This window comes from Pseudomonas trivialis (assembly GCF_036864995.1).
Taxonomy (GTDB): Bacteria; Pseudomonadota; Gammaproteobacteria; order Pseudomonadales; family Pseudomonadaceae; genus Aquipseudomonas; species Aquipseudomonas trivialis.
Genome location: NZ_CP142151.1, coordinates 1 through 55,973 on the forward strand (window position 1 = coordinate 1; position 55,973 = coordinate 55,973).

Consider the following 55,973-nt stretch of genomic DNA (forward strand, 5'->3'; position numbering starts at 1 on the left):
CGTGTCAGTGGAACTTTGGCAGCAGTGCGTAGAGCTTTTGCGCGAAGAGCTGCCTGCCCAGCAATTCAACACCTGGATCCGTCCACTACAGGTCGAAGCCGAAGGCGACGAGTTGCGTGTCTACGCGCCTAATCGTTTTGTTCTCGACTGGGTCAACGAAAAATACCTGGGCCGCGTGCTCGAGCTGCTCGACGAACACGGCAACGGTATCGCGCCCGTGCTCTCCTTATTAATAGGCAGCAAACGCAGCTCTGTACCTCGTGCTGCGCCGAATGCTCCGCTCGCGGCGAGTGCCTCGCATGCCCAGGCCGCCGCGGCCCCTGTTAATAACTCGGCAGCACCGGTTGTTGCTCAGGCGTCTTCAAAACCCGCGTCGCAAAAAAATGCGCCTATAAATGAAGAGCCGTCCCGCGACAGCTTCGACCCGATGGCTGGCGCCGCGTCCCAGCAAGCGCCGGTACGTGCCGAACAGCGCACCGTGCAGGTCGAAGGTGCGCTCAAGCACACCAGCTACCTCAACCGTACCTTCACCTTCGAGAACTTCGTTGAAGGCAAGTCCAACCAGCTGGCCCGCGCGGCCGCCTGGCAGGTTGCGGATAACCCCAAGCACGGCTATAACCCGCTCTTTCTGTATGGTGGAGTTGGCTTGGGTAAGACCCACTTGATGCATGCAGTGGGCAACCATCTGTTAAAGAAGAACCCGAATGCCAAAGTTGTATACCTGCACTCGGAGCGCTTTGTGGCTGATATGGTCAAAGCCCTGCAGCTCAACGCAATCAACGAGTTCAAGCGCTTCTATCGCTCCGTGGATGCCTTGCTGATCGATGACATTCAATTCTTTGCGCGCAAGGAACGTTCACAGGAGGAGTTTTTCCACACCTTCAACGCCCTGCTCGAAGGCGACCAGCAGGTCATCCTGACCAGCGACCGTTATCCGAAGGAAATCGAAGGTCTGGAAGAACGCTTGAAGTCGCGCTTTGGCTGGGGCCTGACCGTTGCAGTTGAGCCTCCGGAGCTGGAAACCCGTGTGGCGATCCTGATGAAAAAGGCCGATCAGGCCAAAGTTGATCTGCCCCACGATGCGGCGTTCTTCATCGCCCAGCGTATCCGCTCCAACGTGCGTGAACTCGAAGGCGCGCTCAAGCGGGTCATCGCGCACTCGCACTTCATGGGCCGCGATATCACCATCGAGCTGATCCGCGAATCCCTGAAAGACCTGTTGGCACTGCAGGACAAACTGGTGAGTGTGGATAACATCCAGCGCACCGTGGCCGAATACTACAAGATCAAGATTTCCGATCTGCTGTCCAAGCGCCGTTCGCGCTCTGTGGCGCGCCCGCGTCAGGTGGCCATGGCCCTCTCCAAGGAGTTGACCAACCATAGTCTGCCGGAAATCGGTGATGTGTTTGGCGGCCGCGACCACACGACCGTCCTGCACGCCTGCCGAAAGATTAATGAACTTAAGGAATCCGACGCGGATATTCGCGAGGACTACAAGAACCTGCTGCGTACGCTCACGACGTGATGTCACCAGCGCAGCTTATTAAGGCAAGGGACTAGACCATGCATTTCACCATTCAACGCGAAGCCCTGTTGAAACCCCTGCAACTGGTCGCAGGCGTCGTCGAGCGCCGACAGACCTTGCCGGTGCTCTCCAACGTATTGCTGGTGGTCGAAGGCCAGCAATTGTCCCTGACCGGTACCGACCTGGAAGTCGAACTGGTTGGGCGCGTGCAGCTCGAAGAGCCTGCCGAACCTGGCGAGATCACCGTGCCGGCACGCAAGCTGATGGACATCTGCAAAAGCCTGCCGAACGATGCGCTGATCGATATCAAGGTCGATGAGCAGAAGCTGGTGGTCAAGGTCGGCCGCAGCCGCTTCACACTGTCGACGTTGCCAGCCAATGACTTCCCGACCGTGGAAGAAGGCCCGGGCTCGCTGACCTGCAGCCTGGAGCAGAGCAAGCTGCGTCGTTTGATCGAACGCACCAGCTTCGCCATGGCTCAGCAGGACGTGCGTTACTACCTCAACGGCATGCTGCTGGAAGTATCGGAAGGTATCATCCGCGCCGTGGCCACCGACGGACACCGCCTGGCAATGTGCTCGATGCGTGCCGATATCGGTCAGCCGGATCGCCACCAGGTGATCGTGCCGCGTAAAGGTATCCTGGAGTTGGCGCGCCTGCTGACTGAGCCGGACGGTATCGTCAGCATCGTTCTCGGTCAGCACCATATCCGTGCCACCACGGGTGAATTCACCTTTACCTCCAAGCTGGTCGACGGCAAGTTCCCGGACTACGAACGTGTATTGCCTAAGGGTGGTGACAAGCTGGTACTCGGTGACCGTCAGGCCCTGCGTGAAGCCTTCAGCCGCACGGCGATTCTGTCGAACGAGAAGTACCGCGGCATCCGCCTGCAGTTGGCCAACGGTCAATTGAAGATCCAGGCGAATAACCCGGAGCAGGAAGAAGCGGAAGAGGAAGTGGGCGTTGACTACAACGGTGGCTCGCTCGAGATCGGTTTCAACGTGAGCTACCTGCTGGACGTGTTGGGTGTAATGACTACTGAACAGGTTCGCCTGATCCTGTCAGACTCCAACAGCAGCGCCCTGGTACAAGAATCCGATAACGACGACTCGGCTTACGTTGTTATGCCGATGCGTCTGTAATCATGCTCAGCGCAAGCTAGATGTCCCTCAGTCGCGTCTCGGTCACCGCGGTGCGCAATCTGCACCCGGTGACCTTCTCTCCCTCCCCTCGCATCAATATCCTTCATGGCGCCAACGGCAGTGGCAAAACCAGCGTGCTGGAAGCCATCCACTTGCTGGGGCTTGCCCGTTCCTTTCGCAGTGCTCGCCTGCTGCCGGTTATCCAATACGAGCAATTGGCGTGCACCGTATTTGGCCAGGTTGAATTAGCGGAAGGTGGACACAGCGCCTTGGGGATCTCCCGTGATCGGGGCGGTGACTTCCAGATTCGCATCGACGGGCAGAATGCACGCAGTGCCGCGCAACTTGCGGAAATTCTGCCATTGCAATTGATCAATCCTGACAGCTTCCGCTTATTGGAGGGCGCGCCGAAAATCCGCCGACAGTTCCTCGATTGGGGAGTGTTCCACGTGGAACCACGTTTTATGGCCACGTGGCAGCGCCTGCAGAAGGCCCTGCGGCAGCGGAACTCATGGCTGCGGCATGGTACACTTGACGCCGCTTCGCAAGCGGCCTGGGACCGGGAACTGTGCCTGGCCAGCGACGAAATTGATGAGTACCGCCGCGCCTACATCAAAGCCTTGAAACCAGTCTTTGAACAGACCTTGAGTGAGTTGCTGGACCTCGAGGGGCTGACGCTGAGCTACTACCGTGGTTGGGACAAAGAGCGCGAGCTGAGTGCAGTGCTCACAACGTCCCTGCAACGTGATCAGCAAATTGGCCATACCCAGGCCGGCCCGCAACGCGCTGATTTGCGCCTTAGATTAGGTGCACACAATGCCGCAGACATACTGTCGCGGGGTCAGCAGAAATTGGTGGTGTGCGCACTGCGTATCGCTCAGGGGCACCTGGTCAGCCAGGCCCGACGCGGGCAGTGTATTTATCTGGTGGATGACTTGCCGTCCGAACTCGACGAGCAACATCGCCGCGCGTTATGCCGCTTGTTGGAAGACTTACGCTGCCAGGTGTTTATCACCTGTGTAGACCACGAATTATTGAGGGAAGGCTGGCAGACGGAAACGCCAGTCGCTTTGTTCCACGTGGAACAAGGCCGTATCACCCAGACCCACGACCATCGGGAGTGAAGGCATGAGCGAAGAAAGAACGTACGACTCGACCAGCATCAAAGTGCTGAAAGGTTTGGATGCCGTACGCAAACGTCCCGGTATGTACATTGGCGACACCGATGATGGCAGCGGTTTGCACCACATGGTGTTCGAGGTGGTCGACAACTCCATCGACGAGGCTCTGGCCGGTCACTGCGACGATATCAGCATCATCATCCACCCGGATGAATCCATCACGGTGCGCGACAACGGTCGCGGTATTCCGGTAGATGTGCATAAAGAAGAAGGCGTATCGGCAGCCGAGGTCATCATGACTGTGCTCCACGCCGGCGGTAAGTTCGACGACAACTCGTATAAGGTTTCCGGCGGTTTGCACGGTGTAGGCGTTTCGGTAGTGAACGCGCTGTCCGAAGAGTTGATCCTCACGGTTCGCCGCAGTGGCAAAATCTGGGAGCAGACCTACGTCCATGGTGTTCCACAGGAACCGATGAAAATCGTTGGCGACAGTGAGACCACGGGTACGCAGATCCACTTCAAGCCGTCTGATGAAACCTTTAAAAACATCCATTTCAGCTGGGACATCCTGGTCAAGCGGATTCGCGAGCTGTCGTTCTTGAACTCCGGTGTAGGTATCGTCCTCAAGGATGAGCGCAGCGGCAAGGAAGAGCTGTTCAAGTACGAAGGCGGCCTGCGTGCATTCGTTGAATACCTGAACACCAACAAGACTGCGGTCAACCAGGTATTCCACTTCAACATCCAGCGCGAAGACGGCATCGGCGTGGAAATCGCCCTGCAGTGGAACGACAGTTTCAATGAGAACCTGTTGTGCTTCACCAACAACATTCCACAGCGCGATGGCGGTACTCACCTAGTGGGTTTCCGGTCCGCACTGACGCGTAACCTCAACACCTATATCGAAGCTGAAGGTTTGGCCAAGAAGCATAAAGTCGCCACCACTGGCGACGATGCGCGTGAAGGCCTGACTGCAATCATCTCGGTAAAAGTACCGGACCCCAAGTTCAGTTCCCAGACCAAAGACAAGCTGGTGTCTTCCGAAGTGAAGACCGCCGTGGAACAGGAGATGGGCAAGTACTTCTCCGATTTCCTGCTGGAAAACCCGAACGAGGCCAAGCTGGTTGTCGGCAAGATGATCGACGCTGCGCGTGCCCGTGAAGCGGCGCGTAAAGCCCGTGAGATGACCCGTCGCAAAGGCGCACTGGATATCGCCGGTCTGCCCGGCAAACTGGCGGACTGCCAAGAGAAGGACCCTGCCCTCTCCGAGCTTTATCTGGTGGAAGGTGACTCTGCTGGCGGTTCCGCCAAGCAGGGTCGTAACCGTCGCACCCAGGCCATCCTGCCGTTGAAGGGCAAGATCCTCAACGTCGAGAAGGCGCGCTTCGACAAGATGATTTCCTCCCAGGAAGTCGGCACCCTGATCACGGCGCTGGGTTGCGGTATTGGCCGCGACGAATACAACATCGACAAGCTGCGCTACCACAACATCATCATCATGACCGATGCCGACGTCGACGGTTCGCACATCCGTACCTTGCTGCTGACCTTCTTCTTCCGTCAGTTGCCGGAGCTGATCGAGCGTGGCTACATCTACATCGCCCAGCCGCCGTTGTACAAGGTCAAGAAGGGCAAGCAAGAGCAATACATCAAAGACGACGACGCCATGGAAGAGTACATGACGCAGTCGGCCCTGGAAGATGCGAGCCTGCACTTGAACGACGAAGCGCCGGGCATCTCCGGTGAGTCGCTGGAGCGCCTGGTAAACGACTTCCGCATGGTGATGAAGACGCTCAAGCGCTTGTCGCGCCTGTACCCTCAGGAGCTGACCGAGCACTTCATCTACCTGCCATCGGTCAGCCTCGAACAGCTGGGCGATCACGCACACATGCAAGCCTGGTTGGCGCAGTACGAAGTTCGCCTGCGCACCGTCGAAAAATCTGGCCTTGTGTACAAGGCCAGCTTGCGTGAGGACCGTGAACGTAACGTCTGGCTGCCTGAGGTCGAACTGATCTCCCACGGCTTGTCGAACTACGTCACGTTCAACCGCGATTTCTTCGGCAGCAACGACTACAAAACTGTGGTTACCCTGGGCGCGCAACTGAGCACCTTGCTGGACGACGGCGCTTATATTCAGCGTGGCGAACGCAAAAAAGCGGTCAAGGAGTTCAAGGAAGCTCTGGATTGGTTGATGACCGAGAGCACCAAGCGCCATACCATCCAGCGCTACAAAGGTCTGGGCGAGATGAACCCGGATCAATTGTGGGAAACCACCATGGACCCGGCTCAACGTCGCATGCTGCGCGTAACCATCGAGGATGCCATTGGCGCGGATCAGATCTTCAACACCCTGATGGGTGATGCGGTTGAGCCTCGTCGTGACTTCATCGAGAGCAATGCTCTGGCGGTTTCCAACCTGGATTTCTGATCAGGCAAACCCGTACAAAAAAGGCCAACGCTCAGCGTTGGCCTTTTTTATTTATCCCGTCTTACCAAATGCTCCACGTGGAACATCTCCATTTCTCTTTACACTTCTGACACCACGCCAACACTCTCCAACCGATACCCATACCCATAGATAGTCAACAGCTGCCATCCGCGATCAGCCGTCAGCCCCAACTTGTTTCTCAGGCGATAGATGTGTGTGTCCAATGGCCGTGACGACACCATCTCTTCATGAGTCCAGAATCGCTCATACAGATATTCGCGGGATAACGGTCGGGCCAGATTAGCGAACAGACAGCTGGCCAGCCGGTACTCGCGCTCTGTCAGGTTGATAGGCTTACCCGCGCGGGTCACGGTGAGTTCGGCGTCGTCGAAGGTCAGGTCGTTAAAGCTTTGCACTTCAGGCGTTGCTGATTTTTGCAGGCCATGGCGGCGCAGCACGGCGGTGACTCGTGCTTTAAGCTCATTGGGGCGAAAGGGCTTGCTCAGGTAGTCATCGGCACCGCTGTTAAGTGCGGCGACGATATCGCTCTCGGCATCGCGGCTGGTAAGCATGATTACCGCAGGCGGTGATTCCATGTGTTCACGAGTCCAGCGCAGCAGTGCGATACCGGTAATATCGGGCAATTGCCAGTCGAGTATCAACAGATCGAAGTTTTCCCGACGCAGTTGGCGCAGCAGGTCTTCTCCCCGCTCGAAGCAATGCACAGACCACGGCTGGTCCGCTGTACGGGGGATTTGTCGCAGTGTCTGTTCCACCCGGCGCAGCTCAGCGGGTTCGTCATCCAATATCGCGACACGCATGGTGTGGGTCCCTTCACGAGAAATACGGCAACTGACGGCCCATCCAAACAGGGGCACATACTGCGCAGATGCCGGTCGTTGAATCTGAATAATTGTGGTCAGATTCAACGGCCCTTCGCTTCTGGCGATACGCTGCTTCAAGGACTACATCCTCGAGCGTATGTAGGAAAGATACCGACTACCGCTGGCAAGTAAAAGGCTAGGCCGACACATTATCGGGAGGGTTCGATAAGCCCGTCTCGAATAGCTATCCAGTAAACTCGAAATAAGTTTCACTGGGTTCAAATCACGCGCATTTGTTGGCTTGCGACGAGCATGGCCTGGAAGGAGAAATCGAGGTCTATGACATCCTTTATCACACGCCTGGCACCTATGTGCCGGCTTGCGGTGGCCAACCGATGAAGCTATGGGGCCAGCCGGAAAAGCGCCAACCCACCCACGCCCAACGTTTGTTCAACGGCCTGGTTCGCGAGTGGTTGTGGATAGGGTTGCTGTTATTGCCTGTCACCGCCTATCTTTCCCTTAACCCATTCCTTGCCCTCGACAATCCATTGTATGACGGCCTTCGCAGGCTCACCGCGCTGTCCTCTGCCGACATCAAGACCCAGGCTGACGTACTCGGTGGTTTGATGCGTGGGCGCGATATTGCGCAGGTACCCGGTTGGCTGGCGGCGCTGATGTCGACCATGCTCGTTGCCTTGCTGCTCGGTCTGTTGCTTTATCGGCCGCGCTACGCATCGTGGATGACGCTGGGTTGCATGGCTGCTGCAGTGTTCGGCTCACTGGCGCTGTTGCGCGGCAGCCATTGGTGGTCGCCTGCCGCCTGCCTGATTGGATTGCTGCTCAGCTACCTGATCTGGAATTGGCGCCGCTTGAGTGCGGTGCTCGCCTATTTCGGCTGGGAGCTGGCGCGCCTGGATGACGAGCCCAAAGTGCTGCCGGAACGCCGCCGTGCGCCTGCCAATAAAGGGGATGTGTTGCAGGGACGGATCTTTGCGCTCGAGCAGGCCGTCAGCCGTACGCGTGACACGCGCCGCTTCATGGCCGATGACCTGGAGTGTCTTCCAGTCGCGACGCTGATTACTGATCCGCGCGGCAACATCCTGCTGGCCAACCGTATTGCCCGCGAGGTATTCGGCAATGAGCTGGTCAGTCACAACTTGCTGGAGCAACTGGCAGACTTGGGTTACCCGCCCCTGCACAATGGCGTGCGCCCTGCCCTCTCAGCGCTGGAGCTCGTTGAGTTTCGCGATATCCACCAACGCAGCTTGCGCATGGAGATTGCGCCTTTGCTACCTGCAGAAGGTGATGTCGCCCTGGGCTGGTTGCTGAGCCTGACCGACCTGAGCAAAGAGCGCGATGCCCAGCAGCACCGGGAAACCATGCTGCGTTTCCTCTCCCATGACCTGCGTGCGCCCCATTCAGCGATTCTTGCGCTGCTGGATATACACAGCGGCGATTCCCCGGTATTCGCCCAGATCGAGCAACAGGTGCGACGGGCCCTGAACCTCACTGAGTCATTTGTTCAGTTAGCCAAAGCCGAGGCCGATGGTTATCACTTCCAGCCGACCCTGTTCGCGATGCTGGTGATGGATGCGTTCGATCAAGTGGCGGTGATCGCTCAACTCAAGGGCATCCATCTGCTCCATGACCTGGACGAGGCTGACGACGGCATGGTGTCGGCCGATCAATCGCTGCTTACCCGGGCGTTGTTCAACGTGCTGGAGAACGCGATCAAATATTCTCCTTCCGGCACCACCGTAAGATTGCGCCACAGCAGCACTCGGGGCTGGCTGGAATGTCATATCAGCGATCAGGGTGCAGGTATCGCGGCTGAAGATCTGCCTGAGCTGTTCAGCCAGTACCGGCGCTTCGAGTCCGCTCAGGGCAGTGAGGGCCTCGGTTTGGGACTGACCATGGTCAGGGCGGTCGTTGAACGGCATAAAGGGCATATCAGTTGCGAAAGTACCGTTGGCAAAGGCACTACCTTCAGTCTGCGACTTCCCCTGCTGGATGACTGCTGAGGCAGCTTTTGCCCTGTGCATAAAAAACCGGTCACAAGGACCGGTTTTTTAATACCGAAAAAACTTATGCACGTTTTTTGCTTTTTTATTGGCTAATGAAATATGCATATAAATCAGATATTTATAAGCATAAAAAGCCGATTAGCCAACAAACCGTACACAGGTTATCCACAGAACCTCATATCACCGGCGTATCCACCACCATGGGCTCGGGTGGCAACGAACCCATTGCCCTCTGTTGTGCCTGGTTCCACGCCTGCGCACGCTCATTCAGCGCCGCAATGGCACGCGGGCCCTCGCCTTCGGCATACATCGGTTCACCGATCACTACAGTGATGATGCCTGGGCGTTTGGCCCAGCCGGTCTTCGGCCAGAACTTGCCGGCGTTATGCGCAATCGGCAACACCGGCAGGTTGGCATTGACCGCCAGCGCGGTACCACCCCGTGAAAATTTGCCCACGGTGCCATAGGGCACGCGAGTGCCTTCGGGGAAGATCAGCACCCACACACCGTCCTTGAGCAGCTCATCACCTTTTTTGGCCACATGCTTGAGCGCAGCCTTGGGATTGTCGCGGTCGATGGCGATCGGACGCAGCATGGCCATCGCCCACCCAAAGAACGGTACGTAGAGCAACTCACGCTTGAGCACCTGACTTAACGGCGAGAAGTACGCCGACAGGAAGAAAGTCTCCCAGGTGCTCTGGTGGTTCGACAGAATCACGCAAGGCTGATCCGGCACATTCTCTGCGCCCTTGACCTCGAAACGGATGTTCAGGAACACCTTGGACAGCCACAACGCGCAGCGGCACCAATACACGTTGATGAAGCGGTAGCGCGCCTTGAATGGCAGGAAAGGCGCGATGAAAAAGCTCAGGGTGCACCAGAGAAATGAACTGGTGCCCAACAGCAGGTAAAAGAAAAAGGTTCTGATGGCCTGCAAAATCGACATGGCGGCATTTACCGTTGCGGGACACGGCCCGCCTGTTTAAAGCGCACTCCCGAACAGTCCTTGGCCAGGAAGTCGAGGGCTGCTGCTAGTTGTTGATAAGTTCTGCGGCAACCGCCGCCAGATCGTCAAAAATCAAGGTGCCTACCGGCAGGTTTTTCGCCTGGGTCTTTTCGCCTTTCCCGGTCTTCACCAAAACTGGCTGAGAGTCGACGGCCTTGGCCGCCTCCAAGTCACCGAGGCTGTCCCCGACGAACCATATCCCAGCCAACGGTACCTTGTAATGTTCTGCAATGATTTTCAACATGCCAGGCTTGGGTTTGCGGCAATCGCAGCCCTCGTCCGGCCCGTGGGGGCAGTACACCACCAACCCCACCTCACCGCCCTGCTCGGCCACCAACGTGCGCAAGCGCGCGTGCATGGCGTCCAGGGTAGCAATGTCGTAATAGCCGCGGGCGATGCCGGACTGGTTGGTGGCGATTGCCACCGTCCAGCCGGCCTTGCTCAACTGCGCGATGGCCTCGATCGAGCCGGGCAGTGGTATCCATTCCGCCACCGACTTGATGTAAGCGTCGGAGTCGTAATTGATCACCCCGTCCCGATCGAGAATCAGCAGTTTCAACATGATCAGCCCAGTACGGAAATGTCAGCGATGTTGATAAACAGGCCACGCAGACGCGCTAGCATGGCGTAGCGGTTTTTCCGCACGCCGGCATCTTCGGCATTGATCATCACCGCTTCGAAGAACGCATCCACCGGCTCACGCAGGGTAGCCAGACGCGCAAGCGCTTCGGCGTAGTTGCGTTCGGCGATCAGCGGCTTCACCGCGTTTTCTGCCTTGGCGATGGCCGAGTTCAGCGAGAACTCCTTGGCATCGGCAAAAAGGCCCGGGTCGACTTCGGCGGTGCCGAGGTTGTCGGCCTTGCCCAGTAGATTGGACACACGCTTGTTCACGGCGGCCAGGGCATTGGCTTCGGGCAACTTGCGGAAGGCCTGTACGGCTTGTACACGCTGATCGAAGTCCAGTGCCGAACCTGGTTGAAGGGCACGCACCGACAGGTACACGGAAACGTCCACGCCTTCGTCTTCGTAACGCGCACGCAGGCGGTCGAACACGAACTCCAGCACTTGCTCGGCCAGACCAGCCTGCTTGACCTTGGCCCCGAACTGGCCGACCGCAAACACCACGGCCTGAGTCAGGTCGAGGTCCAGCTTCTTGTCGATCAGGATACGCAGCACGCCCAGGGCGGCACGGCGCAGGGCGTACGGGTCTTTGCTGCCGGTGGGTAGCATGCCGATGCCGAAGATACCGACGAGCGTGTCCAGCTTGTCGGCGATGGCCACGGCTGCACCGGTGAGAGTAGTCGGCAGCTCGGCGCCCGCACCGCGCGGCATGTACTGCTCGTTCAGCGCCAGCGCCACATCGTCAGGCTCGCCGTCATTGAGGGCGTAGTAGTAGCCCGCCACGCCTTGCATCTCAGGGAACTCGCCGACCATCTCGGTGGCCAGGTCGCACTTGGACAGCAGGCCGGCACGTGCCGCCCAGGCCGCATCGCCGCCAATGCGCTGGGCTATGTAGGCCGCCAGCTTGGAAACGCGCACGGCCTTGTCGTAGACGCTGCCGAGTTTTTCCTGGAACACCACGTTTTGCAGGCGCAGGTTGAAGTCTTCAAGCTTCTGCTTCTTGTCTTGCTTGAAGAAGAACTCGGCGTCGGTCAGGCGCGGGCGGACGACTTTCTCGTTGCCGGCGATAATCTGCTGCGGGTCGGTGCTTTCGATGTTGGCCACGGTGATAAAGCGCGGCAGCAATTTGCCGTCCGCATCCAGCAGGCAGAAGTACTTCTGGTTGTCCTGCATGGTGGTGATCAGCGCTTCCTGTGGCACATCGAGGAAACGTTCCTCGAACGAGCACACCAGCGGCACCGGCCATTCCACCAGCGCGGTCACTTCGTCGAGCAGGCCTGGCGGCACGATGGCGGTGCCTTCCTGCAGGCGGGCCAGCTCTTCGGTGCGCTTGCTGATCAGCTCGCGACGCTCATTGGCATCGGCCAGCACGTAGGCGGCGCGCAGGTCGGCGGCGTAGTTGGTCGGCGCGGTGATGCGCACGCTTTGCGGATGATGGAAACGGTGACCACGGGAGTCGCGACCGGCCTTCTGGGCGAGGATAGTGCAGTCGATGACCTGGTCACCGAGCAGCATCACCAGCCACTGGGTTGGGCGCACGAACTCTTCCTTGCGCGCCCCCCAGCGCATGCGCTTGGGAATCGGCAGGTCATTCAGGGAATCTTCAACGATGGTCGGCAACAGGCTGGCGGTCGGCTTGCCGGTGATCACCTGGCTGAACCGCAGTTTCGGGCCGCTCTGGTCGATCTCGCTCAGCTCGACGCCACACTTCTTGGCAAACCCAAGGGCAGCTTGGGTCGGATTGCCTTCAGCATCGAAAGCCGCCTGACGCGGCGGGCCGTCAAGGTTGATGCTACGGTCCGGCTGCTGGGTTTCCAGCGCGGTCAGCAACACGGCCAGACGGCGCGGCGCGGCGTAGACCTTCTTCGCTTCAAACTTCAGGCCGGCGCTTTGCAGGCCTTTCTCGATACCGGCCAGGAACGCATCGGCCAGGGTATTGAGCGCCTTGGGTGGCAGCTCTTCGGTGCCCAGTTCAACCAAAAAATCTTGAGCACTCATTGTGCAGCCTCCAGCTTAGCCAACACTTCATCACGCAGGTCCGGGGTTGCCATCGGGAAGCCCAGCTTGGCGCGAGCCAGCAGGTAGGCTTGGGCGACGGAACGCGCCAGGGTGCGCACACGCAGGATGTATTGCTGGCGCGCGGTCACCGAGATGGCACGGCGGGCGTCCAGCAGGTTGAAGGTATGGGAGGCCTTCAACACCATTTCATAGCTTGGCAACGGCAGCGGCTGGTCGAGTTCGATCAGGCGCTTGGCTTCGCTTTCATAGAAATCGAACAGCTCGAACAGCTTGTCGACGTTGGCGTGTTCGAAGTTGTAGGTGGATTGCTCCACTTCGTTCTGGTGGAACACGTCGCCGTAGGTGACTTTGCCGAACGGGCCGTCAGCCCAGACCAGGTCGTAGACCGAATCCACACCTTGCAGGTACATGGCCAGGCGCTCAAGGCCGTAGGTGATTTCGCCGGTGACCGGGTAGCATTCGATGCCGCCGGCTTGCTGGAAGTAGGTGAACTGCGTCACTTCCATGCCGTTGAGCCAGACTTCCCAGCCCAGGCCCCAGGCGCCCAGGGTTGGCGACTCCCAGTTGTCTTCGACGAAACGGATGTCGTGCACCAGTGGGTCCAGGCCCACATGCTTGAGCGAGCCAAGGTACAGTTCCTGAAAGTTGTCCGGGTTCGGCTTCAATACCACCTGGAACTGGTAGTAGTGCTGCAGGCGGTTCGGGTTTTCGCCGTAGCGGCCGTCAGTCGGGCGACGACTGGGCTGCACATAAGCGGCGTTCCAGGTTTCCGGACCGATGGCCCGCAGGAATGTAGCGGTGTGGAAAGTGCCGGCGCCTACTTCCATATCGTAGGGCTGAAGTACCACACAACCTTGCTCGGCCCAGTATTGCTGGAGGGCGAGGATCAAGTCTTGGAAGGTACGCACGGCTGGCGTAGGCTGGCTCACGAAATTCACCTGTTACTTGGGCTGCGATTTAAAGAGCGGGAGTATACCCGATTCGGCCGCGCCACCATCCCCTGGAGCCTTATGCCACGCTGCTTTTGGTGTTCTGAAGATCCGTTGTACATGGCTTATCACGATCAGGAGTGGGGAACGCCGCTGCGCGATGCGCAGGGCTTGTTCGAGTTGCTTTTGCTCGAAGGGTTCCAGGCGGGCCTGTCCTGGATCACTGTTCTACGCAAGCGTGAGCACTACCGAAAGGTGTTGTTCGGCTTTGACGCGCAGCGCTTGGCCCAGTTGAGCGATGCTGAAATCGACGCGCTGATGCTCGACCCGGGCATTGTGCGCAACCGTCTCAAGCTCAACGCCACCCGCCGCAATGCCGCGGCCTGGCTGGCGCTGGAAGACCCGGTGCAGTGGTTGTGGTCGTTTGTCGGCGGCGCGCCCAAGGTCAATCATTTCAAGGACCGCGGTGAGGTCCCGGCGATTACGCCGCAGGCCGAAGCCATGAGCAAAGCCTTGAAGAAAGCCGGTTTCACCTTTGTCGGCCCGACCATCTGCTACGCGTTCATGCAGGCCTCGGGAATGGTTATGGACCACACCGTGGACTGCGACCGTTACGCGGACCTGGCCAACGCCGGTTAGAATGCCGGCTTTGCGCACCACACACGATCAGGAGTGACCTGTGGAAAAGTTTAAAGGCGCCTTGCTGGTAGGCGCTCTGCGATTGTTTGCCCTGCTGCCCTGGCGCGCTGTCCAGGCCGTCGGCACGGCCATTGGCTGGATCATGTGGAAAACCCCCAACCGCTCCCGCGAGACGGTGCGGATCAACCTCGCCAAGTGCTTCCCGGCCATGGACCCCGCCGAGCGTGAGCAACTGGTGGGCCGCAGCCTCATGGACATCGGCAAGTCCCTCACCGAAAGCGCCTGCGCCTGGATCTGGCCGGCGCAGCGCTCCATCGACCTGGTGCGGGAGGTCGAGGGCCTGGAAGTGCTGCACCAGGCGCTGGCTTCGGGCAAAGGCGTGGTCGGCATTACCAGCCACCTGGGCAACTGGGAAGTGCTCAATCACTTCTATTGCAGCCAGTGCAAACCGATCATTTTCTACCGCCCGCCCAAGCTTAAGGCGGTGGATGATCTGCTGCGCAAACAGCGCGTACAGCTGGGCAACCGCGTCGCGGCGTCGACCAAGGAAGGCATTCTCAGCGTGATCAAGGAAGTGCGCAAAGGCGGCCAGGTGGGCATCCCTGCGGACCCTGAGCCGGCGGAATCGGCCGGGATTTTCGTACCGTTCTTCGCCACCCAGGCGCTGACCAGCAAGTTCGTGCCGAACATGCTGGCAGGCCACAAAGCGGTGGGCGTTTTCCTGCACGCCCTGCGCCTGCCGGATGGCTCGGGCTACAAAGTGATCCTGGAAGCGGCGCCCGAAGACATGTACAGCACCGACACCGCCACGTCCTGCGCGGCGATGAGCAAAGTGGTGGAGCGCTATGTCGGCGCCTACCCGAGCCAGTACATGTGGAGCATGAAGCGCTTCAAGAAACGCCCGCCGGGTGAAGCGCGCTGGTATTGACTCAAGGTAGGTACAAAACCAGTGTGGGAGGGGGCTTGCTCCCGATGGCGGTCTGTCAGCTACACATAGATTGGCTGACACCCCGCTATCGGGAGCAAGCCCCTCCTACATTGGGTTCAGGTTAAATCTGGCGGTCGAGTTTCTTCAGGAACACCGTCATCTCTTTTTCGGCCTGCTTGTCGCCATGGGCCTGGGCCGCTTCGATGCCCTTTTCCCACGCCAGCCGCGCTGCAGCGCTATCGCCCAAGCCTGCATGGGCCTTGCCCAACAACTTCCACGCCGCCGAATACTTTGGATCGAACTCGACGCATTTGTGCAAATGCTCCGCCGCTCTGGCGTTGTCCTTCAAGTCCAGATAACCCTTGCCCAAGCCAAAGCGCAGCAGTGAATTATCCACACCCTTGGCCAGCATTTTTTCCAGGGATTCGAGCATCGCAGCCACTCCGTTCGATCAGAAAAAACTCAAGCCCACGTGGAACAACTTCTCCACGTCACGGATATGTTTTTTATCCACAAGGAAAAGGATGACGTGGTCGCCGCTGGCAATCACCGTGTCGTCGTGGGCAATCAGCACTTCCTCGTCGCGAATGATCGCGCCAATGGTGGTGCCCGGCGGCAGGCCGATATCGCGGATGGCCTTGCCGATCACCTTGCTGGACTTCGAATCACCGTGGGCAATCGCTTCGATGGCCTCCGCCGCGCCACGGCGCAGGGAGTGCACGCTGACGATGTCGCCACGGCGCACATGGGCCAGCAAGGTGCCAATGGTTGCCAGTTGCGGGCTGATCGCAATGTCGATATCGCCGCCCTGAATCAGGTCGACATACGCCGGGTTGTTGATGATGGTCATCACCTTCTTGGCGCCCAGCCGCTTGGCCAGCAGCGAAGACATGATGTTGGCCTCGTCGTCATTGGTCAGCGCCAGGAAGATATCGGCGTCGGCGATGTTTTCTTCCATCAGCAGGTCACGGTCCGAGGCGCTGCCTTGCAGCACGACGGTGCTGTCGAGGGTGTCGGACAGATGCCGGCAGCGTGTGGGGCTCATCTCGATGATCTTGACCTGGTAGCGGCTCTCGATAGCCTCGGCCAGGCGCTCACCGATCTGCCCGCCACCGGCAATCACGATGCGCTTGTAGGTCTCATCCAGCCGCCGCATTTCGCTCATCACGGCACGAATATTCGCCTTGGCCGCGATGAAAAACACCTCGTCGTCGGCCTCGATCACCGTGTCGCCCTGAGGCAGGATCGGTCGGTCACGGCGGAAGATCGCGGCCACGCGGGTTTCCACATTGGGCATGTGCTCGCGCAACTGGCGCAGTTGTTGGCCGACCAGCGGCCCGCCGTAGTAGGCCTTCACGGCTACCAGCTGCGCCTTGCCGCCGGCGAAGTCGATCACCTGCAGGGCTCCGGGAATTTCGATCAGGCGCTTGATGTAGTGGGTGACCACCTGTTCCGGACTGATCAGCACGTCTACCGGAATCGCGTCATTGTCGAACAGGCCGGCGCGGGTCAGGTAGGCCGCTTCGCGCACGCGGGCGATCTTGGTTGGCGTGTGGAACAGGGTGTGGGCGACCTGGCAGGCGACCATATTGGTTTCGTCGCTGTTAGTCACAGCCACGAGCATGTCGGCATCGTCGGCACCGGCCTGACGCAGCACCGTCGGGAACGACGCACGCCCTTGCACCGTGCGAATGTCCAGGCGGTCGCCGAGGTTGCGCAGGCGCTCGGCATCGGTGTCGACCACGGTAATGTCGTTGGCTTCGCTGGCCAAATGTTCGGCCAGGCTGCCACCCACCTGTCCTGCCCCGAGGATGATGATTTTCATCCGGTCACTCCCTTAAAACCGTTCAGCCGCGCGCGGCGGCGATCTTGATCAGTTTGGCGTAGTAGAAGCCATCGTGTCCGCCTTCCTGCGCGAGCAGTTGACGGCCGTGGGGCTGCTTGATGCCGGCCGTGGTGGCCAGGTCCAGCTCGCGCGCACCGCTGGTGCGCGCGAGGAAGGCCTGGATGACTTCGGTGTTTTCGGTCGGCAGCGTGGAGCATGTGGCGTAGAGCAGAATGCCGCCCACTTCCAGGGTCGGCCACAGCGCGTCGAGCAATTGGCCTTGCAGCACGGCCAGGGCAGCAATGTCGTCAGCTTGTCGGGTGAGCTTGATATCCGGGTGACGGCGGATCACACCGGTGGCCGAGCATGGCGCGTCGAGCAGGATGCGCTGGAAGGGCTTGCCGTCCCACCAGGTGGCGGTGTCACGGCCATCGGCGGCGATCAGCTCGGCGCTCAGGCCCAGACGCGCGAGGTTTTCCCGCACGCGCACCAGGCGCTTGGCTTCGAGGTCCACTGCGACGACGCCGGCCAGGTCCTTTTCAACTTCCAGGATGTGACAGGTCTTGCCGCCGGGGGCGCAACAGGCGTCGAGCACGCGTTGGCCGGGGGCGAGGTCGAGCAGGTCGGCGGCCAGTTGCGCGGCTTCGTCCTGCACGCTGATCCAGCCTTCGGCGAAGCCCGGCAGGCTGCGTACATCGGCAGCCGCTTCGAGCACGATGCCATCGATGCTGTACACGCAGGCGGCGGCTGCAATGCCGGCATCGGTCAGCAACTGCAAATAGGCGTCACGGCTGTGATGGCGACGGTTAACCCGCAGGATCATCGGCGGGTGTGCATTGTTGGCGGCGCAAATGGCTTCCCAGTGCTCGGGCCAGAACGCCTTGAGGGATTTTTGCAGCCAGCGCGGGTGGGCGGTGCGCACCACCGGATCGTGCTCAAGCTCGGCCAGCAGCGTTTCGCTTTCACGCTGGGCGCGGCGCAGCACGGCGTTGAGCAGCGCCTTGGCCCATGGTTTTTTCAGCTTGTCGGCGCAACCGACGGTTTCGCCGATGGCGGCGTGGGCCGGCACACGGGTGTACAGCAGTTGATAAAGGCCCACCAACAACAACGCCTCCACGTCCGCATCGGCGGCCTTGAACGGCTTTTGCAGTAGCCTGGCCGCCAACGCCGACAAACGCGGCTGCCAGCGGGCGGTGCCAAAGGCCAGGTCCTGGGTGAAGCCGCGGTCGCGGTCTTCCACCTTGTCCAACTGGGGCGGCAGAGAACTGTTCAGCGAAGCCTTGCCGTTGAGCACAGCGGCCAGGGCCTTGGCGGCGGCCAGACGTGGGTTCATTGCGCGGCCACCCCAAGGAGGGTGCCCAGGGAAAACTTCTCACGGCGGCTGTTGAACAGATCACTGAAGTTCAGCGCCTTGCCACCGGGCAGTTGCAGACGGTTCAGGCACAGCGCCTGCTCACCGCACGCGACCACCAGACCGTCCTTGCTGGCGCCGATGATTTCACCCGGCGCGCCCTCGCCTTCGGCCAGGGTAGCGGCCAGCACTTTCAAAGCTTCGCCGTTCAATGTGCTGTGGCAGATCGGCCACGGGTTGAACGCACGCACCAGGCGCTCCAGTTCCACGGCCGGGCGGCTCCAGTCGATGCGCGCTTCGTCTTTGTTCAGCTTGTGGGCGTAGGTGGCCAGGCTGTCGTCCTGCACGTCGCCTTGCAGGGTGCCATCGGCGAGGCCGACGATAGCCTGGATCACGGCGGGCGGGCCCAGTTCGGCCAGGCGGTCGTGCAGGCTGCCACCGGTGTCTTCGCCGGTGATCGGGGTGGTGACCTTGAGCAGCATCGGGCCGGTGTCCAGGCCTGCCTCCATGCGCATCACGGTGACGCCGCTTTCGCTGTCACCGGCTTCTACCGCGCGCTGGATCGGCGCCGCACCGCGCCAGCGTGGCAGCAGCGACGCGTGGCTGTTGATGCAGCCCAGGCGTGGGATATCCAGCACTGCCTGCGGCAGGATCAGGCCGTAGGCCACGACCACCAGCAGGTCGGGCTTGAGCGCGGCCAGTTCGGCCTGGGCCTCGGCGTTGCGCAAAGTCGGCGGTTGCAGCACGGGAATGTTGTGCTCAAGTGCCAGTTGCTTGACCGGGCTCGGCATCAGTTTTTGCCCGCGACCGGCCGGGCGATCCGGCTGGGTGTACACCGCGACAATCGCGTGAGGGCTGGCAAGCAGCGCCTTCAAGTGTTCGGCGGCAAATTCGGGTGTACCGGCAAAAACAATGCGCAGTGGCTCGGTCATGGGAGGTCTCGGTTAAAAACAGTCACAAAAGAAAAAGGCTTGCCGCAGCAAGCCTTTGGAAGGAGGCATCAAGCTTGCTGGCGATGCTTTTTTCCAGCTTCTTCTTGATCCGATCACGCTTGAGCGTGGACAGATAATCGACAAACAGCTTGCCGTTGAGGTGGTCGCATTCGTGCTGGATGCACACCGCCAACAGGCCTTCGGCAATCAGCTCGAAGGGTTTGCCGTCGCGGTCCAGGGCCTTGATCTTCACGCGCAGCGGGCGCTCGACGCTCTCGTAGAACTCCGGCACCGACAGGCAGCCTTCCTGGTACTCGCCCATCTCGTCGGTCAGCGGCTCGAACTCGGGGTTGATGTACACCTTCGGTTCGCTGCGGTCTTCGGACAGGTCCATGACCACCACGCGCAGGTGAACATTGACCTGGGTCGCGGCGAGACCGATGCCCGGCGCTTCATACATTGTTTCAAACATGTCATCGACCAACTGACGAACCTTGTCGTCCACTACGGCCACCGGCTTGGCGATCGTGCGCAGGCGCGAGTCGGGAAATTCGAGGATGTTCAAAATAGCCATAAGCGTAATTGCTGCACATGTGAGGTAGAGGCAAATCGGCGGTGGGATGGACCCAGGCAGCCGGTGTGAAACGTTCGAAAGCCGCGAAGGCGCTGACGTTTCACGCGAACGCACATAATAAAGGAGATTCACCCCATGAGGAAATCGCTACTCGTCTTGCTGCTCTGGGCCCCGTTTGCCACAGCCCTGATCCCCCCGCCAGGCCCACGCCTGGATCACACCACGCAACAGGCCATCCAGCGCTTTTTGTTGCACAACCGCATTTTCGACTCACCCCAGGACCTGGACAACGCACCCTACATCATCGCGGCGGGCGCCGGCCGTGTGCTGGGCGCCAACGATGAACGCGTGCATGCCAGAGGCAACCTGGACCCCTCCCAGCCCATTTACGGAATATTCCGACGCGGCAAGGCCTACACCGATCCTCGAACCCAGGAGCTGTTGGGCGTCAACGCCGACGACATCGGCACTGCGCGGTTCATCACCGCCGGCGACCTCAGCACGCTTGCCGTTCAGCGGATCACCCAGGAGATACGTCCTGGCGACCGCCTGCTCCGCGCACCGTCACCGATTGCGCTGGAACGCCTGGACGCCGCGCAGCCTGGGCCTTTCATCGAAGGCACGATCATCGATATCCCCAAGGGCGTGACCCAGATCGGCGTACTCGACGCCGTGACCCTGAACAAGGGGCGCCGGGACGGCCTGGTCGAAGGCCAGGTGCTCAGCGTGATCAAAACCGGCGCCAGCGTGCGCGACGTTCTTACCGGCGCGTTGGTGACCCTTCCTGATGCACGCGCCGGCACCCTGCTGGTGTTTCGCACTTACGAAAAACTCAGCTACGGCCTGGTGCTCAAGGCCTCCCAACCGCTGGCCGTACAGGACCGTTTTGAGACAGCCGTCAAACACAATAAGTAGGTTGCTAAATAAGTTACCAACAGAGTTATCCACAAGTTGTTCCGGTCAAGGATGATCCTATGCTCGCGATAAACCGCAACGAAATATCCCCATCTGAACTGGAAGCAAGGCTACGCCTGCACCGGCTGCCGGAACTGGGCCCGAAGCGTTTCCACCGGCTGATCGAAGCGTTCGGCTCGGCCTCCAGCGCCATCAGTGCGCCGGCCAGTGCCTGGCGTTCACTCGGGTTGCCGGCCAGCAGCGCCGACGCTCGGCGCAGCCCTGAAATCCGTGAGGGCGCCGCTGTGGCATTGGCCTGGCTTGAGCGTGCGGGCCAGCATTTACTGATGTGGGACCAACCCGAGTACCCCGCCTTGCTTGCCGAGATCGATAGCGCACCACCGCTGTTATTCGTCGCCGGCGACCCGCTGATCCTGGAAAAACCACAACTGGCGATGGTTGGCAGCCGTCGTGCTTCGCGCCCCGGCATGGACACCGCTGCCGCGTTTTCCCGCAGCCTGGCGAGCGCCGGTTTTGTCATCACCAGCGGCCTGGCCCTGGGCATTGATGGCGCTGCGCATCAGGCCGCACTGGACGTGGGAGGCCAGACAATCGGCGTGCTCGGCACCGGCCTGGAAAATCTTTATCCACAGCGCCACCGGCGACTCGCCGCCGCGATGATTGACCAGGGCAGCGCCGTGGTTTCCGAGTTCCCGCTGGACGCTGCGCCCCAGGCCGGCAACTTCCCGCGGCGCAATCGCATCATCAGTGGCCTGTCCCTGGGGGTGCTGGTGGTGGAAGCGAGCATGGCCAGCGGTTCGCTGATCACGGCGAAACTGGCGGCCGAGCAAGGGCGCGAGGTCTATGCGATTCCAGGATCCATCCATCATCCCGGGGCCAAAGGCTGTCATCAGTTGATCCGCGATGGCGCGGTGCTGGTTGAAACCATCGAGCATATCCTCGAAGGATTGCGTGGCTGGCAGGCCTTGTCACGCCCTGCGCCGTTGCCGGTCACCCATCCGCTGGTAGCGTTGCTGCATGCCGCGCCGCACACCAGCGAGGCCTTGGCGATTGCCAGCGGACGGCCGTTATCCCAGGTACTCGCCACCCTTACGGAGCTGGAGCTCGAAGGTCAGGTGATCTGCGAAAGCGGGCGTTGGCTTGCGCGCTGCCAGGCTTTGTAGCTGGGTTTTGTAAGGAAGATCGGTAAACTGCGCAGAGCTTTTGTCTGGAGAGTGAGCAAATGGTCAACAGGTGGCGTGTGCTGGAAACCGCACGGGAAATTCGCGCAGGCGCGGTGATTGCCTATCCAACCGAAGCCGTCTGGGGCCTGGGCTGTGACCCGTGGAACGAAGAAGCGGTGGACCGCCTGCTGGCGATCAAGAACCGCTCGGTGGACAAGGGCCTGATTCTGGTGGCGGACACGATTCGCCAGTTCGACTTTCTGTTCGAAGACTTCCCGCAGGATTGGATCGACCGCATGGCCAGCACCTGGCCAGGGCCGAACACCTGGCTGGTGCCTCATCAGGATTTATTGCCGGAATGGGTGACCGGTGTGCACGACACGGTGGCGCTGCGGGTCACCGATCACCCGCTGGTGCGGGACCTGTGCTCGCTGGTGGGTCCGTTGATTTCCACCTCGGCCAACCCCCAGGGCCGCCCGGCCGCCCGCTCGCGGATTCGCGTGGAGCAGTATTTTCGTGGGCAGGTGGATCGGGTGCTGGGGGGCGCGTTGGGTGGGCGCAAGAACCCGAGCCTGATTCGCAACCTGGTCACGGGTGAGGTGGTGCGGCCTTCCTGAGACCGCGTCGCGCCTATCGCGGGCAAGCCCGCTCCCACACTTGATTGCATTCCAACTCGGTCAACAGGTGGGAGCGGGCTTGCCCGCGATGAGGCCCTCAAGGCAACAAAATAGTCGACCCTGTAGTGCGCCGCCCCGACAGCTCTGTCTGCGCCTTCGCCGCCTCCGCCAGCGAATAGCGCTGGTTGATATCAATGCGCACCTTGCCGCTCTTGATCATCGAAAACAGGTCATCGGCCATCACCTGCAAGTCCTTCGCGTTGCCGGCATAAGTCGCCAGCGTCGGCCGGGTGACATACAGCGAGCCCTTCGCCGACAGAATTCCCAGGTTCACCCCGTCCACGGCACCCGACGCATTGCCGAAGCTCACCACCAGACCCCGTGGCGCCACGCTGTCCAGAGACGTCAGCCAGGTGTCCTTGCCCACGCCGTCGTACACCACCGGCACCTTTTTGCCGTCGGTCAATTCCAGCACACGCTGTGCGACGTTTTCCTTGCTGTAATCGATGGTTGCCCAGGCGCCGAGGGATTTGGCCAGTGCAGCCTTTTCCGGCGAGCTGACGGTGCCGATCAGCTTCGCGCCCAGAGCCTTGGCCCACTGACAGGCCAGGGAGCCCACGCCACCGGCAGCTGCGTGGAACAGAATGGTGTCGCCCGCCTTCACCTCATAGGTCTGGCGCAACAGGTATTGCACGGTAAGGCCCTTGAGCATCGCGCCGGCCGCCTGTTCGAAGCTGATGTCGTCCGGCAGGTGCACCAGGTTGGCGGCCGGCAGCACATGCAGTTCGCTGTAGGCGCCGAGCGGCCCGCTGCCGTAGGCCACGCGGTCGCCCACCTTGAATTGGCTGACTTCGCTGCCCACCGCGTCGACCACGCCCGCGCCTTCTGCACCCAGTCCCGATGGCAAGGCCGGCGGTGCGTAGAGGCCGCTGCGGAAATAGGTGTCGATGAAGTTCAGGCCGATGGCCTCATTGCGCACCCGTACCTGTTGTGGGCCGGGCTCTGCGGGCGTGTAGTCCACGTACTCGAGCACGTCGGGGCCGCCATGGGCGCTGAACTGGATACGTTTGGCCATCTGCACATCTCCTCAGGTTCGAATTCGCGTAGCCTCCTATCGGACTCCTAAGCGTGACCTTCGTCAACTGCGGCGGCAGCAGGTGCAGTGTTATCCTGTGCGCCCATTTGCCGCCGACGCCCCATGGCTTCGCGCTGCTTTGCCCGATTCAAGGTGACCTCATGACTACCCGCACCGAGGCTGTCAAAGCCTATCTGCTTGATCTGCAAGACCGCATCTGCAGCGCTCTGGAAGCTTTCGAGACGGACACTCGCTTTATCGAAGACGCCTGGACCCGGCCTGCCGGCGGCGGCGGGCGCACCCGTGTGATCGAGAACGGTACGGTGATCGAAAAAGGCGGCGTCAACTTTTCCCACGTATTCGGCAGCGGTTTGCCACCCTCCGCCAGCGCACACCGTCCGGAGCTTGCCGGTCGCGGCTTCGAGGCGCTGGGGGTGTCGCTGGTGATCCACCCGCACAACCCGCATGTGCCGACGTCCCACGCCAACGTGCGCTTTTTCATCGCTGAAAAAGAAGGCGAAGAGCCGGTGTGGTGGTTCGGTGGTGGCTTCGACCTCACGCCCTACTACGGCGTTGAGGAAGACTGCATCCACTGGCACCGCGTGGCCGAAGAAGCCTGCGCGCGGTTCGGCCCGGACGTGTACCCGCGCTACAAAGCCTGGTGCGACACCTACTTCCACATCAAGCATCGCAACGAGCCGCGCGGTATCGGCGGGCTGTTCTTCGATGACTTGAACGAGTGGGATTTCGACACCTGCTTTGCGTTCATGCAGGCCATCGGCAATGCCTACATCGACGCCTACCTGCCGATCCTGCAGCGCCGCAAGGCCATGGCGTACACCGAGCAGCAGCGCCAATTCCAGGAATTCCGTCGGGGCCGCTATGTCGAGTTCAATCTGGTCTACGACCGTGGCACCCTGTTCGGCCTGCAATCGGGCGGGCGTACCGAGTCGATCCTGATGTCGCTGCCGCCGCAAGTGCGCTGGAGCTACGACTGGAAGGCCGAGGCCGGCAGTGAAGAAGCGCGCCTCACCGACTACTTCCTGCAGGACCGCGACTGGCTGGGTATTGCGCCGCCCAAGGCAGCACTGTGATGGACCGTTATGTGGTGTTCGGCAACCCCATCGGCCACAGCAAGTCGCCGTTGATTCACCGTATGTTCGCCGAGCAGACCGGCGAGCAACTGGACTACAGCACCCTGCTTGCGCCACTGGAGGATTTCGCTGGCTGTGCCCGTGAGTTTTTCCTGCAGGGGCGGGGCGCCAATGTCACCGTGCCGTTCAAGGAAGAGGCGTTCCGCCTGGCCAGCAGCCTGACCGAGCGGGCGCGGCGCGCCGGTGCGGTCAACACCCTGAGCCAACTGGGCGATGGCACCTTGCTGGGCGACAACACCGATGGCGCCGGCCTGGTGCGCGACCTCACGGTCAACGCCGGGCTGACGCTGAAAGGCAAACGCATCCTGTTGCTGGGCGCCGGTGGCGCGGTGCGTGGTGCGCTGGAGCCATTGCTGGCCGAGCGACCCGCCTCGCTGATCATCGCCAACCGCACCGTGGAGAAAGCCGAATCACTGGCCGAGTTGTTCGACGATTTGGGCCCTGTGTCGGCCAGCGGTTTCGATTGGCTGCGTGAGCCGGTGGACGTGATCATCAACGCCACCTCGGCCAGCCTGTCAGGCGATGTACCGCCGATTGCGGGCAGCCTGATCGAGCCGGGCAGGACGTTCTGCTACGACATGATGTATGCCCAGCAGCCTACTGCGTTCTGTCGCTGGGCCAGTGAACACCATGCGGCGGTCGCGATGGATGGCCTGGGCATGCTGGTTGAGCAAGCGGCCGAAGCATTCTTCCTGTGGCGCGGTGTGCGCCCTGACTCGGCGCCGGTGCTGGCTGAACTGCGCCGACAGTTGGCCTGACACCCATCCAATTATGGGAGGGGCTCAGTCTTCGAAAAGGATGGGGCAACGTTCGGCGCCTGCCAGCTTTCTCAGCTCCTCTACCACCTGGGGCCGAGCCCGGCGTAAGGTCAGGCTGCGTCCCAACCCCTGCAACCGCCGTGCTTCCTGGTGCAGCATCTCCACCCCCGAATAGTCGATGAAATTGATCTGCTGCGCCTCGATCACCACCCGCTTCCCCGCGAGTCGTTGCAGGCGCACCTGCAGGTAATGGCTGGCACCAAAGAAGATCGAGCCGCCCACCCGCAGCACATCATCTTCACCGTCGCGCCAGTGCTGGACGCTGGGTTGTGACGTGCGCTTGAGGTAGAAAAACAGCGAGGCCAGCACCCCCGCATAAATTGCCGTCTGCAACTCCAGCAGCAAAGTCGCCAGCAGTGTCAGGCTCATCACCACGAATTCCGCGCGACTGACCCGGAACAATGCGCCAATAGCGCGACGGTCCACCAGGCCCCAGCAAATCAGCAGAATGCTCGCCGCCATGCTCGGGATCGGAATCCGGGCGATCAACGCCGCCCCAAACAACGCGAACAACGCCACCCACAGCGCCGAAAATACCCCGGCCAGTGGTGAGCAGGCGCCCGCCTCAAGGTTGAGACCCGAGCGCGTGAAGGAACCGGCCGACAAATAGCCGGAAAAAAATCCGCCGACCATATTGGATAAACCCTGCGCACGAACTTCCTGGTTGGCATCGAGCAATTGCTGCGAGCGCGCCGACAAGGCGCGCGCAATCGACAGGCTGGTCACCAGCCCCAGCATGCCCACCGCCACGGCGCCGGGCAGCAGGCGCAGGATCACGTCCAGGTCCATCGGCAGCGGGCTTAACGGTGGCAGCTTGCCGATAAACCCACTCACTCGCGCTACGTGCCCGAACATCGCCGGCCACAGCCACGCGGCCAGGCTGCTCAGGGTCAGGGCGATCAACAGCGTCGGCCAGCGCGGCACCCGGTACTTGAGCAACGCGCCCAGCAGCAAGGTGCCGAGGCCCAGGATGAGCGAGGCGTGGTCCCACTCGCCGCGATGTTCGATCAACGCCAGCAGGCTGTTGAGGGCGGTGGTCTGGCTCGGCAGTTCAAGCCCCAGCAGGTTGGGCAGTTGCCCCAGTGCGATGACCACGGCGGCGCCGAGGGTGAAGCCGAGTACCACCGAGTGCGAGACGAAATTCACCAGCGCACCGAAGCGCAACAGGCCGAGCAGCCACTGGAACACGCCAGCCAGGAACGTCAGCAGCAGGATCAGGCTGATGTAGTCCCGCGAGCCCGGCACGGCCAATGGGCTGACGCTGGCGTAGAGGACGATGGAAATAGCCGCCGTAGGCCCGCAGATCAGGTGCCAGGACGAACCCCACAGGCAGGCGATCAGCACCGGGATGATTGCTGCGTACAGGCCGTATTCGGGTGGCAGGCCGGCGATCAGCGCGTAGGCAATCGACTGTGGCAGGGCAAGTACGGCGCCGCTGAGACCGACCATTGCGTCCCGTCCGACGCTCGCGCGGGTTTGATTCGCCAGCCAGGCGAGGAAGGGAAAGAGTGTGTAGCGAGTGGGCCGGGGCATCTGTAACTCGGCTTGAAAGGTTTGACTCAAGATTATCAGCACCCACATGCCCCTGTGGGAGCTGGCTCCCACAAAAGCCCATTCCCACAAAGGGGCAGCGTTGGGGCTTTAGAGCTGGGCTTTGACTGCCGCCAACGCGTCCTTGCCATCCACGGTCTTCACCCCATCAAGCCACTTGTCGAGCACCGCAGGGTTGGCCTTGATCCACGTCTTCGCGGCCTCGGCGTTGCTGACCTTGTCGTTGGCCACCTGCGCCATGATGCTGTTCTCCATGTCCTGGGTAAAACTCAGGTTGGTCAGCAGTTTCCCCACGTTCGGGCAGGCCTGCGCATAACCCTTGCGGGTCAGGGTGTACACGCTGCCAGTGTCGCCAAAGTACTTCTCGCCGCCCTTGAGGTAATGCATCTTCAACTGCACGTTCATCGGGTGCGGCGTCCAGCCAAGGAAGGTGACGAAGCGCTGCTTCTTCACCGCCCGCGACACTTCGGCGAGCATCGCCTGTTCACTCGACTCGATCAGCTTCCACTGGCCCAGGTTGAAGTCGTTCTTCTTGATGACCTCCTGCAGCGAGATATTGGCCGGCGCGCCGGAGCCGATGCCGTAAATCTTCTTGTCGAACTTGTCGGCGAATGTGTTCAGGTCGGCAAAATCATGCACCCCCGCATCCCACACATAATCCGGCACGGCCAGGGTGAACTCGGTGCCGTCGAGGTTTTTCGCCAGTTGCACCACATCGCCATTGGCCACGAACTTGTCGTAAAAGCCTTGCTGCGCCGGCATCCAGTTGCCGAGGAATACATCCACTTTGCCGTCCTTGAGCCCGCCAAAGGTAATCGGCACCGCCAGGGTGTCGACCTTGGGTTTGTAGCCCATGCCCGTCAGCAAAAAACCGGTAATGGCGTTGGTCGCGGCAATGTCGCTCCAGCCCGGATCAGCCATTTTTACCGTTTCGCAACTTGTGTCCGCGTACGCATTGGCGCTGGCCAGCGCCAGAATGCTCAATATCACCGTCAACTTTTGCATGACCTTCCCTCTGTCTGTTTATTGGTTCTGGCAGGGTTGTGGATAACGTGCCTTGCGCTCCAGGTCGTCGAGGTCGATGTGGTTGCGCATGTATTGCTGGCTGGCGTCGACCAGCGGCTGGTGGTCCCAGCTCTTGAGCTTGCCCTGGGTCAGTGCCTCGAACACCAGGCGACGACGGCGTTGGCTGGCGAGCACCTGCTGGTGGATCGCCGGGATGTCCCATTTGGCCCGCGCCTCTGTCAAAAACGCCTCGAACAGCGGCCGGTGTTCCGGTGACTGGGCAAGGTCTTCCCGCTCGTGCGGGTCGTTGTGCACATCGAACAGCAGACACGGATCGTCTTCGCTGTAGATGAATTTCCAGGCGCCCCGGCGAATCATCATCAAGGGGCTGATGGTGCCTTCGGCCATGTATTCGCCAAACACCTCGTCGTGCCCGCCCTGCCCTTGCAAGTGCGACACCAGCGAGCGGCCGTCCAGCGGCAGGCGCGGGTCGAGTGCGCCGCCGGCCAGTTCCACCAGGGTGGGCATCAGGTCGGCGGTGGACACAGCCGACTTGACGCGGCCGGCGGCGAACTGCCCTGGCGCACTCACCAGCAACGGCACGCGGGCAGCCATTTCAAACCAGTGCATTTTGTACCAGAGGCCGCGCTCGCCGAGCATGTCGCCGTGATCGCCCGAAAAGATGATGATCGTGTCGTCGGCCAGGCCGGTGTCTTCCAGGGTTTGCAGGAGCTTGCCGACGTTGCTGTCAATGTAGCTGCAGGCGCCGAAGTAGGCGCGGCGCGCATCGCGGATCTTGTCGACCGGCAGCGGCTTGTCCCACAGGTCATACACCTTGAGCAGGCGTTGGGAATGCGGGTCGAGGTCGCTCTGCGCAGGCGTCACGGGCAACGGGATGTCGCTGTCGTCGTACAGGTCCCAGAACGGCTTGGGAATGGTGTACGGGTCGTGAGGGTGGGTCATCGACACGGTGAGGCAGAACGGCCGGTCGCCGTCCTCGCGAATGTGGTCGAACAGGTACTGCTGGGCCTTGAACACCACCTCCTCGTCGAAATCCAGCTGGTTGGTGCGCACGCAGGGGCCGGCCTGCAGCACCGATGACATGTTGTGAAACCAGCTGGGGCGCACATCCGGTTCGTCCCAGTTCACCGCCCAGCCGTAGTCGGCGGGGTAGATATCGCTGGTCAGGCGCTCTTCAAAACCGTGTAACTGGTCGGGGCCGCAAAAGTGCATCTTGCCCGACAGCGCGGTGCGGTAGCCCAGGCGGCGCAGGTAGTGGGCGTAGGTCGGCACATCGGCGGGAAAATCCGCCGCGTTGTCGTAGGCGCCGATCTTGCTCGGCAACTGGCCGCTGACCAGCGTGAAGCGCGACGGTGCACACAGCGGGCTGTTGCAATAGGCGGCGTCGAACACCACGCCCTGGGCGGCAAGACGGCTCAGGTTGGGCAGCTTGATTGGAGAAGGTCCGTAGAACGGCAGCATCGGCGCGGCCATTTGATCGGCCATGATGAAAAGAATGTTCTTGCGCTTCATGATCTATCGGCATTCCATAGGCGGTGTTTATGCCAGCGAGCATGCAGCCCATGAAAAGTGGGGTAAAGCCCATGAAAAGCAATGTCTAGGATAAGCACAGCTTATGTATGAAGCCCTCGGCGACCTGTCCCTCGACCTGCTGCGCGCCTTCGAAGCCGCTGCGCGTCACCGCAGCTTTACAGCGGCGGCGATGGAATTGGGCGCCACCCAACCGGCGATCAGCCAGCAGATCAAACGCCTCGAAGAACAGCTGGCGATCCGCCTGTTTGATCGTATCTACCGCGGCATTGAACTGACTGACGCCGGCGCGCTGTTGTTCGAGCATGTGCAGGGCGGCTTGCAGGGCATCAATCAGGGCCTCAGCGCGATCACCCAGCAGGACCAGCACGAAGTGCTGCAGGTGGCCACCGACTTTGCCTTCGCCGCCTACTGGCTGATGCCGCGCCTGCATCGCTTTCATGAAGCCTACCCGCAGGTGGACGTGAGCCTGGTGACCAGCGAACGCAACCACGCCAGCCTGCGCAGCGACATCGACGTGGCGGTGCTGTTTGGCGACGGCCGCTTCAAGCAGGGCGACAGCCTGTGGCTATTCAACGAGGAAGTATTCCCGGTGTGCAGCCCCCAGTGGCTCAAGGACCAGGCCCGGCCACTGAGCGTGCAGACCTTGCCCGAGTACCCGCTGCTGCACCTGCGTCAGGAGACCACCAGCCAATGGTTCAATTGGGCTGGCGTGTTCCGCGAGTTGGGGATTGCCGCAGCGCCCACGCCCGGCCAGTTGCGTTTCGACAACTACACCCTGCTGATCCAGGCGGCGATTGCCGGCCAGGGCGTGGCCATCGGCTGGCGGCATCTGGTGGATAACCTGCTTGAGCAGAACTGGCTGTGCCGGCCGATCAGCGACACGGTGATTTCGCGCTTCGGCTACTACGTGGTGCAGCCCCAGCGTAAACGACGCGGACAACTGGTCGAGCGATTTGTCGACTGGTTGCTGGCGGAGCAGGCCAGCAGCGCGCAATCGCTGACCGGACTGGCCCTGCCCTCGATTGCCGTCTAGCATTTGGCGCACATCCGCTGCGGAGGCCGCCATGCAACGCATCAAGGGCTATCACGCCCATATCTACTTCGACGCCGACACTCTCGATCAGGCCCGCACATTGTGTGAAGACGCCGCCGCGCTGTTCCCGCTGCGCATGGGGCGCATGCACCAACGACCGGTGGGCCCGCACCCGGACTGGAGCTGCCAGCTGGCGTTCGACGTCGAATACATCGGTGTGGTGCTGCCCTGGCTGGTGATCCATCGCAATGGCCTGGTGGTGTTCCTGCATCCTGATACCGGTGACGACCTCAAGGACCACACCGACTACGCGATCTGGATGGGGGCGATGCGTGAGCTGAACCTGAGCGCATTTAAATAAATAGCCGTTTATTCCCTATATATGGGACAGATATTTATATATTGAGATTCGCGCCGCCTTGGGTTTATATTCGCCCATCCGCTCAGAACACTCAGGTGAAGCGATGCAGGCGCAATTGATCGCGCTCGATTGGGGGACCAGCTCCCTTCGTGCTTACAAACTCGGCCCCGCAGGCGCGGTGCTGGAACAGCGTGCGCTGGCGTCGGGCATCATGCATTTGCCCACCGAGGCCCGCGATATCGCCGGTGTGCGCTGCACCGATGGCTTCGAGCTGGCCTTTGACGCCGCCTGTGGCGACTGGCTCGACGCTGCGCCCCATCTGCCGGTGATCGCCTGCGGCATGGTCGGCAGCGCCCAGGGCTGGAGCGAAGCGGCCTATCGCGCTACACCCGTCGATGTGTCTAGCCTGGGCCAGGCCTTGCACCGGGTGCGCAGCCTGCGTGGTGTGGAGGTGCACATCGTGCCCGGTGTGATCGAGCCGGACGGCTTGCCCAATGTGATGCGCGGTGAAGAAACCCAGGTGCTGGGCGTGCTGCAAAGCCTGCCGGCGGGCGCTGACGTATTGATCGGCCTGCCCGGCAGCCATTGCAAATGGGTCAAGGTGGTCGATGGCCGCATTACCCACTTCGACACCTTCATGACCGGCGAGCTGTTCGCGATATTGAGCAAACACAGCATTCTGGGGCGTACCCAACAGCCCTGCGAACAGTTCCAGGCCCAAGCCTTTGACCGAGGCGTACACGTGGCGCTGTCGGCCGATGGCCAGCGCGGTTTGCTGTCCACCCTGTTCAGCGCCCGTACCCTGGGCCTCACCGCCGAACTCTCGGCCGAGCAACAAGCGGATTATCTTTCCGGCCTGATGATCGGCCATGAACTCGCCGGCCTGCCAGGCAGCGCAAAACACCAGCCGATCATCCTGGTCGGCGCTGCTGCTCTTTGCACCCGCTATCAACGCGCCCTCGCCCTCTGCGGCTTCGCCCATGTCAGCCTGGCGCAGGAAGCCACCGAGCGCGGCCTGTGGCAATTGGCCGTGGCGGCCGGGCTCACTCAACCAGCAACGGAGGCCTGACATGCTCAAGCACGCACTGGCACAAAACGGTTTGATCGCGATCCTGCGCGGCGTACGTCCGGACGAAGCCCTGGCCATCGGTCTGGTGCTGTACGACGCCGGTTTTCGCGTGATCGAAGTGCCGCTCAATTCGCCCGACCCCTACACGAGCATCCGCACGCTGCGCGACACCTTGCCCGCCGATTGCCTGATCGGTGCCGGCACGGTGTTGACGCCGGAACAGGTCGAGCAGGTCAAGGCGGCCGGCGGCCAGGTGATCGTTATGCCCCACAGCGATGCCAAGGTATTGCGTGCGGCAAAAGCGGCCGGCCTGTACCTGTCGCCGGGTGTGGCGACGCCCACCGAAGCGTTCGCGGCATTGGCCGAAGGCGCCGATGTGCTGAAGTTGTTTCCGGCCGAGCAAATGGGCCCGGCGGTGATCAAGGCGTGGCTCGCGGTATTGCCGGCGGGCACCCTGCTGCTGCCGGTGGGCGGCATCACCCCGGACAACATGCAGGTGTTCAGCGACGCCGGCGCCAAGGGTTTCGGGTTGGGTTCCGGGTTGTTCAAACCGGGTATGACAGTGGATCAGGTCGCGAGCCGCGCCCAGGCGTATGTCGCCGCCTGGAAAGCCCTGAGCTGATATCAAGTTCCGCGCCCGCAGGCGCCGCATCGATAAGAGAGATAACAGATGAAAATCACCAAACTGACGACCTTTATCGTCCCTCCGCGCTGGTGCTTCCTCAAGGTCGAGACCGACCAGGGCGTGACCGGCTGGGGTGAGCCGGTGGTCGAGGGCCGTGCCCACACGGTGGCGGCTGCCGTTGAAGAACTGTCCGACTACCTGATCGGCAAAGACCCACGCAATATCGAAGACATCTGGACCGTGCTCTATCGCGGCGGCTTCTACCGTGGCGGCGCCGTGCACATGAGTGCTCTGGCCGGTATCGACCAGGCGTTGTGGGACATCAAGGGCAAGGCCCTCGGCGTGTCCGTGAGCGACCTGCTCGGCGGCCAGGTGCGCGACAAGATTCGCGTGTATTCGTGGATCGGCGGCGACCGCCCGGCTGATACCGCGCGTGCCGCCAAAGAGGCCGTGGCCCGTGGCTTTACCGCCGTGAAAATGAACGGCACCGAAGAACTGCAGTTCGTCGACAGCTTCGACAAAGTCGACCTGGCCCTGGCTAACGTGGCGGCTGTGCGTGATGCGGTCGGCCCCAACGTGGGCATCGGCGTCGACTTCCATGGCCGCGTGCACAAGCCCATGGCCAAGGTGCTGATGAAGGAGCTGGACCCGTACAAGCTGATGTTCATCGAAGAACCGGTGCTCAGCGAAAACTATGAAGCCCTCAAGGAGCTGGCGCCGCTGACCAGTACCCCGATTGCCCTGGGCGAGCGCCTGTTCTCGCGCTGGGACTTCAAGCGTGTGCTCAGCGAAGGCTACGTCGACATCATCCAGCCGGATGCCTCCCACGCGGGCGGCATCACCGAGACGCGCAAGATCGCCAACATGGCCGAAGCCTACGACGTGGCCCTGGCTCTGCACTGTCCGCTGGGCCCGATTGCCCTGGCGGCCTGCCTGCAACTGGACGCGGTCTGCTACAACGCGTTTATCCAGGAACAAAGCCTGGGCATTCACTACAACGAGAGCAACGACCTGCTCGACTACGTGCGCGACCCGGGCGTGTTCGACTATGACCAGGGCTTTGTGAAGATCCCCAACGGCCCGGGCCTGGGCATCGAGATCAACGAGGAATACGTGATCGAACGCGCGGCCATCGGCCACCGCTGGCGCAACCCGATCTGGCGCCATGCCGACGGCAGTTTTGCCGAGTGGTGATTTCTTACTGATGAATGGCCGTCAGTGTGGAGCTGGTTTGCCAGCTCCCACATGTACTGTGTTTTTCCAGTAAGACCCGTCCTCAATAAACATAAAAAGAGGCACTCCCATGCAACCTGAATCCCTCACCGGACAGGCTTCTCTCGTCACGCCTAGCCGAAAGCGCTACTTCATCGGCCTGCTGCTGTTCATCACCGTGGTGATCAACTACCTGGACCGCAGCAACCTGTCGATTGCCGCGCCAGCTTTGACCAGCGACCTGGGCATCGACCCGGTGCATGTCGGGCTGATCTTCTCCGCGTTCGGCTGGACCTACGCTGCCATGCAGATTCCCGGCGGCTGGCTGGTCGACCGGGTGCCGCCGCGCATCCTCTACACCGCCGCCTTGCTGTTGTGGTCGATTGCCACGGTGATGCTGGGCTTTGCCGCCAGTTTTATCGCGCTGTTTGTGTTGCGCATGGCGGTCGGCGCGCTGGAGGCCCCGGCCTATCCGATCAACAGCCGTGTGGTGACCACCTGGTTTCCCGAACGCGAACGCGCCACGGCGATTGGCTTTTATACCTCGGGGCAGTTCGTCGGGCTGGCGTTTCTGACGCCGGTGCTGGCCTGGCTGCAACACCGGTTCGGCTGGCACATGGTGTTTGTTGCTACCGGCGGCGTGGGCATCCTCTGGGCGCTGATCTGGTACGCGGTGTACCGCGAGCCGAAGGATTTCAACGGCGCCAATGCGGCGGAAATTCAACTGATCCGCGACGGCGGCGGCCTGGTAGACATGCAGGCGCAAACCAAAAAGGCACCGTTCAGTTGGGTCGACCTGGGCATTGTGCTGAGCAAGCGCAAACTCTGGGGCATCTACCTGGGCCAGTTCTGCCTGAACTCCACGCTGTGGTTTTTCCTGACGTGGTTCCCCACTTACCTGGTGAAGTACCGTGGCATGGATTTCATCAAGTCCGGCCTGCTGGCCTCGCTGCCCTTTCTCGCGGCGTTTGTCGGTGTGCTGTGTTCCGGGATCTTTTCCGACTGGCTGATCCGCCGGGGAGCGTCGGTGGGTTTTGCACGCAAGTTGCCGATCATCAGCGGGCTACTGATTTCCACTGCGATTATCGGCGCCAACTACGTGGACTCTACGGCGTGGGTGATTGCCTTCCTGGCGCTGGCGTTCTTCGGCAATGGCCTGGCGTCGATCACCTGGTCGCTGGTGTCCACCCTGGCGCCTGCGCGTTTGCTGGGACTGACGGGCGGGGTGTTCAACTTCATCGGCAACCTGTCGGCGATTGCCACGCCAATCGTGATCGGCTTTCTGGCCAGCGGCGACTCGTTTGCGCCGGCAATAACCTACATCGCCGTGCTGGCGCTGCTTGGCGCGTTGTCTTACGTGCTGCTGGTGGGCAAGGTCGAGCGGATCGAGTTGTAAACCTTGACCCGCCAGCGGTGGCGGGCGGGCTTTTTGTGTTGTGGCGAGCGGGCTTGCCCCGCGTTGGGGTGCGAAGCGCCCCCAATCCAGCAAAACGCGGTGTACCTGATACGGCTAAGCGCCTGGTTTTGGGGCTGCTGCGCAGCCCAACGCAGGACAAGCCTGCTCGCCACAGGGAATCTGCACTTAACTGAACAGCATTAGGGCAAGCCCGCTCGCCACAAAAGCCTGCTTAGTTGAGTACGTTGGCAAGGATCTCGTAGACGATGCCGGTGCCCACTGCGATCAACACCACGTCCGGGCCGGAGCGGCGCCATTCGTAACCATCGTAGCGCGGCAGGCGCTCCAGTTCGCGAGGGCCGAGGCGTTCGCCGTAGTAGCCGGGGGCAATGGTCGGCCGCGTTCCAGGCGCACGTCCGGTGGCGGTGGCGCGCCGCGTGCGAACTGGTCGTGGTTGTCGTGGATAATCTGGCGTACCGGGCCGAAATCCCGGGGTGGGCCGCCTCGGCGGTCGTCCTGCGGGCCACGTTGTTCATGGGGCCCCGGCGGGCCGTCACGACCCGGGCCTTCGCCGCGCGGGTCGGGCGGCGCGGCGTGCACCAAGGCGCTGGCGCCGAGTACCAGCACGCCGAGACCTGCAATCACGGATTTGGGCATTTTCATCGGGGATTCCTCAGGGCACACACAAAAAAGGGATTTCGAACGAGGTTCGAAATCCCTGGGTCTTGCTGTTTAGGCCGTGCCCGCGCGGGTTGATTCCTCTGTATCAGGAACTTTACTTACCGCTGACGGGACGCTTACTTACGCGCGTTACGCACGCCTTCGGCCAGCGCCGCGCAATGGCTCAATACCCCATCGATAGCGTGCTCATGGCTGCTGGCGTTGGCGATGTGGTCGATCAATGCCGAGCCCACCACTACACCGTCCGCCAGGCGAGCGATGGCAGCGGCCTGTTCCGGCGTGCGGATACCAAAACCGATGCTGATCGGCAGGTCGGTATGGCGGCGCAGGCGAGTCACGGCTTCTTCGACGTGTTCCAGGGTGGCGGCGCCGGCACCGGTCACACCGGCCACCGACACGTAGTACACAAAGCCGGAACTGCCGTTGAGCACGGTAGGCAGCCGCACATCGTCGGTGGTCGGCGTGGTCAGGCGGATAAAGTCGATGCCGGCAGCCTGGGCCGGGTCGCACAGCTCAGCGTTATGCTCGGGCGGCATGTCGACCACGATCAGGCCATCGACCCCGGCGTTCTTGGCGTCGCTGATGAACGTCGGCACACCGTATTTGTGGATCGGGTTGAAGTAGCCCATCAACACCAGCGGCGTGTCGTTATTGTCCTTGCGGAACTCGCGCACCATCTGCAGGGTTTTCGCCAGGTTCTGTTTGGCTTCCAGCGCGCGGATGTTCGCCAGCTGGATCGCCGGGCCGTCGGCCATCGGGTCGGTGAAGGGCATGCCCAGCTCGATCACATCGGCGCCCGCCGCAGGCAGGCCTTTGAGGATCGCCAGCGAAGCGTCATACCCCGGGTCGCCGGCGGTGACGAAGGTCACCAGGGCGGCGCGGTTCTGTTCTTTCAGCTGCGCAAAGCGGGTTTGCAGGCGGCTCATCAGTGTTTCTCCTGCTTGGACTGTTCCATGTGATGCATCACGGTCTGCATGTCTTTGTCGCCACGGCCCGACAGGTTGATGACCATCAGGTGGTCCTTGGGCAGGTTCGGTGCGCGCTTGAACACTTCGGCCAGGGCATGGGCGCTTTCCAGCGCAGGGATAATCCCTTCCAGGCGGCAGCATTTGTGGAACGCTTCGAGGGCTTCGTCGTCGGTCACCGAGGTGTACTGGACGCGGCCGATGTCATGCAACCACGCGTGTTCCGGACCGATGCCGGGGTAGTCCAGGCCTGCGGAAATCGAGTGGGCGTCAATGATCTGGCCGTCGTCGTCCTGCAACAGGAAGGTGCGGTTGCCGTGCAATACGCCAGGTACGCCGCCGTTGAGGCTGGCGGCGTGTTTGCCGGTCTCGATGCCGTGGCCGGCCGCTTCGACGCCGATGATGTCCACGCTTTTGTCATCCAGGAACGGGTGGAACAGGCCCATCGCGTTCGAACCGCCGCCGATGCACGCCACCAGGCTGTCCGGCAGGCGGCCTTCCTGGGCTTGCATCTGGTCGCGGGTTTCCTTGCCGATCACGGCCTGGAAGTCACGCACCATGGCAGGGTAAGGGTGCGGGCCGGCCACGGTGCCGATCAGGTAGAAGGTATCTTCGACGTTGGTCACCCAGTCGCGCAGCGCTTCGTTCATCGCGTCCTTCAGCGTGCCGGTGCCGGCCACCACCGGGATGACTTCAGCGCCCAGCAATTTCATGCGGAACACGTTGGCCTGTTGGCGCTCGATGTCGGTGGTGCCCATGTAGATCACGCATTGCAGGCCAAAGCGCGCAGCCACGGTGGCGGTGGCCACGCCGTGCATGCCGGCGCCGGTCTCGGCGATGATGCGTTTTTTGCCCATGCGCCGCGCCAGCAGAATCTGGCCGATGCAGTTGTTGATCTTGTGCGCGCCAGTGTGGTTGAGCTCTTCGCGCTTGAGGTAGATCTTGGCGCCGCCGCAGAATTCGGTCAGGCGTTCGGCGAAGTACAGCGGGCTAGGGCGTCCGACGTAGTCGCGCTGGAAGTAGGCCAGTTCCTTATTGAAAGCTGGATCGATCTTGGCCGCTTCGTATTCGCGGGCCAGGTCGAGGATCAACGGCATCAGGGTTTCTGCAACGTAGCGGCCGCCGAAGCCGCCAAACAGGCCGTTAAGGTCTGGGCCGTTGCGCAGGTCGGTCTGGGACTCAATCATGGGACGCTCCAGGAAAAAGGGGTTGAGAGATGCAATGAGGTCCACTCTACCCCTCACGCTCCAGGCTGAAAACCGATAAGATCGCCGCAACCTGTCAGGAAAACTCACAGATGAGCCGAGACCTTCCACCGCTCAATGCCCTGCGCGCGTTTGAAGCCGCAGCGCGGCTAAACAGCGTCAGCCAGGCAGCCGAGCAGCTGCATGTGACCCACGGTGCGGTGAGTCGCCAGCTTAAAGTGCTCGAAGAACACTTGGGCGTCAGCCTGTTCGTCAAGGAGGGTCGTGGCCTTAAACTCACAGATTCAGGCGTACGGCTGCGTGATGTGAGTGCCGAGGCCTTCGAACGGCTCAGGGATGTGTGCAACGAATTGACCCGCCACAGCGCTGATGCACCCTTCGTGCTGGGTTGCTCGGGCAGCTTGCTCGCGCGCTGGCTGATCCCGCGTTTGGGCCGCTTGAACGCCGATCTGCCGGACCTGCGCCTGCACCTCTCAGCGGGTGATGGTGATCTCGATCCGCGTCGACCCGGTCTTGATGCCCTGCTGGTGTTTGCCGAGCCGCCATGGCCGGCCGACATGCAGGTGTTCGAGCTGGCCAGCGAACGCATCGGGCCGGTCATGAGCCCGCGTTATGCCGGTTACGAAAGACTGCGCCAGGCCCCGGCTTCAGCCTTGTGTGGCGAACCCCTGTTGCACACCACCTCGCGCCCGCAAGCCTGGCCCAGTTGGGCGCAGCCACACGGCATCGAGCCCGGCACGTTGAAACTCGGCCAGGGGTTTGAGCATTTGTATTATTTGCTGGAAGCAGCAGTGGCGGGACTTGGGGTGGCAATTGCACCGCAGCCACTGGTGGCAGAGGACCTGCGTGCGGGTCGGCTGGTGGCGCCATGGGGTTTCAGTGAAACCCCGGCGCACCTGGCGTTGTGGCTGCCCAAGCGCGCCGCAGACGGGCGCGCAGGGCAATTGGCGCAGTGGCTCAAGGCTGAGCTGGCGCGTCAGACCACGTATTAGTCACCGCGTTTGCACAGCAGGTAGGCCGCCAACAGACCTAGTGCGCCTACGGCAACACCGGCAGTAGTCCATGGGTGCTCTTGTGCGTAGTCACGGGTAGCAACACCGGTTTCGCGCAGTTTGACTTTGCTTTCTTCGTAGGCATCGGTGATCAGGTGGCGAGAGTGCTTGAGGGCGTTCTCGGCATTGCTTTTCAGGGCCTTCAGTGTTTTGCGCGACTCATCGGACGCGTCATCCTTGAGGCTCTCAAGGGATTTGAGCAGGCTCGAAATCTCGGCTTCCATGCTTTCCAGCGACGCTTTGCGTAAAGAAGTGTTGGCCATGTGAACTCTCCTGAAAGTGATTGAGTGGCGTGTGTAGATACCGACTGCGCCTGTTTCAGAAAGTGCAGTAATTCTGAACTTTCTCCTGCGAATGGTCGCCTGAAGCAGTAAGAACATTCACTGCTAGTCTTGATTGACGACCTTTAGGAGAAACGCCATGAGTAATCACACCTACAAGAAAGTCGAACTGGTGGGTTCGTCCACCACCAGCATTGAAGATGCGATCAACAACGCATTGGCTGAAGCCAGCAAAAGCCTGACGCATCTGGAGTGGTTCGAGGTGACTGAAACCCGTGGTCATATCGAGAACGGCAAGGTTGCCCATTATCAGGTCACCCTCAAGGTGGGATTCCGTATTGCCAGTAGTTAATCGGGTGAGTTGAACTTTGCTCGCTGGCCGATTGCCATAACCTGCGCTACACACATTGGGTGCCGACGCCATAGGCGTCGGCACGCTCAATTTGATCAGCGCAAGGAAGTAACGGATGAAAAAGTTTCTGTTGGCAGTAGGTTTGTTGAGCATTGCGGGCACAGCTCTGGCGGCGGGCAAGCCTTGTGATGAGCTGAAAAGCGAACTCGCAGCGAAGCTCGATGCTAAAGGCGTTCAGCATTATTCGCTGGATGTTGTCGAGAAAGGCGCCGCGGCCGATGCCCAAGTGATTGGCAGCTGTGAAGGCGGCACCAAGGAAATCGTCTACAAGCGCGGTTAATCTCGTGCTCCAGACATAAAAAACCGACGCAGGTGCGTCGGTTTTTTTACGCCTGGGGTTCAGCCCTTCATCACTTGCGCCAGCAGCTCGTAGGAATGAATCCGGTCGGCATGCTCGTACAGGTCGCTGGTGAAGATCAGCTCGTCGGCGCCGGTCTGCTCGATCAGCACCTCCAGCCTGGCGCGGATTTTCGCCGGGCCGCCGACCATGGCCAGGCCGAGGAAGCTGCCCACCGCGTCTTTTTCGTGGGGCAGCCACAGGCCATCCATGGTGTTTACCGGTGCGCGCTGCACCAGGCTTTGCCCGCGCATCAACGCGAGGATGCGCTGGTACATCGAGGTGGCCAGGTACTCGGCCTGTTCGTCGGTGTCGGCAGCCACCAGCGGAATGCCGAGCATCACGTAGGGCTTGTCCAGCACGGCTGAAGGCTGGAAGTGATTGCGGTAGACGCGCACCGCCTCGTGCATCAGGCGCGGTGCGAAATGGGAGGCGAAGGCGTAGGGCAAACCGCGCTCACCGGCCAGTTGCGCGCTGAACAGGCTTGAACCAAGCAGCCATACCGGCACATGGGTACCGGTGCCGGGCACGGCGATCACGCGCTGGTCGGGGGTGCGTGGGCCGAGGTAGGCCATCAGTTCGGCCACGTCCTGCGGGAAGTCATCCGCGCTGCCGGAGCGCTCACGGCGCAGGGCACGGGCGGTCATCTGGTCGGAGCCGGGCGCGCGACCCAGGCCCAGGTCGATGCGGCCAGGGTAGAGGCTTTCGAGGGTGCCGAACTGTTCGGCGATCACCAGCGGTGCGTGGTTGGGCAGCATCACGCCGCCGGAGCCGACGCGGATGGTCGAGGTGCCACCGGCCAGGTAGCCGAGCAAGACTGAGGTGGCCGAGCTGGCGATGCCGTCCATGTTGTGGTGCTCGGCCACCCAGAAACGGTTGTAGCCGAATTTTTCCACGTGCTGGGCCAAGTCCAGGGAATTGCGCAGCGACTGCGCCGGGCTGCCATCGGCGCGCACAGGCACCAGGTCGAGGGTCGAGAACTTTACGTCGGACAGCGATTTCATAAGCCTGCTTCTCCAATAGGGGCGCAGGCTTTCAAGACGAACCAAACCTGCCGCTTCATGTGCATGCTCTGTGAAATGAGGGCATATACCCGAGATTCAATAGCAGGCTAGGAAATTTCCTACTAATTCGCTAGGTTTTTCCGACAAGATGAACTTTGCCGCGCCGTCTAACCTCAGAATCCTTGACTACGTAAAACCACCGTTCGAGGAGACCGCTATGAGTATCGTTAAAAAAGCATCCGCGCATTGGGAAGGTGATCTGAAGACTGGCCTGGGTTCCATCTCCACGGAAACCGGCGTACTTCGCGAAGCGCCCTACGGCTTCAAGGCCCGTTTCGAAGGCGGCAAGGGCACCAACCCTGAAGAACTGATCGGTGCCGCCCACGCCGGCTGTTTCTCCATGGCGTTTTCCATGATTCTCGGCGACGCTGGCCTCAAGGCTGACAGCATCGACACCCAGGCGGAAGTGACCCTGGATCAGGTCGAAGGCGGCTTCGCCATTACCGCCGTGCACCTGGTGCTGAAGGCCAAAATCCCCGGCGCCAGCCAGGCGCAGTTCGATGAGCTGAGCAAGAAGGCCAAGGAAGGGTGCCCGGTGTCGAAGCTGTTGAACGCCACCATCACCCTGGACGGCACGCTCGTTAACTGATGCAGCCGCTTCAATGTGGGAGGGGCAAGCCCTCCCTCATTTTTTCCACACGTTCAGTTGTGCGTTAAATCAGAACTCCCGTTTCGCAAATGTGGTCCTATAGCCATATGCAGCCTAGGCGCACATCCGTGCGCATGCATTCAGGGAGCTACACACATGAAACGTTTTGCCTTGGCAATCATCTGCGGTGCGTTAGCCACGTCGGCTGTGGCCGCACCAAAAGATTGTGAAGAGCTTAGAAAAGAGATCGAAGTGAATATCCAGGCCAAGGCGATTCCGTCCTACACCCTGGAAATCATCACTGCCGAAGAAGCCAGGAATCACGACAGCGCCATGATTGTCGGTTCGTGCGAAAACGGCACCAAGCGCATCATCTATCAGAAAAACAACGACTGATCAGAGGCAGTTCACGCTGCGCTCTTCGGCCAGCAGCTGACGCGCCGGGTCATACAGGCGGATGTTGGGCGTGAACGCCAGCGAGCGCCCTTCCAGCATGTAGCGCTGGCCGGCCTGAAAGTGGTCGTACTGCAGCGTCATGAAACAGGTGCGGTACATCATCTGGCTGAGGCCGCCCAATCCGCCGCCGGCGGGCACTTCAAAATCAAAGCGCACCATCAGCTCGTGAGGGCCGGGGGGCATTTTGAAGAAGCGACCATCATTGAGTTTCTCCCCGTCCAGACGCTCCGCCATCACCAGCTTGGCGCCGGGTGTGGGCGTGGTGAAATCGACCCAGACCTGCTGCGGGTCGACAGCCGGCAAGGGCGTCAACGCGCAGGCGCTGAGCAACAGGGCGGCGGCGGTAATCAGAAGCTGGCGCATGGCGGGGACTCAACGCGGGACGAGGCGTGAGTATAAACACGTCATCGCGTGGAAAAATCACCGTCAAGCGCGATAGTCTGGCGGCCCCACTTCCAGGAGCAGCCACTGCATGGTCAGGCGTTTATTTCCCGCAGTGCTTCTCGTGCTGCTCGGCGGTTGCTCCAGCGTCGGTTATTACAGCCAACTGGCCGACGGCCAGTGGCAATTGCTGCGCGCACGGGAGCCGGTGGCCGCCGTGATTGCCGACCCGTCCCGGCCCCAGGTCTTGCGTGACCACCTCGCTCAATCCCAGAAAGCCCGCACATTTGCCAGCGAGCACCTGCACCTGCCGGACAATCAGAGTTACCGGCTGTACGCCGACATCCACCGACCGTATGTGGTGTGGAATGTCTTCGCCACGCAGGAATTTTCCCTGTCACCGCAGAACCATTGCTTCCCTATCGCCGGGTGCGTGGCCTATCGCGGCTACTACAATCAGGGCGCGGCGCGTGGCGAGGCGGCGCTGTTGCGGCAACAGGGCCTGGATGTCGCCATCGGTGGCGTCGAGGCCTATTCCACCCTGGGCTGGTTCAATGACCCGATCATGAGTTCGATGATGAGCTGGGGCGATGAGCGCCTGGCCACGTTGATCTTCCATGAACTGGCGCACCAGCGTTTCTATGTGAAGGACGACACCGAATTCAACGAGTCATTTGCCACCTTCGTCGAGCAGGAAGGCACCCGCCAATGGCGTGCCGCCAGAGGGCTGGCGCCGCTCAGCCAGGCGGCGTCGCAGCAGCGTGACCAGTTTATCCGGTTGATTCTCGACACTCGCACGCGCCTGGAAACGCTCTACGCACAGCCCCTGGCCGTCGATGCGATGCGCCAGGTCAAGGCGGCGGAGTTCGAGCGTTTGCGCAGCCAGTATCGGCAGATGCGCGACAGCCAATGGGCAGGTGACAAGCGTTATGACGCGTGGATCGACCAGCCGCTGAACAACGCGCGGTTGCTGCCGTTCGGCCTGTATGACCAGTGGGTGCCGGCGTTTGCCGGGTTGTTCAGGCAGCAAGGTGGGGACTGGGTGAAGTTTTATGCGGCGGTCGAGAGGCTGGGTAGGTTGCCGGTGGCGCAGCGCAAGGCGGCGCTCAGGCAGTTGGAGGGTTTTGCCAGTGCTGGCCTCATCGGGAGCAAGCCCCTCCCACATTAGCCGGGTGTTCACAGGTCAAAATGTGGGAGGGGGCTTGCTCCCGATAGCGGTCTCAAAAGCGCTGCAAAAACCCCTGATGCATCTCATCCAGCGTCTCGAAATGCCAGGTCGGCGCCTCGGCATTCAGCTCTTCAAAACTGCCGAACCCATACCCCACCGCTGCCGAATCCAGCCCGTTGCGGCGCGCGCCAATCAGGTCATGCTTGCGATCACCGATCATCAGGGTCGCCGCCGGGTCCAGGCTTTCTTCGCGCATCAGGTGCGCAATCAGCTCGACCTTGTCGGTGCGCGTGCCGTCCAGCTCGCTGCCGTAGATCACCTTGAAGTGCCTGGCAAAGTCGAAGTGTCGCGCAATTTCCCGGGCAAATTCCCACGGCTTGGAGGTGGCCACGTAAAGCTGGCGTCCCTGCTGGTTCAGCGCTTCCAGCAACGGCATCACGCCGTCAAATACGCGATTCTCATACAGCCCGGTGACCTTGAAGCGCTCGCGATAAAAATTCACCGCCAGCCAGGCCTTGGCTTCGTCGAAGCCGTAGAACTGCATGAACGCCTGCAGCAACGGCGGGCCGATGAAGTGTTCAAGCCTGGTCAGGTCCGGCTCATCAATCCCCAGTTTGCCAAGGGCATATTGAATCGAGCGCGTGATGCCTTCGCGCGGGTCGGTGAGGGTGCCGTCGAGATCGAACAGTACGGTGGAGTAACGCAGACTCACTGGTCGACCCCCTCTGCCAGGTGCAGGTCCTTAAGCTTCACGTAGTTGGCGGCGCTGTAGGTGAAAAACGCGCGCTCCTTGTCCGTCAATGCGCGGACCTGTTTGACCGGGCTGCCCACGTACAAAAAGCCGCTGTCGAGGGTCTTGCCCGGCGGCACCAGGCTGCCGGCACCGATGATCACGTCGTCCTCCACCACGGCGCCATCCATCACGATGCTGCCCATGCCGATCAACACCCGGTTGCCGACGCGGCAGCCATGCAGCATGACTTTGTGGGCGACGGTCACATCGTCGCCGATCAGCAACGGGAAGCCGTCCGGGTTGAACGGCCCGGCGTGGGTGATGTGCAGCACACAGCCGTCCTGCACGCTGGTGCGCGCGCCGATGCGGATGCGGTGCATGTCGCCACGGATCACGGTCAGCGGCCAGACCGAGCTGTCGGTGCTGATTTCGACATCGCCGATCACCACCGCCGAAATATCGACAAAAGCCCCGGCGCCGAGGGTTGGCGTGTGGTTCTGATAGGTGCGAAGGGTCACGATAGCCTCTCTCTTGTGTGCTGATAGCTGCGGTGGGTGTTGATTGTAATTAAGATGGCCCCATCTTTGTCTTATCCGTTTTCTTCAGCCAAGGTGCCCACCGTGAGCGCGAACAACCCGCTTCTGCAGTCCTACGACCTGCCGCCGTTCTCAGCGATCCGTGCCGAGCATGTGCAACCGGCCATCGAACAGATCCTCGCCGACAACCGCGTTGCCATCGAAGGCATCCTGCAAAGCCAGGGTAAAAACCCTACCTGGGCAGGCCTGGTCCTGGCGATGGACGAATTGAATGACCGCCTGGGCGCCGCCTGGAGCCCGGTCAGCCACCTGAATGCCGTGTGCAACAGCGCCGAGCTGCGCGAAGCGTACGAAAGCTGCCTGCCGGCGTTGAGCGCCTATTCCACCGAGATGGGCCAGAACCGCGCGTTGTTCCAGGCGTTTGAGGCCCTGGCCAACAGCCCGGAAGCCGCCGGTTTCGACGTTGCACAAAAAACCATCCTGGAGCATTCCCTGCGCGATTTCCGCCTGTCGGGTATCGACCTGCCGCCTGAACAGCAGAAGCGCTACGCCGAAGTGCAAAGCAAGCTCTCGGAGCTGGGCAGCAAGTTTTCCAACCAGCTGTTGGACGCTACCCAGGCTTGGACCAAACACGTTACCGATGAAGCCACCCTCGCCGGCCTGACCGACTCGGCCAAGGCGCAAATGGCCGCCGCTGCCCAGGCCAAAGGCCTCGACGGCTGGTTGATCACCCTGGAATTCCCCAGTTATTACGCGGTAATGACCTACGCCCAGGACCGCGCCCTGCGCGAAGAAGTCTACGCCGCGTACTGCACGCGGGCGTCGGACCAGGGCCCGAATGCCGGTCAGAATGATAACGGCCCGGTGATGGAACAGATCCTCGATCTGCGTCAGGAACTGGCCCAGCTGTTGGGTTTTGCGTCGTTCGCCGAGCTGAGCCTGGCCACCAAGATGGCTGAGTCCAGCGACCAGGTGCTGAGCTTCCTGCGGGACCTGGCCAAGCGCAGCAAACCGTTTGCCGCCCAGGATCTGCAACAGCTCAAGGCTTACGCCGCCGAACAGGGCTGCGCCGACCTGCAAAGCTGGGACAGCGGTTTCTACGGCGAAAAACTGCGCGAGCAGCGCTACAGCGTGTCCCAGGAAGCCCTGCGCGCCTACTTCCCGATCGACAAGGTGCTGAGCGGCCTGTTTGCCATTGTGCAGCGCCTGTATGGCATCGAGATCGCCGAGCAGAAAGGCTTCGACACCTGGCACCCGGACGTGCGCCTGTTCGAAATCAAGGAAAACGGCCAGCACGTCGGGCGTTTCTTCTTCGACCTGTACGCCCGCGCCAACAAGCGTGGCGGCGCCTGGATGGACGGCGCGCGCGACCGTCGCCGCACAATCGACGGCGTGCTGCAAAGCCCGGTGGCCAACCTGGTGTGCAACTTCACCCCGGCCGACAGCGGCAAGCCTGCGCTGCTGACCCACGATGAAGTCACCACCCTGTTCCACGAATTCGGCCATGGCCTGCACCACTTGCTGACCCGTGTCGAGCATGCCGGCGTGTCCGGCATCAACGGCGTGGCCTGGGATGCGGTGGAGTTGCCGAGCCAATTCATGGAGAACTGGTGCTGGGAGCCCGAAGGCCTGGCGCTGATCTCCGGTCATTACGAGACCGGCGAGCCGCTGCCTCAGGACCTGCTGGAAAAAATGCTGGCGGCGAAGAACTTCCAATCCGGCCTGATGATGGTGCGTCAGCTGGAGTTCTCGCTGTTCGACTTCGAAATGCACGCCACCCACGGCGATGGCCGCAGCGTCGCGCAGGTGCTCGAAGGTGTGCGTGACGAGGTCTCGGTGATGCGTCCGCCGGCCTACAACCGTTTCCCCAACAGCTTTGCGCACATCTTCGCCGGCGGTTACGCGGCGGGCTACTACAGCTACAAGTGGGCTGAAGTGCTGTCGGCGGATGCGTTCTCCAAATTCGAAGAAGACGGCGTGCTCAACGCCGACACCGGACGCGCCTTCCGCGAGGCGATCCTGGCGCGCGGTGGTTCCCAGGCACCGATGGTGCTGTTCGTCGACTTCCGTGGGCGCGCGCCGACCATCGATGCGCTCCTGCGCCACAGCGGCCTGAGTGAGGACGCAGCAGCATGACGGTGATCACCAAGAAGCAGTTTATCGCCGGGGCGGTCTGCCCGGCGTGCAGCGAGCCGGACAAGCTGAAAATGTGGACCGAAGACGAAGTGCCGCACCGCGAATGCGTAGCCTGCGGGTATACCGACACGTTGAATGACCAGGGCTTGTCGGTGCCCAGGGAATTGGGCACGCGGGTCAATACCTCGGCACTTAAAGCGCCGGCCGACCCGAAGGTGCAGGCGGTGCAGTTCTTTCCCAACCCCAAGTTGAAGAAAGACTAAAAACCCTAGTACCCGACTCAACATGTGGGAGGGGGCTTGCTCCCGATGGCGGTGGATCAGCTGAAAGACGGGCTGACTGACACGACGCTATCGGGAGCAAGCCCCCTCCCACATTTTTTGTTCGACGCTTAACGAGGTCTACGGATGCTTAGCCTGCTATCATTTGTAACCGATGATTGCTCAAACCGTTCCTAGAAGCGGCGGCCAAACCCGTGACCACATGATGAGGTGCACCCATGTCTGATCAAGATCAAGACAACCCCCGGCGTGATTTTTTGCGCAAATCCTTGACCTTGATCCCGGTGGTCACGGTTGCCAGTACCGGCCTTGGTGGCTCGATGCTGATGGCCACGCCCGAGCCCGTGCAGGCCGCGTCTGCCAAAGCTGCAGCCAGCGAAAAAGCCTACGAGCCGAGTTATTTCACCGCCGAAGAATGGGCGTTTATCAACGCCGCCGTCGAGCGGCTGATTCCTGCCGATGCGCAGGGTCCAGGTGCTTTGCAAGCCGGTGCGCCGGAATACATCGACCGCCAGATGAACACGCCTTACGCCAGTGGAGCCCTGTGGTTCATGCAGGGCCCGTTCAATGCCGATGCCGCGCCGGAAATGGGCTGGCAGAGCAAATTGGTGCCCAGGGAGATCTATCGCCTGGGCATTGCCGCCACTGATGCCTGGTCGAAGGCGTTCAACGGTAAAGCTTTTGCTGCGCAAGACAGCGCTACCCGAGACGATATGCTCCGGCGCCTCGAAGCAGGCGGCGGTGAAGTGTCTGAGCATTTTGAGGCGGTGCCGCCAAAGATGTTCTTCAACCTGCTGCTGCAAAACACCAAGGAAGGGTTCTTCTGCGACCCGATCCACGGCGGTAACAAAGGCATGGTCGGCTGGACCATGATCGGCTTCCCCGGCGCCCGCGCCGACTTCATGGATTGGGTGGAACGCAACGAGCAATACCCCTTCCCGGCTGTTTCCATGCGCGGCGAGAGGGCATAAACGTGGCGACCATCATGAAGAAAGTCGATGCAGTGATCGTCGGCTTCGGCTGGACCGGTGCAATCATGGCCAAGGAACTGACGGAAGCGGGCCTGAACGTGGTCGCGCTGGAGCGCGGCCCGATGCAGGACACTTACCCGGACGGCAACTATCCCCAGGTCATCGACGAACTGACCTACAGCGTGCGTAAAAAACTCTTCCAGGACATTTCCAAGGAGACGGTGACCATTCGCCATAGCGTGAATGACGTCGCCCTGCCCAACCGCCAGCTTGGCGCCTTCCTGCCAGGCAACGGCGTCGGCGGTGCGGGCCTGCACTGGTCGGGCGTGCATTTTCGCGTCGACCCCATCGAGTTGCGCATGCGCAGCCATTACGAGGAGCGCTACGGCAAACACTTCATTCCCAAGGACATGACCATCCAGGATTTCGGCGTCAGCTACGAAGAGCTGGAGCCGTTTTTCGATTACGCGGAGAAAGTCTTCGGCACCTCCGGCCAGGCCTGGACCGTCAACGGACAGTTGGTGGGCGAAGGGCGCGGCGGCAACCCGTATGCGCCAGATCGCTCCAATCCATTCCCGTTGCAATCGCAGAAAAACACCGTCTCCGCGCAGCTGTTTCAGAAAGCGGCTGCCGAGGTCGGTTACAAGCCCTACAACCTGCCGTCGGCCAATACCTCGGGGCCTTACACCAACCCCTATGGCGCGCAAATGGGGCCGTGCAACTTCTGCGGATTCTGCAGCGGCTATGTCTGCTACATGTACTCCAAGGCATCGCCGAACGTGAACATCCTGCCTGCGTTGCGCCAGGTGCCCAACTTTGAGCTGCGGCCCAATTCCCATGTGCTCAAGGTCAATCTCGACAGCACCAAAAGCAAAGCCACCGGCGTGACCTACATCGATGCCCAGGGCCGCGAGTGCGAGCAGCCGGCGGACCTGGTGATTCTCGGTGCCTTCCAGTTCCACAACGTGCGGCTGATGCTGCTGTCGGGTATCGGCAAGCCCTACGACCCGATCACCAACGAGGGCGTGGTGGGCCGCAATTTTGCCTACCAGAACATGGCCACCATCAAGGCGTTTTTCGACAAGGACACCCACACCAATAACTTTATCGGTGCGGGCGGCAACGGCGTGGCCATCGATGATTTCAACGCGGACAACTTCGACCATGGGCCCCATGGTTTTGTCGGCGGCTCGCCGATGTGGGTCAACCAGGCGGGCAGCCGGCCAATTGCCGGCACGTCCAACCCGCCGGGCACTCCGGCCTGGGGCAGTGCGTGGAAGCGCGCTACCGCCGATTACTACACCCATCAGGTGTCGATGGATGCTCACGGCGCCCATCAATCCTACCGGGGCAACTACCTCGATCTGGACCCGGTATACCGCGATGCCTACGGCCTGCCGCTGCTGCGGATGACGTTCGACTGGCAGGAAAACGACATCAAGATGAACCGCTTCATGGTCGAGAAAATGAGCAAGGTCGCCGAAGCGATGAACCCCAAGTCGATTGCCCTGCTCGGCAAGAAAGTCGGCGAGCATTTCAATACGGCTTCCTACCAGACCACCCACCTCAACGGCGGCGCGATCATGGGCACCGACCCGAAGACCAGCGCGTTGAACCGCTATCTGCAGAGCTGGGATGTACACAATGTGTTTGTCCCCGGCGCGTCCGCTTTCCCACAAGGTCTGGGCTACAACCCTACCGGCCTGGTGGCGGCGTTGACCTACTGGTCGGCCCGGGCGATCCGCGAGCAGTACCTGAAAAACCCCGGCCCGCTGGTTCAGGCATAAGGAGCGATAACCATGAAAGCATTTGTTATCGCGACCCTGGCGCTGTTCAGCAGTTGCTCGGTGAGCGCTGCCGAAACCGATCTGATCAAGCAGGGCGAATACCTGGCCCGTGCCGGTGACTGCGTGGCCTGCCACACCGCCAGGGACGGCAAGCCGTTCGCCGGCGGCCTGCCGATGGAAACCCCCATCGGCGTGATCTATTCCACCAACATCACCCCGGATAAAACAGGCCTGGGCGACTATAGCTTCGAAGACTTCGACAAGGCCGTACGCCATGGCGTCGCCAAGAGCGGTAGTACGCTGTACCCGGCGATGCCCTACCCGTCTTACGCGCGTGTCAGCGAAAGCGACATGCAGGCGTTGTACGCGTATTTCATGAAAGGTGTGGAGCCGGTTGCCCAGGAAAACCGGGACAGCGACATTCCCTGGCCCCTGAGCATGCGCTGGCCATTGGCGGCGTGGCGCTGGATGTTTGCGCCTGACGTGGCGGATTACCAGGCGCCGAAGGGTGCCGATCGGGTGATCAGCCGTGGCGCCTATCTGGTGGAAGGCCTCGGTCACTGCGGCGCGTGCCATACGCCGCGTGCGCTGACCATGCAGGAAAAAGCCCTGAGCGCTGCCGATGGCAATGCGTTCCTGTCCGGCAGCACGCCGCTGGAAGGCTGGATCGCCAAGAGCCTGCGCGGCGATCACAAGGACGGCCTCGGCAGCTGGAGCGAAGAGCAACTGGTGCAGTTTCTCAAGACCGGTCGCAGTGACCGCAGCGCGGTGTTTGGCGGCATGAGTGACGTTGTCGTCCACAGCATGCAGTACATGTCTGAAGACGACCTGACCGCTATCGCCCGTTACCTCAAGAGCCTGCCGGCGGTCGATCCCAAGGACGCGCCGCATCAATACGACAAGCAGGTGGCCGAGGCGTTGTGGAGGGGCGATGACAGCAAGCCGGGCGCGTCGGTTTACATCGACAATTGCGCGGCTTGCCACCGTACCGATGGCCATGGCTATACGCGTGTGTTCCCTGCGCTGGCAGGCAATCCGGTGCTGCAGACGGCGGATGCCACGTCGTTGATCAACATCGTGTTGAACGGCGGCACCCTGCCGGCTACCCACGCGGCGCCATCGACCTTCACCATGCCGGCGTTTGCCTGGCGTTTGTCGGATCAGGAAGTGGCGGACGTTGTCAGTTTCATTCGTGGCAGCTGGGGCAATAAAGGCACGCCGATCAGCGCCAGCGAGGTGGCCGACCTGCGCAAGAGCGATATGCGCAGCACCTCGGGCGATGACCTGGGGCAAGTCACGCAAAAGCACTGACCGCCGGACGGCACTGGTCATAACGCTTGTGTCTCGATACTGTACATAAAAACAGTATCGAGGCATTTTCATGACGACTGCGCTGCCGCCCCGTGGCCGGGGCACGGCCACCAATCTGCACAACCGCTTTGCGCCCACCGTCAGCGTGGCTGAAGACGACGGCTGGCATCAGGAAGTGCCGCAGACCCAGGGCACCGAAGTGCGCATCGAAACGGCCAAAACCATCATCACGCGCAACAACTCGCCGGATCTGCCGTTTGATCGTTCGATCAACCCGTATCGCGGCTGCGAGCATGGCTGCATATGTTCCGTGAAAGGTTCCAACGTCAAAGCGGGTTTCCCGGTCGCTGAACTCCCGGAAAACGGTATGTTTTTAGATCGAGGTGGTTTGGAGTGCTGGGACTTGTACCAGTGCGAGAAATCGCCGGATAACACGGTGTTTGCGTCGGCTCCGCAGGTGAGCCCCGGACGACCAACCACTTGTTGATTTGTACCACCCACAGCGAGATTATGCGTGGCATCACAACGCCATCTCTGAGGGAATTCGAAATGCCATTAGAAACACGGAACGTTTTCATTGATACAGAGTTTTACGTAAAGGCGAGCTTAGATTTTTCATCTCGAACGTTTGAAGCATTCAAAGAAATTTGCGACGAAGGCGAACTAAAGCACATCACAAGCACAATTGTGATTAAAGAGGTTCAGCGGAAGATTACGGAACAAATCACGGATGCCATCAGTGGCGTGGTGAATTTTAGAAGAAAAGCTAAAAGCCTAAAAAACTCGAAAGATAAGATCATTCAAAATCTATTCAAAGAATTTGATCAGCAAAAAACCGTCGATGATGCTATTGCTGTTTTTGATGACTTTATTAAAAGTTCTAAGACGAAGATTGTAGACCTAAAAAAGATCGACGCTAATGAAGTGATGGATTTGTACTTTGAAAGAAAGCCTCCATTTATCAGCGAAAAAAAGAAAAATGAATTTCGTGACGCTTTTTCCCTGCTAGCTATTAGATCAGCTTTAAAAGGAAAGGATAAGGTATATGTAATTTCCGCTGATCCTGACCATATTTCTTTTTGCGAACACAATCCGAAATTCATCAGCATTGATACGTTAAGCAAATTCCTTGACATTTATACCGCACACCACGACAAGCGTGCCGCGTTCATAAAGAATTTTTTAGAAGAGCGTGTTGATCAAATTAAGGAGGAAATTAGGTCTCAACTTGAAGCGGCAGGAGCCTATAACGCTTCAACATGGGAAGATGCCGACGTTGATCATTACTCAATTTTGGACATCAAAGACTTTGAACCGTCTATCATTCATTTAGATGATCAAAGCTGTCAGATCGTATTCGATGTGGATGTTGTTTATTCTGTGACGGTAACCGGCCCAGACTTTGTTAACGGGCGGTATGACCGCGAAGATGATCGCTTATATACTTTCGACGACACAACACGTGAGGAAAGTGGCGACCTTGAGTTTTCTGTCGAGATAGAGTTGTCATATGAAATGGATGATGGTGATTTCATCAATGAAGAAATGGATATAAATGTACGAGGAATATCCGGCGGTATCGAATTCAGCGTGGAAGAAACACCGGAACACGATTACTACTAGTATTTGACCACACCATTGAGGCCGCCTATGCGGCCTTTATTCTGGTTATCGCTCCGCTTTAAAATCACAAGCTTTTTAAAGTCAAGAAAAAGGGCCTAAGCACAATAGACCGTATATGGACGAAACGGAAAAATGACAATAAAAAAGCCCTTTCGGGCTGGTTTATATTCTCATCATATCTACAAGGCTTTTATAGTGTTTGTTCGTGTCGTTAAACGTCACCATCACATCAACGCCATCAATATTATAGACTGGGTTTAAAAGTGATGGCCTTGTGGCTTTTATCTCTTCGCTTTCAGTCTCTTGATAGTCAAATGGCTTCAAGGTCTGTATCAACGTCAAATGGCCTAAATTACATTTTAACGTTTTTATTACCTTGCGATCTTTTACGATTGAGATTGAAACCCTGTATTCATATTTCAATTCTTTGAAAAAGAAAAAATCCCTTGATGCGAATGTTTCTTTAAAAGCTTCTTTAATGACAGGCTCGATTTCTACATTGTTAATCGCTGTTAAATCTTCTTTATCAATCAATCTTGCATATTTCTCACAAGTCGAAATTAACGAAATTGCTTTGTATTTTTTAGTCTTGCATATCTTGATTACTGAATAATCATAATCGTAATTAGCATCTATATCGAACAAATGGATTTTTTTCTGTGTAGCTTCTTCGTATTCTTCTGACTTGAAATAGTCATTAAGCACATAATTAGCAACGCCAATTGATGACGTTGACTTGCTGACTAATAAAAATCTATTTGGGTCTTTTTCCCTATTTTTGAATATTGTATCAACGCCAAATACGGCACATGAGTGAAATGCTTCTTCTGCTAAATCGACTAGATTAAATTTATTTTTGATGTTTTTCATAAATCTCCTTTTATGTGTTGTTACTTAAATGAAAGCACGAAAAAAGAAGAAGTCAACAGAAAGGGCCTAAACAATTTAGTGTATAGGGCTTATTGTCTAACCCTATTTTAAAATAATGTTCGACCTTAAATATATTTTCAATCTGCTATTGACACGTAATTTATGGCTTACGCAAGCCATAAAACGACCATCGCAAAAATGGCAAAACTCAATAATTTGCAAGATTTTCTAAAATAAAATCATCGAAATTTTATCGAAAAATAATTTGTCAAAAGAAAGGGCCTAAACCCAACAGGCACAAAAAAGCCCCAATCAAGGGGCTTTAAATCTTCATGAAAAGTATCAGCCAGCGACAGGAACGCCGTTCAATTTTTTGATCAAGGCGTCGAAGTCGGCCACCTTGTTTTTCTTGATCAGGTCATTCAAATAATCAGCGTATGTCGTGAAGCCTAGGGCTTCAATGGTCTTGCCAACGGCACCGGCTTTCTTGCTTTGTAAGATCGTCTCTACGCCATCGATCTTAACTTTAAACTTCGGGGCTTTCGCCTTTGTGGTCTTCACGCTCACGCTTTTAGGTGTTTTAGCGGGGATATGAGAACCGTGAAGGGAATGCACCACGCCAACAAAAGCGGGCACCGTATAGCCGTATTTATTGCGAAGGGCTTCAAGCTCTTCGACAAATTTCATGACCTTTGCTTCTTCTTCGTTTGATTGAAGGCTTTTGATTTGCTCTTCAAGGTGTTTTTGCTGTGCCAGTAGATCAAGCAATTTAGACATTTGAGACGATCCATGTGGTGGTTTTTCAGGATCATAAATATCTTGATGAAAATTGTCAAAACAGATGCTTGGGTTAACGCATTTTATTTTTTAAGCACTTAACGATTTAGGTTTAAAGATTTTAGATCCACCAGTGAGCTTTTGACCTTCGCCTACATCTTCTTAATACATTTACGAAGTAAATACCTTTTCTTTTCCTGAAACGTTCAAATAAGACCGCGAAAATAAGGAAATATTGAAAATCTCGGTTAACGCTCCTTATAAAAATATGGGTTTATGGTTAACGCTCCTTATAAATCAACATACAAAAATGCTTTAAAAGCTGAATAAAAATTCAGCACTATAATATAGTTAACGCAAATTATAAAAATTTTCCTGTTATCTCTTGAAATTATCTTTTTTTATGATTTCATATAAGTATTAACAGGCGAAAAAATAACCATGAAATATTCATTAAAAACAAAAGAGAGAAAAGTATTTGCATTAAATACGTTTGTATCAGTGCCAAAAGCGTTTCTAGCGTTGCCGCTGTTTAACATAGCAAATCAGTCGGAAGAGTTAGCCGATAAGATAACAATACCAAAATATCAAAACATGCGTGATATTGTCATGAATTCATCATCATTAACTATATTCAATGATTTTGAGTTCTTCCTTTTTATTCTACGCAAGGTAATAAACAGCAATAGCACTGAAATCGAGTTCGCAACCAAAGAATTGATGGACGATCTAAAAATTGCCAACAACCAACGTCCCAATTATTTAAAAATCTTTCAAGCGTCCATGATTAAGCTTGGACAAATAAACGTCTCTTATAAAGAAAAACGCGATGATAAAATTGTTGCCGTTGTATTTTCTTTTATTGAGGGCGAGCTAGAAAAAGACAAATGCACAATCTCCGTTTCAAAAAGATTTATTGAGTTT

General features: G+C 59.6%; 53 protein-coding genes and 3 pseudogenes (1 of these 56 running past the window's edge). 32 read left to right on the forward strand and 24 right to left on the reverse strand.

The annotated features are described in order from the left end of the window. The first annotated feature begins 1 nt into the window (after nucleotide 1). Genes dnaA through gyrB form a run of 4 tightly spaced genes read left to right on the forward strand, consistent with a single transcriptional unit; the run spans nucleotide 2 to nucleotide 6,213 of the window. Nucleotides 2-1,525 (forward strand): chromosomal replication initiator protein DnaA, encoded by a 1,524-nt coding sequence (dnaA, locus tag VRB54_RS00005; RefSeq protein WP_338479052.1) that lies wholly within the window; start codon nucleotides 2-4, stop codon nucleotides 1,523-1,525. A 38-nt stretch (nucleotides 1,526-1,563) separates the two neighbouring features. Next, nucleotides 1,564-2,667: a DNA polymerase III subunit beta gene (gene dnaN, locus VRB54_RS00010; RefSeq protein ID WP_338479053.1), complete on the forward strand. Its 1,104-nt coding sequence runs from the start codon at nucleotides 1,564-1,566 to the stop codon at nucleotides 2,665-2,667. A gap of 20 nt (nucleotides 2,668-2,687) precedes the next feature. Beyond that, the gene (gene recF, locus VRB54_RS00015; RefSeq protein WP_338479054.1) at nucleotides 2,688-3,791 is read left to right on the forward strand and encodes a DNA replication/repair protein RecF; all 1,104 of its coding nucleotides are present in this window, start codon (nucleotides 2,688-2,690) and stop codon (nucleotides 3,789-3,791) included. Between the two features lie 4 nt (nucleotides 3,792-3,795). After that, nucleotides 3,796-6,213 (forward strand): DNA topoisomerase (ATP-hydrolyzing) subunit B, encoded by a 2,418-nt coding sequence (gyrB, locus tag VRB54_RS00020; protein ID WP_338479055.1) that lies wholly within the window; start codon nucleotides 3,796-3,798, stop codon nucleotides 6,211-6,213. A gap of 98 nt (nucleotides 6,214-6,311) precedes the next feature. Here gyrB and VRB54_RS00025 read toward each other — a convergent pair whose 3' ends face one another. Then, the gene (locus tag VRB54_RS00025; protein ID WP_338481155.1) at nucleotides 6,312-7,034 is read right to left on the reverse strand and encodes a response regulator transcription factor; all 723 of its coding nucleotides are present in this window, start codon (nucleotides 7,032-7,034) and stop codon (nucleotides 6,312-6,314) included. A 398-nt stretch (nucleotides 7,035-7,432) separates the two neighbouring features. Between VRB54_RS00025 and VRB54_RS00030 the strand changes: the two genes are divergently transcribed. After that, nucleotides 7,433-9,058: a HAMP domain-containing sensor histidine kinase gene (locus tag VRB54_RS00030; RefSeq protein ID WP_338481156.1), complete on the forward strand. Its 1,626-nt coding sequence runs from the start codon at nucleotides 7,433-7,435 to the stop codon at nucleotides 9,056-9,058. A 178-nt stretch (nucleotides 9,059-9,236) separates the two neighbouring features. Here VRB54_RS00030 and VRB54_RS00035 read toward each other — a convergent pair whose 3' ends face one another. From VRB54_RS00035 to glyQ, 4 genes are all read right to left on the reverse strand, one after another. After that, nucleotides 9,237-10,007: a lysophospholipid acyltransferase family protein gene (locus VRB54_RS00035; protein ID WP_338479056.1), complete on the reverse strand. Its 771-nt coding sequence runs from the start codon at nucleotides 10,005-10,007 to the stop codon at nucleotides 9,237-9,239. 85 nt (nucleotides 10,008-10,092) lie between these two features. Beyond that, nucleotides 10,093-10,632: a D-glycero-beta-D-manno-heptose 1,7-bisphosphate 7-phosphatase gene (gmhB, locus tag VRB54_RS00040; RefSeq protein ID WP_173670281.1), complete on the reverse strand. Its 540-nt coding sequence runs from the start codon at nucleotides 10,630-10,632 to the stop codon at nucleotides 10,093-10,095. After that, nucleotides 10,632-12,686: a glycine--tRNA ligase subunit beta gene (gene glyS / locus VRB54_RS00045; RefSeq protein WP_338479057.1), complete on the reverse strand. Its 2,055-nt coding sequence runs from the start codon at nucleotides 12,684-12,686 to the stop codon at nucleotides 10,632-10,634. Before glyS ends, gmhB begins: the two co-directional genes overlap by 1 nt. Beyond that, on the reverse strand, nucleotides 12,683-13,636 hold the full coding sequence (glyQ, locus tag VRB54_RS00050; RefSeq protein WP_003187265.1) for a glycine--tRNA ligase subunit alpha: 954 nt from the start codon (nucleotides 13,634-13,636) through the stop codon (nucleotides 12,683-12,685). Before glyQ ends, glyS begins: the two co-directional genes overlap by 4 nt. Before the next feature lie 81 nt (nucleotides 13,637-13,717). Here glyQ and VRB54_RS00055 point away from each other — a divergent pair, with 81 nt between their 5' ends. Both VRB54_RS00055 and VRB54_RS00060 read left to right on the forward strand, forming a co-directional pair. After that, complete coding sequence (locus VRB54_RS00055) at nucleotides 13,718-14,275, forward strand: DNA-3-methyladenine glycosylase I (RefSeq protein WP_338479058.1); 558 nt, start codon at nucleotides 13,718-13,720, stop codon at nucleotides 14,273-14,275. A 40-nt stretch (nucleotides 14,276-14,315) separates the two neighbouring features. Continuing rightward, nucleotides 14,316-15,203 (forward strand): lysophospholipid acyltransferase, encoded by an 888-nt coding sequence (locus VRB54_RS00060; protein WP_338479059.1) that lies wholly within the window; start codon nucleotides 14,316-14,318, stop codon nucleotides 15,201-15,203. 121 nt (nucleotides 15,204-15,324) lie between these two features. Here the strand turns inward: VRB54_RS00060 and VRB54_RS00065 are convergent, their stop codons facing one another. The 5 genes and pseudogenes from VRB54_RS00065 to def all read right to left on the reverse strand — a co-directional run bounded on the left by VRB54_RS00065 (nucleotide 15,325) and on the right by def (nucleotide 19,885). Continuing rightward, nucleotides 15,325-15,636 (reverse strand): hypothetical protein, encoded by a 312-nt coding sequence (locus VRB54_RS00065; protein ID WP_209986705.1) that lies wholly within the window; start codon nucleotides 15,634-15,636, stop codon nucleotides 15,325-15,327. Nucleotides 15,637-15,654: 18 nt separating this feature from the next. Further along, the gene (trkA, locus tag VRB54_RS00070) at nucleotides 15,655-17,028 is read right to left on the reverse strand and encodes a Trk system potassium transporter TrkA (RefSeq protein WP_338479060.1); all 1,374 of its coding nucleotides are present in this window, start codon (nucleotides 17,026-17,028) and stop codon (nucleotides 15,655-15,657) included. Nucleotides 17,029-17,050: 22 nt separating this feature from the next. Further along, nucleotides 17,051-18,361 carry a 16S rRNA (cytosine(967)-C(5))-methyltransferase RsmB gene (gene rsmB / locus VRB54_RS00075; RefSeq protein WP_338479061.1) on the reverse strand — a complete coding sequence of 437 codons (1,311 nt, stop codon included), beginning with the start codon at nucleotides 18,359-18,361 and terminating at the stop codon, nucleotides 17,051-17,053. Further along, nucleotides 18,358-19,311: a methionyl-tRNA formyltransferase gene (fmt, locus tag VRB54_RS00080; protein ID WP_338479062.1), complete on the reverse strand. Its 954-nt coding sequence runs from the start codon at nucleotides 19,309-19,311 to the stop codon at nucleotides 18,358-18,360. The genes rsmB and fmt overlap by 4 nt, the downstream gene beginning before the upstream one ends. A gap of 68 nt (nucleotides 19,312-19,379) precedes the next feature. Then, nucleotides 19,380-19,885 (reverse strand): annotated as a pseudogene (gene def / locus VRB54_RS00085) (peptide deformylase). A gap of 135 nt (nucleotides 19,886-20,020) precedes the next feature. Between def and VRB54_RS00090 the strand changes: the two are divergent. Genes VRB54_RS00090 through VRB54_RS00100 form a run of 3 tightly spaced genes read left to right on the forward strand, consistent with a single transcriptional unit; the run spans nucleotide 20,021 to nucleotide 22,580 of the window. Then, entirely contained in the window at nucleotides 20,021-20,800 is a 780-nt protein-coding gene (locus tag VRB54_RS00090) for a peptidoglycan-binding protein (protein WP_338479063.1), read from the forward strand. Nucleotides 20,801-20,859: 59 nt separating this feature from the next. Further along, nucleotides 20,860-21,963: a DNA-processing protein DprA gene (dprA, locus tag VRB54_RS00095; protein WP_338479064.1), complete on the forward strand. Its 1,104-nt coding sequence runs from the start codon at nucleotides 20,860-20,862 to the stop codon at nucleotides 21,961-21,963. 59 nt (nucleotides 21,964-22,022) lie between these two features. Next, complete coding sequence (locus VRB54_RS00100) at nucleotides 22,023-22,580, forward strand: L-threonylcarbamoyladenylate synthase (protein ID WP_057006224.1); 558 nt, start codon at nucleotides 22,023-22,025, stop codon at nucleotides 22,578-22,580. Between the two features lie 97 nt (nucleotides 22,581-22,677). On the opposite strand, the gene VRB54_RS00105 is transcribed toward VRB54_RS00100, so the two are convergent. Further along, entirely contained in the window at nucleotides 22,678-23,655 is a 978-nt protein-coding gene (locus tag VRB54_RS00105) for an NADPH:quinone reductase (RefSeq protein WP_338479065.1), read from the reverse strand. A gap of 161 nt (nucleotides 23,656-23,816) precedes the next feature. Between VRB54_RS00105 and hemF the strand changes: the two genes are divergently transcribed. Together hemF and aroE are read left to right on the forward strand one after the other, a co-directional pair. Beyond that, nucleotides 23,817-24,749, forward strand: a complete 933-nt coding sequence (hemF, locus tag VRB54_RS00110; protein ID WP_122457146.1) for an oxygen-dependent coproporphyrinogen oxidase — start codon at nucleotides 23,817-23,819, stop codon at nucleotides 24,747-24,749. Next, the gene (gene aroE, locus VRB54_RS00115; protein ID WP_338479066.1) at nucleotides 24,749-25,567 is read left to right on the forward strand and encodes a shikimate dehydrogenase; all 819 of its coding nucleotides are present in this window, start codon (nucleotides 24,749-24,751) and stop codon (nucleotides 25,565-25,567) included. Before hemF ends, aroE begins: the two co-directional genes overlap by 1 nt. A 24-nt stretch (nucleotides 25,568-25,591) precedes the next feature. Here aroE and VRB54_RS00120 read toward each other — a convergent pair whose 3' ends face one another. From VRB54_RS00120 to betC, 3 genes are all read right to left on the reverse strand, one after another. Continuing rightward, on the reverse strand, nucleotides 25,592-27,160 hold the full coding sequence (locus VRB54_RS00120) for a SulP family inorganic anion transporter (protein ID WP_338479067.1): 1,569 nt from the start codon (nucleotides 27,158-27,160) through the stop codon (nucleotides 25,592-25,594). Between the two features lie 108 nt (nucleotides 27,161-27,268). Next, complete coding sequence (gene choX, locus VRB54_RS00125) at nucleotides 27,269-28,183, reverse strand: choline ABC transporter substrate-binding protein (RefSeq protein ID WP_338479068.1); 915 nt, start codon at nucleotides 28,181-28,183, stop codon at nucleotides 27,269-27,271. A gap of 18 nt (nucleotides 28,184-28,201) precedes the next feature. Continuing rightward, nucleotides 28,202-29,716, reverse strand: coding sequence for a choline-sulfatase (betC, locus tag VRB54_RS00130; protein WP_338479069.1), 1,515 nt, complete (start codon nucleotides 29,714-29,716; stop codon nucleotides 28,202-28,204). 103 nt (nucleotides 29,717-29,819) lie between these two features. Here betC and VRB54_RS00135 point away from each other — a divergent pair, with 103 nt between their 5' ends. The 6 genes from VRB54_RS00135 (at nucleotide 29,820) to VRB54_RS00160 (ending at nucleotide 35,433) form a co-directional block, all read left to right on the forward strand. Continuing rightward, nucleotides 29,820-30,770 carry a choline sulfate utilization transcriptional regulator gene (locus tag VRB54_RS00135; RefSeq protein ID WP_338479070.1) on the forward strand — a complete coding sequence of 317 codons (951 nt, stop codon included), beginning with the start codon at nucleotides 29,820-29,822 and terminating at the stop codon, nucleotides 30,768-30,770. A gap of 31 nt (nucleotides 30,771-30,801) precedes the next feature. Beyond that, nucleotides 30,802-31,131, forward strand: coding sequence for a DOPA 4,5-dioxygenase family protein (locus VRB54_RS00140; protein WP_322212231.1), 330 nt, complete (start codon nucleotides 30,802-30,804; stop codon nucleotides 31,129-31,131). 103 nt (nucleotides 31,132-31,234) lie between these two features. Continuing rightward, nucleotides 31,235-32,200, forward strand: a complete 966-nt coding sequence (locus VRB54_RS00145) for a 2-dehydro-3-deoxygalactonokinase (protein ID WP_338479071.1) — start codon at nucleotides 31,235-31,237, stop codon at nucleotides 32,198-32,200. Between the two features lies 1 nt (nucleotide 32,201). Beyond that, a complete protein-coding gene (locus VRB54_RS00150; protein ID WP_209986771.1) occupies nucleotides 32,202-32,822 on the forward strand; it encodes a 2-dehydro-3-deoxy-6-phosphogalactonate aldolase in 621 nt (206 codons plus the stop codon). Between the two features lie 48 nt (nucleotides 32,823-32,870). Beyond that, nucleotides 32,871-34,019, forward strand: a complete 1,149-nt coding sequence (dgoD, locus tag VRB54_RS00155) for a galactonate dehydratase (RefSeq protein ID WP_003233648.1) — start codon at nucleotides 32,871-32,873, stop codon at nucleotides 34,017-34,019. A gap of 109 nt (nucleotides 34,020-34,128) precedes the next feature. Then, nucleotides 34,129-35,433 (forward strand): MFS transporter, encoded by a 1,305-nt coding sequence (locus VRB54_RS00160; protein ID WP_003233649.1) that lies wholly within the window; start codon nucleotides 34,129-34,131, stop codon nucleotides 35,431-35,433. Nucleotides 35,434-35,665: 232 nt separating this feature from the next. Here the strand turns inward: VRB54_RS00160 and VRB54_RS00165 are convergent. From VRB54_RS00165 to trpB, 3 genes and pseudogenes are all read right to left on the reverse strand, one after another. Next, nucleotides 35,666-36,096, reverse strand: a pseudogene (locus VRB54_RS00165) (RcnB family protein). A 134-nt stretch (nucleotides 36,097-36,230) separates the two neighbouring features. Then, nucleotides 36,231-37,040 carry a tryptophan synthase subunit alpha gene (trpA, locus tag VRB54_RS00170; RefSeq protein WP_338479072.1) on the reverse strand — a complete coding sequence of 270 codons (810 nt, stop codon included), beginning with the start codon at nucleotides 37,038-37,040 and terminating at the stop codon, nucleotides 36,231-36,233. Beyond that, the gene (trpB, locus tag VRB54_RS00175; protein ID WP_338479073.1) at nucleotides 37,040-38,266 is read right to left on the reverse strand and encodes a tryptophan synthase subunit beta; all 1,227 of its coding nucleotides are present in this window, start codon (nucleotides 38,264-38,266) and stop codon (nucleotides 37,040-37,042) included. Before trpB ends, trpA begins: the two co-directional genes overlap by 1 nt. Before the next feature lie 110 nt (nucleotides 38,267-38,376). On the opposite strand from trpB, the gene VRB54_RS00180 reads away from it, so the two are divergent. Next, on the forward strand, nucleotides 38,377-39,276 hold the full coding sequence (locus tag VRB54_RS00180; protein WP_338479074.1) for a LysR family transcriptional regulator: 900 nt from the start codon (nucleotides 38,377-38,379) through the stop codon (nucleotides 39,274-39,276). Here VRB54_RS00180 and VRB54_RS00185 read toward each other — a convergent pair. Continuing rightward, nucleotides 39,273-39,599 (reverse strand): DUF883 family protein, encoded by a 327-nt coding sequence (locus VRB54_RS00185; protein WP_034101663.1) that lies wholly within the window; start codon nucleotides 39,597-39,599, stop codon nucleotides 39,273-39,275. The genes VRB54_RS00180 and VRB54_RS00185 overlap by 4 nt on opposite strands. Before the next feature lie 157 nt (nucleotides 39,600-39,756). Here VRB54_RS00185 and VRB54_RS00190 point away from each other — a divergent pair, with 157 nt between their 5' ends. Together VRB54_RS00190 and VRB54_RS00195 are read left to right on the forward strand one after the other, a co-directional pair. Continuing rightward, entirely contained in the window at nucleotides 39,757-39,969 is a 213-nt protein-coding gene (locus VRB54_RS00190; protein ID WP_003233668.1) for a dodecin, read from the forward strand. 115 nt (nucleotides 39,970-40,084) lie between these two features. Continuing rightward, nucleotides 40,085-40,309 (forward strand): DUF1161 domain-containing protein, encoded by a 225-nt coding sequence (locus VRB54_RS00195; RefSeq protein WP_209986784.1) that lies wholly within the window; start codon nucleotides 40,085-40,087, stop codon nucleotides 40,307-40,309. 59 nt (nucleotides 40,310-40,368) lie between these two features. Here the strand turns inward: VRB54_RS00195 and VRB54_RS00200 are convergent, their stop codons facing one another. Beyond that, nucleotides 40,369-41,370, reverse strand: coding sequence for an LLM class flavin-dependent oxidoreductase (locus tag VRB54_RS00200; protein WP_231422192.1), 1,002 nt, complete (start codon nucleotides 41,368-41,370; stop codon nucleotides 40,369-40,371). A 217-nt stretch (nucleotides 41,371-41,587) separates the two neighbouring features. Between VRB54_RS00200 and VRB54_RS00205 the strand changes: the two genes are divergently transcribed. Further along, nucleotides 41,588-42,019, forward strand: a complete 432-nt coding sequence (locus VRB54_RS00205) for an OsmC family protein (protein ID WP_057006206.1) — start codon at nucleotides 41,588-41,590, stop codon at nucleotides 42,017-42,019. 156 nt (nucleotides 42,020-42,175) lie between these two features. After that, complete coding sequence (locus VRB54_RS00210; RefSeq protein ID WP_338479075.1) at nucleotides 42,176-42,415, forward strand: DUF1161 domain-containing protein; 240 nt, start codon at nucleotides 42,176-42,178, stop codon at nucleotides 42,413-42,415. Here the strand turns inward: VRB54_RS00210 and VRB54_RS00215 are convergent, their stop codons facing one another. Further along, nucleotides 42,416-42,838, reverse strand: coding sequence for a hypothetical protein (locus VRB54_RS00215; protein ID WP_338479076.1), 423 nt, complete (start codon nucleotides 42,836-42,838; stop codon nucleotides 42,416-42,418). 109 nt (nucleotides 42,839-42,947) lie between these two features. Between VRB54_RS00215 and VRB54_RS00220 the strand changes: the two genes are divergently transcribed. After that, the gene (locus VRB54_RS00220) at nucleotides 42,948-44,024 is read left to right on the forward strand and encodes an aminopeptidase (protein WP_338479077.1); all 1,077 of its coding nucleotides are present in this window, start codon (nucleotides 42,948-42,950) and stop codon (nucleotides 44,022-44,024) included. A gap of 52 nt (nucleotides 44,025-44,076) precedes the next feature. Here the strand turns inward: VRB54_RS00220 and VRB54_RS00225 are convergent, their stop codons facing one another. Both VRB54_RS00225 and VRB54_RS00230 read right to left on the reverse strand, forming a co-directional pair. Beyond that, on the reverse strand, nucleotides 44,077-44,736 hold the full coding sequence (locus VRB54_RS00225; RefSeq protein ID WP_338479078.1) for an HAD family hydrolase: 660 nt from the start codon (nucleotides 44,734-44,736) through the stop codon (nucleotides 44,077-44,079). Next, a complete protein-coding gene (locus VRB54_RS00230) occupies nucleotides 44,733-45,275 on the reverse strand; it encodes a gamma carbonic anhydrase family protein (RefSeq protein ID WP_338479079.1) in 543 nt (180 codons plus the stop codon). Before VRB54_RS00230 ends, VRB54_RS00225 begins: the two co-directional genes overlap by 4 nt. 54 nt (nucleotides 45,276-45,329) lie before the next feature. On the opposite strand from VRB54_RS00230, the gene prlC reads away from it, so the two are divergent. The 7 genes and pseudogenes from prlC to VRB54_RS00265 all read left to right on the forward strand — a co-directional run bounded on the left by prlC (nucleotide 45,330) and on the right by VRB54_RS00265 (nucleotide 53,402). After that, the gene (gene prlC / locus VRB54_RS00235; protein ID WP_338479080.1) at nucleotides 45,330-47,429 is read left to right on the forward strand and encodes an oligopeptidase A; all 2,100 of its coding nucleotides are present in this window, start codon (nucleotides 45,330-45,332) and stop codon (nucleotides 47,427-47,429) included. Next, on the forward strand, nucleotides 47,426-47,692 hold the full coding sequence (locus VRB54_RS00240; protein WP_338479081.1) for a YheV family putative zinc ribbon protein: 267 nt from the start codon (nucleotides 47,426-47,428) through the stop codon (nucleotides 47,690-47,692). Before prlC ends, VRB54_RS00240 begins: the two co-directional genes overlap by 4 nt. A 236-nt stretch (nucleotides 47,693-47,928) precedes the next feature. Then, nucleotides 47,929-48,681: a gluconate 2-dehydrogenase subunit 3 family protein gene (locus VRB54_RS00245; RefSeq protein WP_338479082.1), complete on the forward strand. Its 753-nt coding sequence runs from the start codon at nucleotides 47,929-47,931 to the stop codon at nucleotides 48,679-48,681. Nucleotides 48,682-48,683: 2 nt separating this feature from the next. After that, complete coding sequence (locus VRB54_RS00250) at nucleotides 48,684-50,468, forward strand: GMC family oxidoreductase (RefSeq protein WP_057006197.1); 1,785 nt, start codon at nucleotides 48,684-48,686, stop codon at nucleotides 50,466-50,468. Between the two features lie 12 nt (nucleotides 50,469-50,480). Continuing rightward, complete coding sequence (locus VRB54_RS00255) at nucleotides 50,481-51,779, forward strand: cytochrome c (protein ID WP_338479083.1); 1,299 nt, start codon at nucleotides 50,481-50,483, stop codon at nucleotides 51,777-51,779. Nucleotides 51,780-51,849: 70 nt separating this feature from the next. Next, nucleotides 51,850-52,083 (forward strand): annotated as a pseudogene (locus VRB54_RS00260) (radical SAM protein); the annotation flags it as partial. 245 nt (nucleotides 52,084-52,328) lie between these two features. After that, nucleotides 52,329-53,402 carry a PIN domain-containing protein gene (locus tag VRB54_RS00265; protein WP_338479084.1) on the forward strand — a complete coding sequence of 358 codons (1,074 nt, stop codon included), beginning with the start codon at nucleotides 52,329-52,331 and terminating at the stop codon, nucleotides 53,400-53,402. A 162-nt stretch (nucleotides 53,403-53,564) separates the two neighbouring features. On the opposite strand, the gene VRB54_RS00270 is transcribed toward VRB54_RS00265, so the two are convergent. Beyond that, nucleotides 53,565-54,272 (reverse strand): hypothetical protein, encoded by a 708-nt coding sequence (locus VRB54_RS00270; RefSeq protein ID WP_338479085.1) that lies wholly within the window; start codon nucleotides 54,270-54,272, stop codon nucleotides 53,565-53,567. A 342-nt stretch (nucleotides 54,273-54,614) separates the two neighbouring features. After that, nucleotides 54,615-55,049, reverse strand: coding sequence for a hypothetical protein (locus VRB54_RS00275; RefSeq protein ID WP_019828235.1), 435 nt, complete (start codon nucleotides 55,047-55,049; stop codon nucleotides 54,615-54,617). A gap of 441 nt (nucleotides 55,050-55,490) precedes the next feature. On the opposite strand from VRB54_RS00275, the gene VRB54_RS00280 reads away from it, so the two are divergent. After that, nucleotides 55,491-55,973, forward strand: the 5' portion of a protein-coding gene (locus tag VRB54_RS00280) for a hypothetical protein (RefSeq protein ID WP_338479086.1). It continues 471 nt past the right edge of the window; 483 of the gene's 954 nt are visible here — the first part of the coding sequence; the start codon lies at nucleotides 55,491-55,493; the stop codon falls past the right edge of the window.

Bases quoted from the DNA above. Each gene is read 5' to 3' on its own strand.
- VRB54_RS00065 (WP_209986705.1), bottom strand. From the start codon at position 15,636: ATGCTCGAATCCCTGGAAAAAATGCTGGCCAAGGGTGTGGATAATTCA.
- VRB54_RS00270 (WP_338479085.1), bottom strand. From the start codon at position 54,272: ATGAAAAACATCAAAAATAAATTTAATCTAGTCGATTTAGCAGAAGAA.
- dgoD (WP_003233648.1), top strand. From the start codon at position 32,871: ATGAAAATCACCAAACTGACGACCTTTATCGTCCCTCCGCGCTGGTGC.
- VRB54_RS00120 (WP_338479067.1), bottom strand. From the start codon at position 27,160: ATGCCCCGGCCCACTCGCTACACACTCTTTCCCTTCCTCGCCTGGCTG.
- VRB54_RS00150 (WP_209986771.1), top strand. From the start codon at position 32,202: ATGCTCAAGCACGCACTGGCACAAAACGGTTTGATCGCGATCCTGCGC.
- VRB54_RS00100 (WP_057006224.1), top strand. From the start codon at position 22,023: ATGGTCAACAGGTGGCGTGTGCTGGAAACCGCACGGGAAATTCGCGCA.
- choX (WP_338479068.1), bottom strand. From the start codon at position 28,183: ATGCAAAAGTTGACGGTGATATTGAGCATTCTGGCGCTGGCCAGCGCC.
- VRB54_RS00055 (WP_338479058.1), top strand. From the start codon at position 13,718: ATGCCACGCTGCTTTTGGTGTTCTGAAGATCCGTTGTACATGGCTTAT.
- gyrB (WP_338479055.1), top strand. From the start codon at position 3,796: ATGAGCGAAGAAAGAACGTACGACTCGACCAGCATCAAAGTGCTGAAA.
- trpA (WP_338479072.1), bottom strand. From the start codon at position 37,040: ATGAGCCGCCTGCAAACCCGCTTTGCGCAGCTGAAAGAACAGAACCGC.
- VRB54_RS00105 (WP_338479065.1), bottom strand. From the start codon at position 23,655: ATGGCCAAACGTATCCAGTTCAGCGCCCATGGCGGCCCCGACGTGCTC.
- VRB54_RS00275 (WP_019828235.1), bottom strand. From the start codon at position 55,049: ATGTCTAAATTGCTTGATCTACTGGCACAGCAAAAACACCTTGAAGAG.
- dprA (WP_338479064.1), top strand. From the start codon at position 20,860: ATGCTCGCGATAAACCGCAACGAAATATCCCCATCTGAACTGGAAGCA.
- VRB54_RS00190 (WP_003233668.1), top strand. From the start codon at position 39,757: ATGAGTAATCACACCTACAAGAAAGTCGAACTGGTGGGTTCGTCCACC.
- trpB (WP_338479073.1), bottom strand. From the start codon at position 38,266: ATGATTGAGTCCCAGACCGACCTGCGCAACGGCCCAGACCTTAACGGC.
- hemF (WP_122457146.1), top strand. From the start codon at position 23,817: ATGACTACCCGCACCGAGGCTGTCAAAGCCTATCTGCTTGATCTGCAA.
- VRB54_RS00030 (WP_338481156.1), top strand. From the start codon at position 7,433: ATGAAGCTATGGGGCCAGCCGGAAAAGCGCCAACCCACCCACGCCCAA.
- VRB54_RS00240 (WP_338479081.1), top strand. From the start codon at position 47,426: ATGACGGTGATCACCAAGAAGCAGTTTATCGCCGGGGCGGTCTGCCCG.
- recF (WP_338479054.1), top strand. From the start codon at position 2,688: ATGTCCCTCAGTCGCGTCTCGGTCACCGCGGTGCGCAATCTGCACCCG.
- VRB54_RS00160 (WP_003233649.1), top strand. From the start codon at position 34,129: ATGCAACCTGAATCCCTCACCGGACAGGCTTCTCTCGTCACGCCTAGC.
- VRB54_RS00140 (WP_322212231.1), top strand. From the start codon at position 30,802: ATGCAACGCATCAAGGGCTATCACGCCCATATCTACTTCGACGCCGAC.
- VRB54_RS00220 (WP_338479077.1), top strand. From the start codon at position 42,948: ATGGTCAGGCGTTTATTTCCCGCAGTGCTTCTCGTGCTGCTCGGCGGT.
- VRB54_RS00245 (WP_338479082.1), top strand. From the start codon at position 47,929: ATGTCTGATCAAGATCAAGACAACCCCCGGCGTGATTTTTTGCGCAAA.
- betC (WP_338479069.1), bottom strand. From the start codon at position 29,716: ATGAAGCGCAAGAACATTCTTTTCATCATGGCCGATCAAATGGCCGCG.
- rsmB (WP_338479061.1), bottom strand. From the start codon at position 18,361: ATGAACCCACGTCTGGCCGCCGCCAAGGCCCTGGCCGCTGTGCTCAAC.
- VRB54_RS00215 (WP_338479076.1), bottom strand. From the start codon at position 42,838: ATGCGCCAGCTTCTGATTACCGCCGCCGCCCTGTTGCTCAGCGCCTGC.
- prlC (WP_338479080.1), top strand. From the start codon at position 45,330: ATGGCCCCATCTTTGTCTTATCCGTTTTCTTCAGCCAAGGTGCCCACC.
- VRB54_RS00145 (WP_338479071.1), top strand. From the start codon at position 31,235: ATGCAGGCGCAATTGATCGCGCTCGATTGGGGGACCAGCTCCCTTCGT.
- VRB54_RS00200 (WP_231422192.1), bottom strand. From the start codon at position 41,370: ATGAAATCGCTGTCCGACGTAAAGTTCTCGACCCTCGACCTGGTGCCT.
- VRB54_RS00185 (WP_034101663.1), bottom strand. From the start codon at position 39,599: ATGGCCAACACTTCTTTACGCAAAGCGTCGCTGGAAAGCATGGAAGCC.
- VRB54_RS00205 (WP_057006206.1), top strand. From the start codon at position 41,588: ATGAGTATCGTTAAAAAAGCATCCGCGCATTGGGAAGGTGATCTGAAG.
- fmt (WP_338479062.1), bottom strand. From the start codon at position 19,311: ATGACCGAGCCACTGCGCATTGTTTTTGCCGGTACACCCGAATTTGCC.
- VRB54_RS00180 (WP_338479074.1), top strand. From the start codon at position 38,377: ATGAGCCGAGACCTTCCACCGCTCAATGCCCTGCGCGCGTTTGAAGCC.
- glyS (WP_338479057.1), bottom strand. From the start codon at position 12,686: ATGAGTGCTCAAGATTTTTTGGTTGAACTGGGCACCGAAGAGCTGCCA.
- dnaN (WP_338479053.1), top strand. From the start codon at position 1,564: ATGCATTTCACCATTCAACGCGAAGCCCTGTTGAAACCCCTGCAACTG.
- VRB54_RS00210 (WP_338479075.1), top strand. From the start codon at position 42,176: ATGAAACGTTTTGCCTTGGCAATCATCTGCGGTGCGTTAGCCACGTCG.
- VRB54_RS00090 (WP_338479063.1), top strand. From the start codon at position 20,021: ATGAGGAAATCGCTACTCGTCTTGCTGCTCTGGGCCCCGTTTGCCACA.
- aroE (WP_338479066.1), top strand. From the start codon at position 24,749: ATGGACCGTTATGTGGTGTTCGGCAACCCCATCGGCCACAGCAAGTCG.
- VRB54_RS00265 (WP_338479084.1), top strand. From the start codon at position 52,329: ATGCCATTAGAAACACGGAACGTTTTCATTGATACAGAGTTTTACGTA.
- VRB54_RS00195 (WP_209986784.1), top strand. From the start codon at position 40,085: ATGAAAAAGTTTCTGTTGGCAGTAGGTTTGTTGAGCATTGCGGGCACA.
- VRB54_RS00025 (WP_338481155.1), bottom strand. From the start codon at position 7,034: ATGCGTGTCGCGATATTGGATGACGAACCCGCTGAGCTGCGCCGGGTG.
- VRB54_RS00035 (WP_338479056.1), bottom strand. From the start codon at position 10,007: ATGTCGATTTTGCAGGCCATCAGAACCTTTTTCTTTTACCTGCTGTTG.
- trkA (WP_338479060.1), bottom strand. From the start codon at position 17,028: ATGAAAATCATCATCCTCGGGGCAGGACAGGTGGGTGGCAGCCTGGCC.
- VRB54_RS00135 (WP_338479070.1), top strand. From the start codon at position 29,820: ATGTATGAAGCCCTCGGCGACCTGTCCCTCGACCTGCTGCGCGCCTTC.
- VRB54_RS00255 (WP_338479083.1), top strand. From the start codon at position 50,481: ATGAAAGCATTTGTTATCGCGACCCTGGCGCTGTTCAGCAGTTGCTCG.